The sequence below is a fragment of the Stappia albiluteola genome (genome assembly GCF_014050225.1).
In the GTDB taxonomy this organism is placed as follows: Bacteria; Pseudomonadota; Alphaproteobacteria; order Rhizobiales; family Stappiaceae; genus Hongsoonwoonella; species Hongsoonwoonella albiluteola.
Genome location: NZ_JACFXV010000061.1, coordinates 57,672 through 114,498, shown reverse-complemented (window position 1 = coordinate 114,498; position 56,827 = coordinate 57,672). Strand labels below are relative to the sequence as shown.

The 56,827-nt window shown below is 62.4% G+C and carries 53 protein-coding genes and 1 tRNA gene (1 of these 54 running past the window's edge); 24 read left to right on the top strand and 30 right to left on the bottom strand.

Annotation, left to right across the window (positions count from 1 at the left end; all coding sequences use genetic code 11):
- From H2509_RS14540 to ftsH, 10 genes are all read left to right on the top strand, one after another.
- Positions 1-158: the 3' portion of a phasin gene (locus tag H2509_RS14540; protein WP_182166476.1), read on the top strand. 226 nt of this gene lie to the left of the window's left edge; the window shows 158 of its 384 coding nt (coding positions 227-384); its start codon lies beyond the left edge, outside the window; the stop codon is at positions 156-158.
- A gap of 484 nt (positions 159-642) precedes the next feature.
- The gene (locus H2509_RS14535; RefSeq protein ID WP_182166474.1) at positions 643-1,143 is read left to right on the top strand and encodes a phasin; all 501 of its coding nucleotides are present in this window, start codon (positions 643-645) and stop codon (positions 1,141-1,143) included.
- 292 nt (positions 1,144-1,435) lie between these two features.
- Positions 1,436-1,512: transfer RNA gene (locus H2509_RS14530), tRNA-His, on the top strand.
- A gap of 359 nt (positions 1,513-1,871) precedes the next feature.
- Positions 1,872-2,327, top strand: coding sequence for a hypothetical protein (locus H2509_RS14525; protein ID WP_182166472.1), 456 nt, complete (start codon positions 1,872-1,874; stop codon positions 2,325-2,327).
- A gap of 165 nt (positions 2,328-2,492) precedes the next feature.
- A complete protein-coding gene (locus tag H2509_RS14520) occupies positions 2,493-2,912 on the top strand; it encodes a hypothetical protein (RefSeq protein ID WP_209001974.1) in 420 nt (139 codons plus the stop codon).
- A 272-nt stretch (positions 2,913-3,184) separates the two neighbouring features.
- Positions 3,185-3,736 (top strand): GcrA family cell cycle regulator, encoded by a 552-nt coding sequence (locus H2509_RS14515; RefSeq protein WP_182166468.1) that lies wholly within the window; start codon positions 3,185-3,187, stop codon positions 3,734-3,736.
- A 313-nt stretch (positions 3,737-4,049) separates the two neighbouring features.
- Positions 4,050-4,913 carry a cytochrome c gene (locus H2509_RS14510; protein ID WP_182166466.1) on the top strand — a complete coding sequence of 288 codons (864 nt, stop codon included), beginning with the start codon at positions 4,050-4,052 and terminating at the stop codon, positions 4,911-4,913.
- Positions 4,914-5,722: 809 nt separating this feature from the next.
- Entirely contained in the window at positions 5,723-6,763 is a 1,041-nt protein-coding gene (locus tag H2509_RS14505) for a Fe(3+) ABC transporter substrate-binding protein (RefSeq protein WP_209001973.1), read from the top strand.
- Between the two features lie 111 nt (positions 6,764-6,874).
- Positions 6,875-8,614 (top strand): ABC transporter permease, encoded by a 1,740-nt coding sequence (locus H2509_RS14500; protein WP_209001972.1) that lies wholly within the window; start codon positions 6,875-6,877, stop codon positions 8,612-8,614.
- A gap of 204 nt (positions 8,615-8,818) precedes the next feature.
- Positions 8,819-10,669, top strand: coding sequence for an ATP-dependent zinc metalloprotease FtsH (gene ftsH, locus H2509_RS14495; RefSeq protein WP_182166462.1), 1,851 nt, complete (start codon positions 8,819-8,821; stop codon positions 10,667-10,669).
- A 90-nt stretch (positions 10,670-10,759) separates the two neighbouring features.
- Here the strand turns inward: ftsH and H2509_RS14490 are convergent, their stop codons facing one another.
- A complete protein-coding gene (locus H2509_RS14490; RefSeq protein ID WP_182166460.1) occupies positions 10,760-11,401 on the bottom strand; it encodes a CoA transferase subunit B in 642 nt (213 codons plus the stop codon).
- A 22-nt stretch (positions 11,402-11,423) separates the two neighbouring features.
- On the bottom strand, positions 11,424-12,122 hold the full coding sequence (locus H2509_RS14485; RefSeq protein WP_182166459.1) for a CoA transferase subunit A: 699 nt from the start codon (positions 12,120-12,122) through the stop codon (positions 11,424-11,426).
- Positions 12,123-12,599: 477 nt separating this feature from the next.
- On the opposite strand from H2509_RS14485, the gene H2509_RS14480 reads away from it, so the two are divergent.
- A complete protein-coding gene (locus H2509_RS14480) occupies positions 12,600-14,390 on the top strand; it encodes an AsmA family protein (protein WP_182166458.1) in 1,791 nt (596 codons plus the stop codon).
- A 6-nt stretch (positions 14,391-14,396) separates the two neighbouring features.
- Here the strand turns inward: H2509_RS14480 and H2509_RS14475 are convergent, their stop codons facing one another.
- From H2509_RS14475 to H2509_RS14455, 5 genes are all read right to left on the bottom strand, one after another.
- On the bottom strand, positions 14,397-15,218 hold the full coding sequence (locus tag H2509_RS14475; protein WP_182166457.1) for an ABC transporter permease: 822 nt from the start codon (positions 15,216-15,218) through the stop codon (positions 14,397-14,399).
- Between the two features lie 30 nt (positions 15,219-15,248).
- Positions 15,249-16,205, bottom strand: coding sequence for an ABC transporter permease subunit (locus H2509_RS14470; RefSeq protein WP_182166456.1), 957 nt, complete (start codon positions 16,203-16,205; stop codon positions 15,249-15,251).
- A 12-nt stretch (positions 16,206-16,217) separates the two neighbouring features.
- Positions 16,218-17,366 carry an ABC transporter ATP-binding protein gene (locus H2509_RS14465; protein ID WP_182166455.1) on the bottom strand — a complete coding sequence of 383 codons (1,149 nt, stop codon included), beginning with the start codon at positions 17,364-17,366 and terminating at the stop codon, positions 16,218-16,220.
- A 76-nt stretch (positions 17,367-17,442) separates the two neighbouring features.
- A complete protein-coding gene (locus tag H2509_RS14460; protein ID WP_182166454.1) occupies positions 17,443-18,534 on the bottom strand; it encodes a polyamine ABC transporter substrate-binding protein in 1,092 nt (363 codons plus the stop codon).
- 290 nt (positions 18,535-18,824) lie between these two features.
- Complete coding sequence (locus H2509_RS14455) at positions 18,825-20,216, bottom strand: glutamine synthetase family protein (RefSeq protein ID WP_235974962.1); 1,392 nt, start codon at positions 20,214-20,216, stop codon at positions 18,825-18,827.
- Positions 20,217-20,380: 164 nt separating this feature from the next.
- Between H2509_RS14455 and H2509_RS14450 the strand changes: the two genes are divergently transcribed.
- The 5 genes from H2509_RS14450 (at position 20,381) to H2509_RS14430 (ending at position 26,901) form a co-directional block, all read left to right on the top strand.
- Positions 20,381-21,070 carry a GntR family transcriptional regulator gene (locus H2509_RS14450; RefSeq protein ID WP_182166451.1) on the top strand — a complete coding sequence of 230 codons (690 nt, stop codon included), beginning with the start codon at positions 20,381-20,383 and terminating at the stop codon, positions 21,068-21,070.
- Positions 21,071-21,184: 114 nt separating this feature from the next.
- The gene (locus H2509_RS14445) at positions 21,185-22,579 is read left to right on the top strand and encodes a glutamine synthetase family protein (protein WP_182166449.1); all 1,395 of its coding nucleotides are present in this window, start codon (positions 21,185-21,187) and stop codon (positions 22,577-22,579) included.
- Positions 22,580-22,676: 97 nt separating this feature from the next.
- On the top strand, positions 22,677-24,074 hold the full coding sequence (locus H2509_RS14440; protein ID WP_182166447.1) for an aspartate aminotransferase family protein: 1,398 nt from the start codon (positions 22,677-22,679) through the stop codon (positions 24,072-24,074).
- A 16-nt stretch (positions 24,075-24,090) separates the two neighbouring features.
- Complete coding sequence (locus H2509_RS14435) at positions 24,091-25,380, top strand: NAD(P)/FAD-dependent oxidoreductase (protein WP_182166445.1); 1,290 nt, start codon at positions 24,091-24,093, stop codon at positions 25,378-25,380.
- A 267-nt stretch (positions 25,381-25,647) separates the two neighbouring features.
- Positions 25,648-26,901, top strand: a complete 1,254-nt coding sequence (locus H2509_RS14430; RefSeq protein WP_209001971.1) for a response regulator — start codon at positions 25,648-25,650, stop codon at positions 26,899-26,901.
- Between the two features lie 5 nt (positions 26,902-26,906).
- Here the strand turns inward: H2509_RS14430 and H2509_RS14425 are convergent, their stop codons facing one another.
- Complete coding sequence (locus H2509_RS14425; RefSeq protein WP_182166441.1) at positions 26,907-27,659, bottom strand: SDR family oxidoreductase; 753 nt, start codon at positions 27,657-27,659, stop codon at positions 26,907-26,909.
- A 41-nt stretch (positions 27,660-27,700) separates the two neighbouring features.
- Positions 27,701-29,197: an aldehyde dehydrogenase family protein gene (locus tag H2509_RS14420; RefSeq protein ID WP_408022681.1), complete on the bottom strand. Its 1,497-nt coding sequence runs from the start codon at positions 29,195-29,197 to the stop codon at positions 27,701-27,703.
- A 75-nt stretch (positions 29,198-29,272) separates the two neighbouring features.
- Between H2509_RS14420 and H2509_RS14415 the strand changes: the two genes are divergently transcribed.
- The gene (locus H2509_RS14415) at positions 29,273-29,500 is read left to right on the top strand and encodes a hypothetical protein (RefSeq protein ID WP_182166439.1); all 228 of its coding nucleotides are present in this window, start codon (positions 29,273-29,275) and stop codon (positions 29,498-29,500) included.
- A 7-nt stretch (positions 29,501-29,507) separates the two neighbouring features.
- Here the strand turns inward: H2509_RS14415 and H2509_RS14410 are convergent, their stop codons facing one another.
- The 8 genes from H2509_RS14410 to cysG form a co-directional block, all read right to left on the bottom strand.
- On the bottom strand, positions 29,508-30,707 hold the full coding sequence (locus tag H2509_RS14410; protein WP_182166437.1) for a lytic murein transglycosylase: 1,200 nt from the start codon (positions 30,705-30,707) through the stop codon (positions 29,508-29,510).
- A 64-nt stretch (positions 30,708-30,771) separates the two neighbouring features.
- Positions 30,772-31,380, bottom strand: a complete 609-nt coding sequence (locus H2509_RS14405; RefSeq protein WP_182166435.1) for an NUDIX domain-containing protein — start codon at positions 31,378-31,380, stop codon at positions 30,772-30,774.
- Between the two features lie 132 nt (positions 31,381-31,512).
- Positions 31,513-32,325 (bottom strand): ferredoxin--NADP reductase, encoded by an 813-nt coding sequence (locus tag H2509_RS14400; protein WP_182166433.1) that lies wholly within the window; start codon positions 32,323-32,325, stop codon positions 31,513-31,515.
- Positions 32,326-32,402: 77 nt separating this feature from the next.
- Complete coding sequence (locus H2509_RS14395) at positions 32,403-32,942, bottom strand: DUF934 domain-containing protein (protein WP_182166431.1); 540 nt, start codon at positions 32,940-32,942, stop codon at positions 32,403-32,405.
- A gap of 2 nt (positions 32,943-32,944) precedes the next feature.
- Positions 32,945-33,703, bottom strand: coding sequence for a phosphoadenylyl-sulfate reductase (locus tag H2509_RS14390; RefSeq protein WP_182166429.1), 759 nt, complete (start codon positions 33,701-33,703; stop codon positions 32,945-32,947).
- Positions 33,690-35,345, bottom strand: a complete 1,656-nt coding sequence (locus H2509_RS14385) for a nitrite/sulfite reductase (RefSeq protein ID WP_182166427.1) — start codon at positions 35,343-35,345, stop codon at positions 33,690-33,692. Before H2509_RS14385 ends, H2509_RS14390 begins: the two co-directional genes overlap by 14 nt.
- 24 nt (positions 35,346-35,369) lie before the next feature.
- A complete protein-coding gene (locus tag H2509_RS14380; RefSeq protein WP_182166425.1) occupies positions 35,370-35,675 on the bottom strand; it encodes a DUF2849 domain-containing protein in 306 nt (101 codons plus the stop codon).
- An 11-nt stretch (positions 35,676-35,686) separates the two neighbouring features.
- Positions 35,687-37,144 carry a siroheme synthase CysG gene (cysG, locus tag H2509_RS14375; RefSeq protein ID WP_182166423.1) on the bottom strand — a complete coding sequence of 486 codons (1,458 nt, stop codon included), beginning with the start codon at positions 37,142-37,144 and terminating at the stop codon, positions 35,687-35,689.
- Positions 37,145-37,588: 444 nt separating this feature from the next.
- Between cysG and H2509_RS14370 the strand changes: the two genes are divergently transcribed.
- The gene (locus H2509_RS14370) at positions 37,589-38,026 is read left to right on the top strand and encodes an FKBP-type peptidyl-prolyl cis-trans isomerase (protein WP_182166421.1); all 438 of its coding nucleotides are present in this window, start codon (positions 37,589-37,591) and stop codon (positions 38,024-38,026) included.
- Between the two features lie 72 nt (positions 38,027-38,098).
- Here the strand turns inward: H2509_RS14370 and H2509_RS14365 are convergent, their stop codons facing one another.
- A complete protein-coding gene (locus H2509_RS14365; RefSeq protein WP_182166419.1) occupies positions 38,099-39,265 on the bottom strand; it encodes an acetyl-CoA acetyltransferase in 1,167 nt (388 codons plus the stop codon).
- A 135-nt stretch (positions 39,266-39,400) separates the two neighbouring features.
- Positions 39,401-40,198, bottom strand: coding sequence for a hydroxypyruvate isomerase family protein (locus tag H2509_RS14360; RefSeq protein WP_182166417.1), 798 nt, complete (start codon positions 40,196-40,198; stop codon positions 39,401-39,403).
- A gap of 173 nt (positions 40,199-40,371) precedes the next feature.
- On the opposite strand from H2509_RS14360, the gene H2509_RS14355 reads away from it, so the two are divergent.
- Positions 40,372-41,181, top strand: coding sequence for a glycosyltransferase family 2 protein (locus H2509_RS14355; RefSeq protein WP_182166415.1), 810 nt, complete (start codon positions 40,372-40,374; stop codon positions 41,179-41,181).
- On the opposite strand, the gene H2509_RS14350 is transcribed toward H2509_RS14355, so the two are convergent.
- A complete protein-coding gene (locus tag H2509_RS14350; protein WP_182166413.1) occupies positions 41,149-42,588 on the bottom strand; it encodes an ATP-binding protein in 1,440 nt (479 codons plus the stop codon). The genes H2509_RS14355 and H2509_RS14350 overlap by 33 nt on opposite strands.
- 373 nt (positions 42,589-42,961) lie before the next feature.
- Complete coding sequence (locus tag H2509_RS14345; protein WP_182166411.1) at positions 42,962-43,948, bottom strand: response regulator; 987 nt, start codon at positions 43,946-43,948, stop codon at positions 42,962-42,964.
- 257 nt (positions 43,949-44,205) lie between these two features.
- On the opposite strand from H2509_RS14345, the gene H2509_RS14340 reads away from it, so the two are divergent.
- Positions 44,206-45,423 (top strand): TIGR03862 family flavoprotein, encoded by a 1,218-nt coding sequence (locus tag H2509_RS14340; protein ID WP_182166409.1) that lies wholly within the window; start codon positions 44,206-44,208, stop codon positions 45,421-45,423.
- 55 nt (positions 45,424-45,478) lie between these two features.
- On the opposite strand, the gene H2509_RS14335 is transcribed toward H2509_RS14340, so the two are convergent.
- A complete protein-coding gene (locus tag H2509_RS14335; protein WP_235974960.1) occupies positions 45,479-45,805 on the bottom strand; it encodes a BA14K family protein in 327 nt (108 codons plus the stop codon).
- A gap of 402 nt (positions 45,806-46,207) precedes the next feature.
- Here H2509_RS14335 and H2509_RS14330 point away from each other — a divergent pair, with 402 nt between their 5' ends.
- From H2509_RS14330 to rirA, 4 genes are all read left to right on the top strand, one after another.
- A complete protein-coding gene (locus H2509_RS14330) occupies positions 46,208-46,420 on the top strand; it encodes a cold-shock protein (protein WP_182166405.1) in 213 nt (70 codons plus the stop codon).
- Between the two features lie 101 nt (positions 46,421-46,521).
- The gene (locus H2509_RS14325; protein ID WP_182166403.1) at positions 46,522-47,703 is read left to right on the top strand and encodes a BaiN/RdsA family NAD(P)/FAD-dependent oxidoreductase; all 1,182 of its coding nucleotides are present in this window, start codon (positions 46,522-46,524) and stop codon (positions 47,701-47,703) included.
- 60 nt (positions 47,704-47,763) lie between these two features.
- On the top strand, positions 47,764-48,792 hold the full coding sequence (locus H2509_RS14320) for a LacI family DNA-binding transcriptional regulator (RefSeq protein WP_182166401.1): 1,029 nt from the start codon (positions 47,764-47,766) through the stop codon (positions 48,790-48,792).
- 81 nt (positions 48,793-48,873) lie between these two features.
- A complete protein-coding gene (gene rirA / locus H2509_RS14315; RefSeq protein WP_182166399.1) occupies positions 48,874-49,329 on the top strand; it encodes an iron-responsive transcriptional regulator RirA in 456 nt (151 codons plus the stop codon).
- A 56-nt stretch (positions 49,330-49,385) separates the two neighbouring features.
- Here rirA and H2509_RS14310 read toward each other — a convergent pair whose 3' ends face one another.
- The 8 genes from H2509_RS14310 to kynU all read right to left on the bottom strand — a co-directional run bounded on the left by H2509_RS14310 (position 49,386) and on the right by kynU (position 56,757).
- Positions 49,386-50,585, bottom strand: a complete 1,200-nt coding sequence (locus tag H2509_RS14310; protein WP_182166397.1) for an ABC transporter substrate-binding protein — start codon at positions 50,583-50,585, stop codon at positions 49,386-49,388.
- Positions 50,586-50,687: 102 nt separating this feature from the next.
- Complete coding sequence (locus H2509_RS14305; RefSeq protein WP_182166395.1) at positions 50,688-51,644, bottom strand: branched-chain amino acid ABC transporter permease; 957 nt, start codon at positions 51,642-51,644, stop codon at positions 50,688-50,690.
- Between the two features lie 9 nt (positions 51,645-51,653).
- On the bottom strand, positions 51,654-52,520 hold the full coding sequence (locus H2509_RS14300) for a branched-chain amino acid ABC transporter permease (RefSeq protein WP_182166393.1): 867 nt from the start codon (positions 52,518-52,520) through the stop codon (positions 51,654-51,656).
- A gap of 4 nt (positions 52,521-52,524) precedes the next feature.
- Positions 52,525-53,232 carry an ABC transporter ATP-binding protein gene (locus tag H2509_RS14295; RefSeq protein WP_182166391.1) on the bottom strand — a complete coding sequence of 236 codons (708 nt, stop codon included), beginning with the start codon at positions 53,230-53,232 and terminating at the stop codon, positions 52,525-52,527.
- Entirely contained in the window at positions 53,229-53,999 is a 771-nt protein-coding gene (locus H2509_RS14290) for an ABC transporter ATP-binding protein (RefSeq protein WP_182166516.1), read from the bottom strand. The genes H2509_RS14295 and H2509_RS14290 overlap by 4 nt, the downstream gene beginning before the upstream one ends.
- 31 nt (positions 54,000-54,030) lie before the next feature.
- On the bottom strand, positions 54,031-54,660 hold the full coding sequence (gene kynB, locus H2509_RS14285) for an arylformamidase (RefSeq protein ID WP_182166389.1): 630 nt from the start codon (positions 54,658-54,660) through the stop codon (positions 54,031-54,033).
- A gap of 19 nt (positions 54,661-54,679) precedes the next feature.
- Positions 54,680-55,525, bottom strand: a complete 846-nt coding sequence (kynA, locus tag H2509_RS14280) for a tryptophan 2,3-dioxygenase (protein ID WP_182166387.1) — start codon at positions 55,523-55,525, stop codon at positions 54,680-54,682.
- Positions 55,522-56,757, bottom strand: a complete 1,236-nt coding sequence (kynU, locus tag H2509_RS14275) for a kynureninase (protein ID WP_182166385.1) — start codon at positions 56,755-56,757, stop codon at positions 55,522-55,524. The genes kynA and kynU overlap by 4 nt, the downstream gene beginning before the upstream one ends.
- Positions 56,758-56,827: the final 70 nt, after the last annotated feature.

The following is a 56,827-nucleotide window of genomic DNA, read 5'->3' as shown; positions in this document are numbered from 1 at the left end:
CGCAGAAACTCGTTCGCGCCGATGATGTGCAGCAGATCATGAACCTGCAGCAGGAATATCTGCGCAAGCAGATGGAAGCCCTCGGAGAACAGGCGCGCGAGATTTCCGACAAGGCGAGCAGGACCGCCCAGGACGCCGCCAAGGCGGTGAAGGACTGACGCGGCACGACCTCCAGGTTCCAAAGGAGCGCCGGCCTTCGTCATAGAAAGAGAGGCGGCCGGCGCCCGGAACCGCGCGGCCCACGCATGCCGCCGCCGTCCTTCGTCGCTCCTGGCCGCCGGACATTTTGTGACGCTACGTCATATTTACGCAGATGCGCCCGTGATCGAGATGCGTTAGACTGCGCTCGATAATCCAGCTCCGCATTCTATCGGCCAGTTCACGGGCTGCATGCTTCTGGCATCGTTTATTATCCGCCCCTTTCAATGACCTTACGTAAATTCAACACCAGCGCTATGCTGCAGTGCAAAAAGATGTTGCAATGCACAATGCCTTCGCCTATATTCTGCTCACGGATCACGGCGGCGGCTGAGCGCAACAGGCTCCCTTAAAGCCATGCGGCCTACCTCCGCTTCGAAACCGAAAATATTCGACCGTCGATCGCCACCGGCTCGGATGCCGGCTGATCAAGGAGACTGAAACATGACCGAGACGACCGTTGCCAAGGCGCCGCGCGCCAAGTCGACCAAATCCGCTGCCGCCAAGGCCGCTTTCCCGAATTTCGAGGCTTTTTCCATGCCGAATCTTGAAGTGCCCGCCGCCGCCCGTGAAATGGCGGAAAAGAGCATCGAGCAGGCTCGTGACGCCTACGCAAAGGTGAAGACGGTTGCGGAAGACGCCACCGACCTCCTGGAGGACACTTTCGAAAGCACCCGTCAGGGCGCACTCGACTTCCAGTTCAAGGCTCTCGACGCCGCCAAGGCGAACACCGATGCTACCTTCAAGTTCATGAAGGACGTGCTCGGCGCCAAGACGGTGGCCGAAGTGATCGAACTGCAGTCCTCCTTCGCCCGCAGCCAGTTCGACGCGGTTTCCGGCCAGGTCAAGGACCTGCAGGATTTTTCCGTGAAGGTCGCGACCGAAGTCGGCGAGCCGGTCAAGGCCGCGTTCGAAAAGTCCTTCTCCGCTTTCAAAGCCGCCTGAACCGGCCGCCCGAAGGCATGAATATCTAAGAGAACCCGGGCCGTCGTCGGTCCGGGTTTTCGTTTATGAGGGCCCAATTTCGTGCGTCGCGCCCTCGCTGTGGATGAGCGCGGAAGCGCACTGTTCAGCCCTCTTGCAATCGGCGGAATTTCCGCTTAGGTTCCGCGCCATTCGCGTAGGTGCAACATGCCTTGCAGGCTTGCGGCACACAGCGCAGCGGCCCCTCCCCGCCTTGCGGAAACGGCCTTCAGGGCTCTCCCTGATGGTCAGATGCTGAGGGTCGCAGGTTTGGGCAGACGTAGCTCAGTTGGTTAGAGCGTCGGATTGTGGCTCCGAAGGTCGGTGGTTCGAATCCACCCGTCTGTACCATTTAGCCATTTTTTCAATCGCACAGATCACAATCATTCATGGTATTTCGCCCGCACTTTTCGCGGAAATTGATTGAATATCGCACCCGTTTTCCTCTCCCACAGCCCTGACGCAGCGTCATTTTTCCGAATTTACCAAGATGCCAAGCTGTGGTTGCATGTCTGTCGGCGAACCGCGATCTATAAGGCGGAACCGGGGAGGCGAAAAATAACAATGCAAGCCGGTATCCAGCCAAAGATCTACAAGGTGTGAGTGATTGCCTGCTGTTTGAAGCTTTGCTTTCAAACGGCAGCAGCTCGGCACCGGAAAACGAGCGGCGCCCCTCCTCCGCGAGACTGGGTTGCCGTGTGGGCCTTTTCATGTCTGAAGGCCCTAAGGCGATGGGGGTTTGCTGTTTGCCGCCGGCTACGAATTACCAGGGTGAGAGCCCCGGCGCGCGTCATCGCGCCCTGCGGCTGCTTGGCGCCTATTACGACCTCACCCTTCAATTAAAGGAGCGCTTCGGCGCGGAGGACCCGATTGACCTTGTGATGGTCGTGCTGATCGCGATCGGCGATCTCGGGGACGTACCTATGGACGCGGAACTGCTGACTGAGAAGCTCGGCGCCTCGCGATCCACTGTCGAACGGAGGCTGCGCGGTTTTCTGGACCGCGGTCTGGTCGTGAAGGAGCGGCAGGGCAAGGCCGCACTGTTCCGGCTAGGTCCAGGCGTCATCGACAATCCACAGGGAAGATGGCCCGGTGGGGCGGACATCACCGCCGAAATGGTCGGAACCTTGATGAATCTGGTGAGGGATCTCGTGAACGAGGAATAGCGGAACTCTCCGCCGCAACCGGAGAAAGACTTCACGCTCAGCCCGTTAGGCGAATCGAATCTGCACAACCTAAGGGGCAACACGTTCGGGTGAACACCTATCACTTCGAGTCAAGCGCCTTTTGTTCGTCAAAATGACAAACGTGCCGGCGCAAGGATTGGAATGATGAGTAACGATAACGAACTGTTATCTACAGATGCACGTAGAATTTTACACATCTATGAGATGTATTTCAGCTTGACTTTCAGATTTATGGAAGAATATAAAGTTAAGGAATTTAGTCAACTTATGATTTTGACAACAATAGCGATTGCAAACGCAAATAATATTGAAGCCGACATCGATTTAATATCTGAAGAGACGGAAATTCCGTACTCGACTGTACGGCGTCGCGTTGAAAAAATGTGCCTCGAAGGAGTCCTGCAGGCGATCAAAGCTCAAAACAAGATTATCTACCGGCTTTCCAACGACGCCAGAAGTGCACACCCGGATCAAACGATCGAAAAAATTAATAATAATTTTAGAAAAGAAGTAATGGATATCGTCATTGACTCTCTTGATAAAATAATTTTAGAGCGAAAATAGAATTGTTCAGATTGAAAATTTCATCTCGTTGACCAATTAAGAACTCGTTCACTATGATCTACATATGGCTTGGAACGGCGCTTCAGTGTTTCGTCAGTCGTTCCTGATATCCGCACCGCGAATGGCGGCCGGATGAAAGCGTAACCATGCAGGAAACCGGGTGTTTTTCGAAAGACCCGGCCGGGTTGCCGCACAGGTGACCGGCCGGAAACGGCGAAGTAGTGCCCGGAGCCCTGAGATCTCCGTGATCTTGAAGCGATTGGACGAAAACGATGGCATGGACGAGCGAACGGGAAGACCTTCTCAAGAAACTCTGGCTGCAGGGGCTCAGCGCCAGCCAGATCGCCTACATGATGGACGGGTTTACGCGAAACGCCATCATCGGCAAGGCACATCGTCTCAACCTGCCCAAGCGCACGCCTTCGACGAGCACACGGCCCAAGGCTCGCCGCGTCAGGGCGCAGCCCTCGCTGGCCCGCATCGGCGGTTCGAGCCACACAAGTGCGCGCGTTTCGTCTTCAGCGACCGATATTCGCCTGCGTACCAGCCTAGACCTCGAAATTGAACGCTCGATCTTCGAAACGGAACACGCAAACGTCCAGGCCGAGGATCGCGTGACGCTGATGACGCTCGGCAGCCGCACCTGCAAGTGGCCGATTGGCGATCCCGGTTCCGAGGATTTCCATTTCTGCAGCCGCGATGCGGAAGGAAACGGCTCCTATTGCGCCTTCCACCATCGCCTTGCCTATCGCAACGTTCGCGGCCGCCAGATGCAGTCTTCCGCCAAGACAGAGCAACAATTGCTCAAGCTGGCGGCAAGCTGAGCGCTCCGGTCGTCCGATGTTTTCATAACCCGGCCCTCTCCGCAGCCAGTTTCGGGCCGGCTCATCCAGAGCGATCGCCCGTTCCCTCCCCGGGCGGTTGCTCTGGATACTGAAACGGCGGCCTCGCCGGCACCCACCCCCTCCTGTCAGCGAACAGCCGCCGGAGACCGCCCCAACGGGCGGTCTCTTTTTTTGGCACCAGGCGCTGCGCACTGCTTTCTTCCGCAACGACAGAATCTGCTTTTCGCCGCCGCACCTTCGTATAATGTCTTCGCCTGTGACTTTTCTTGAAAAGTCAGAGGAGGGGAAGCATATGCGAAGTGATTATCTTGGATTTTCCTGTCTTCTTTCCGCCGTCATACTTCAGGCGACTGCTGTGCTCGCCGCCGACGATGACGTGCTGAAGCGCGGCGCCTACCTGATGAACGGTCCGGTTGCCTGTGGCAACTGTCACACGCCGGTCGGCCCGAACGGCCCCGATCTCTCCAAGGAACTCGCCGGTGGCACGCCCTTCGACTTTCCAGAATTCATGGCATTCTCTGCCAATATCACGCCCGATCCCGAGACCGGCATCGGTTCCTGGAGCGACGATCAAATCGCAAGGGCAATCCGCGAAGGCATTCGCCCGGACGGCACCGTCATCGGACCGCCCATGCCGATCGAGTTCTATCGTCATCTTTCCGATGACGACCTGAAGGCGATCGTCGCCTACCTGCGGCATCTGGCGGTCGTAAAGAACGAGGTTCCGCGCTCGACCTTCAATATCCCGCTGCCCCCCAATTACGGCCCGCCTATCGTCAGCCAGGGATCGCCCTCGCCCGACGACAAGATCGCCTATGGCGGCTACCTCGTGGCCATCTCTCATTGTCTGGAATGCCATACCCCGCGCGGGTCCGATGGCCATCTCGACATGAAGCGGGCGGGCGCGGGCGGCAATTCGTTTCCGGGGCCCTGGGGCGTGTCGGTTTCCCGCAACATCACCCCGGACCTTGAGGACGGCATCGGTTCCTGGAGCGACGACGAGATCAAGGCCGCCATCACCACCGGCGTGCGCAAGGACGGCACTCATCTCATGCCGCCGATGGCCTTCGGCTACTACGCCAACATTACCGGCGGCGATCTCGACGCCATCGTCGCCTATCTGAGGACGCTGCCGCCGCAAAAGACGACGAACTAGCCGCGTCTTGAGACAGAAGCCGACAGATAATGCCCCCGGATCGGCGCCTCCGGGGGCAATGCGCAGGTGGAAGGTTGCGGGCAATTCCCTGTCTTTGGCTTGACGCTTGTATCCCTATCCGGCCTTGCGGACCTCTGCCAGAAAGTGGGCAAGGTGCGTCACGCATGGCTTGCATTTGCCGCTCCTGCCCCGCCGAAGTCCGTGGCGGCCAGCATGCCCTTTTCGGCGATGAGCCTGAAATGCCGGTGATGCGTGCCTCGAAGTCGCCTTCCGTTTCCGTATAATCCGAAATAGCGAGAAATGTCTTTTTCGTAGTTAATCCTCCAATTCAAATCGGATTTACTCACTATAATGTTGTTATCATCGAAACGTCTCTCAACTACCGTTGTCACCACCCCTGATAACACCGCAGCTATTCGAGCAAGACTTACAGAAAGGACATCAAGTATTATTTTAACTTATTAAGGCACTGAGCCTACATAGTGGATATACCTGTGGCAACGCCATCCCAAATCGACCTGCCACCGAAAAGCCGTCTTGCCCGGATTTTCAGCACTGCAGGCGCCAGCTCTGCAGGTAACAAATCGTGTTCAGTCGCGCCCGACACGACGCAGGCCGAGCCATCACCATTGGAAAATCGGAGTTTTTTCCTCATGTTACATTGGAATCATTCTAACATATTGACTTATCTATACTTTTCATTGACAGCCGACAAAGCGCCGATATGATCCCCAGCGTTCGCTCAGAATAAGGCGCGTACGCGCGCACCAACGACGGGGCCTTGAACCTCGCTTGTGTGGAGAATGAAAATGACGATTGCAGGTGTAACAGCGCGGGCGGCCGTCCTGGCCGCCGGTCTTGTCGGCGTTTCATTGCCAGCCATTGCGGCTGAGGTGAATATCTACTCCTATCGGCAGCCTGAGCTTATCCAGCCGCTGCTTGACGCCTTTACCGCCAAGACCGGCATCCAGACCAATGTGATCTTCGCGGACAAGGGCCTTGCCGAACGTATACAGGCCGAAGGTGAGAATTCGCCCGCCGATGTCATGTTGACGGTCGATATTGGTCGCCTTGACGGTGCCAAGCAGCTCGGCATCACGCAGCCCGTCGCTTCCGACACGATCAATTCCAGCATTCCTGCCGAGTTCCGCGATCCCGAGGGGCACTGGTTCGGTCTGACCAGCCGTGCCAGGGTTATCTACGCTTCGCGCGAGCGCGTCGAGCAGGACACCATTACCTATGAGGAACTGGCCGATCCGAAGTGGAAGGGCCGCATCTGCACCCGCTCCGGCCAGCACGATTACAATATCGGCCTGTTCGCCTCGATGATCGCCAATGACGGAGCCGAAAAGACCGAAGAATGGCTCGCGAAGCTGCGCGACAACCTTGCCCGCAAGCCTGCCGGCAACGACCGCGCCCAAGTGAAGTCGATCTACGCCGGCGAGTGCGACATCGCGCTCGGCAACACCTATTACATGGGACTGATGCAGACCAACGATAAGGAGCCCGAGCAGAAGGAATGGGCGTCCGCCGTCCGCATCATATTCCCCAACACCAATGACCGCGGCACGCATGTGAACATCTCCGGCATGTTGATGGCGAAGCATGCGCCCAATGCCGAACAGGCGAAGGCGCTGATGGAATTCCTCGCCTCCGACGAGGCTCAGCACATCTATGCCGAGACCAACCACGAATACCCGGTCGAGCCGGGCGTGGCGCCATCGGAGATCGTCAAGGCCTGGGGCAGCTTCAAGCCGGACACGCTGTCGCTTTCGGATGTGGCAAAGAACCGCAAGAAGGCGAGTGAACTGGTCGACGCGGTCGGCTTCGACAACGGGCCGGCAAGCTGATCGCTTGACCTTGACCGGTTTACGGATCATTCGGCACCGGCGGCCTGTCCGTCCGGTGCCGAAAGCCATTTATAAGGATGCGGCTGACGGCCGGGCGAAAACCGAGCAGCAATGACCGATACGACACGTCCCGCGCGTTCCAGTTCCTCCTATCGGCGTTTCCTCGCCCGCCTGATATCGCTGCCTGCAATGACGCGTGAAGATGCCATTTGGCTGATCGCCGGAGCGATCGTCACTCTCTTCGTGCTGCTACCGCTGGCGACACTGGCCTTCATCGCCGCCGAACCCGCCACCGCCGTCTGGCAACACCTCCTTTCGACAGTTCTGCCGGAAGCGCTCGCCACAACCGCCTTGCTGATGGCGGGCGTTGGCGCCATCACTCTTTTCGTGGGCGTGGGCACCGCGTGGCTCGTCACCATGTGCCGTTTCCCAGGACGGCGCATCTTCGACTGGGCCCTGCTGATCCCGCTTGCGGTGCCAACCTACATCATCGCCTTTTCCTATGTGGAATTGCTTGACTTCACCGGCCCCGCGCAGACTGCCCTTCGCACCGTCTTCGGGTTCAGGACGCCGCGCGAATACTGGTTTCCTGAAATCCGCTCGCTCGGCGGCGCCATCTTCGTCATGGGTTTCGTGCTTTACCCTTACGTCTACCTGACGACGCGGGCGACCTTCCTGCTGCAATCCGCCTCGGCGCTGGACGTTTCGCGGACGCTTGGCGCAGGGCCTTTGCGCCTCTTCTTCCGCGTCGCCCTGCCGCTCGCCCGCCCGGCAATCGCCGTCGGTCTCTCGCTGGCGATGATGGAATGCCTGAACGATATCGGCGCGGTGACCTTCTTCGGCGTCAAGACGCTCACGTTCTCGGTCTATGATACCTGGGTCAACCGTTCGAGCCTGGCTGGCGCTGCCCAGCTCGCGTGTACCATGCTGGTGATCGTCTTCGCCCTTCTGTGGGCGGAGCGCCACGCCCGCCGGCACCAGCGCTTTCATGTGGCGACGACGCGCCATGCCGGCCTGCCAAGCTATTCTCTCACAGGTGCGCGCGCCGCCGGTGCATGGTTCGCCTGTGCGCTGCCCATCGTTCTCGGCTTTCTGCTGCCGTCATGGCAGCTTCTCCAATATGTAAGCCGACGCCTCGATGACCTCACCGATCCCGCATTGCTTTCGGCAACCTTTAACAGCCTGAGCCTTGCACTCTCCGCCGCAATCCTGACGGCAGCGGTCGGTCTCGTGCTGACCTATGCCAACCGCGTGAGCCGCCAGCCCACGGTCCGCCTTTTCGGCCGGATCGCCTCCATCGGCTATGCCGTCCCGGGAACAGTGCTTGCAGTCGGCATCCTCATCCCGATGGCTGCACTCGACAATGCGATCGACAGCACCATGAAGTCGCTCTTCGGCGTCGCGACGGGCCTTTTGATCGTCGGCTCGGGAGCGGCCCTGGTCTATGCCTATGTCGTGAGGTTCCTGGCCGTCTCCTACGGCCAGATCGAAAGCGGGCTCGCCAAGATCACGCCGAATCTCGACATGGCGGCCAGAACGCTCGGACGCACATCGCTGCGCACGCTCATCGAAGTGCATCTTCCCCTGATCCGGCCGGTGCTCCTTTCCGCCATCCTGCTCGCCTTCGTCGACTGCATGAAGGAACTGCCGGCCACGATCCTACTTCGGCCCTTCAATTTCGAAACGCTGGCAACGAGCGTCTACAATGCCGCATCTCGCGAGGTCTTCGCGGATGGCGCGATCCCGGCCCTGCTGATCGTCCTGGTCGGGCTGGTGCCCGTGATCCTGTTGGCGCGCACCTCCGCCGCGACCTACCGCGACAGGACAAGCCGCCGAGCCAGTCGAAACTGAGGCTGTTCTACCGCTATTTTGCTCCGTGACATGAGCTGACGCCAGAGCATATCCCGCCAAATCTGAATCGGATTTGGCGACAAGGATATGCTCAAGAGATTGATCCTGGAGCGACTTCTTGTCACGAAAGCGATCCCGCTTTCGTGGAAAGCGCTCTAGAATGTCCCCGCGCATCGAGTGCAGGGACGACCGGAGGAGCCCGGCATGGAGAAGAAAGCCCAGATCAATTTCTGGTACGCGCTGGCCGCGATCTTTCTCGTCTTTCTCTTCCAAAGCTGGTGGATCGCTTACAAGACCTACGAAACGATACCCTATTCCGAGTTCGAGCAACTGCTGAAGGACGGGCGTATTTCTGAAATCGCCATCAAGGAAAACACGATCGAAGGGCGTTTCAAGGAACCCCTGGACGGCGGAAAATCCTATTTCGTCACCACGCGCGTCGACCCTGCGCTGGCGGAGGATTTCAGCAAATACGGGGTCAAATACACCGGCGTCATCCAGTCGACATTCCTGCGCGACATTCTGTCCTGGATCCTTCCGGTCGCCTTCTTCTTCGCCCTGTGGATGTTCTTCATACGCAGGATTGCGGAAAAGCAGGGCATGGGCGGTTTCCTGACCGTCGGCAAGTCAAAGGCAAAGGTCTATGTGGAGACCGATATCAAGGTCGGTTTCGACGATGTCGCCGGCGTCGATGAAGCGAAGGTGGAACTGAAGGAAATCGTCGATTTCCTGCGCAATCCGCACGGCTACGGCCGCCTCGGAGCGCATGCACCCAAAGGCATCCTGCTCATTGGCCCGCCGGGCACCGGCAAGACGCTCCTCGCACGCGCTGTAGCCGGCGAGGCCCAGGTACCGTTCTTTTCGATCTCGGGCTCTGAATTCGTCGAGCTCTTCGTCGGTGTTGGCGCCGCGCGCGTGCGCGACCTCTTCGTCCAGGCACGCGAGAAGGCGCCCGCCATCATCTTCATCGACGAACTGGACGCGCTGGGTCGCGCACGCGGCTCCAATCCGATGAGTTCCAACGACGAGAAGGAACAGACCCTCAATCAGTTGCTGGCAGAGCTCGACGGCTTCGACCCGACATCCGGTATCATCCTGCTGGCCGCAACGAACAGGCCGGAAATCCTCGATCCGGCGCTGCTGAGGGCCGGACGCTTCGACAGGCAAGTGCTGGTCGACCGGCCCGACCGCAAGGGCAGGCTGGAGATACTGAAAGTCCATATCCGCAAGATCAAGCTCGACCCCGATATCGATCTGGAGCGCATTGCACAGATCACCGCGGGCTTTACCGGCGCCGACCTTGCAAACCTCGTGAACGAGGCGGCCTTGCTCGCCACACGGCGCAACGCGGATGCGGTCACCCTCGGAGATTTCACCGAAGGCGTGGAACGCGTCGTCGCGGGGCTGGAAAAGCGCTCACGCCTTCTTTCCGACGAGGAACGAAAGGTGGTGGCCTATCACGAGATGGGGCATGCGCTGGTAGCCGCAAGCCTCAAGGGCGTCGACCCGGTGCACAAGGTCTCGATCATTCCCCGCGGCGTTGGCGCACTCGGCTACACCATGCAAAGACCGACGGAAGACCGGTTCCTGCTCTCGACCGAGGATCTTCAAAACCGCATGGCAGTGCTGATGGGCGGGCGTGCCGCGGAAGAAACCGTCTTCGGCCGCATCTCGACCGGCGCCTCGGACGATCTGCAGCGCGCCACCGAAGTCGCCCGCGAAATGGTCATGCGCTACGGCATGGACGGCACGCTCGGAAACCGGGTCTATGCCGCCCAGCGCCAGAACTTCCTGGGACAGGCCCTCAACGACGGGCCCGAGGTCTCGCAGGAGACCTTGCGCGAAATCGACCTTGCTGTGCGCGACAGGGTGGAAAGCGCCTACGCGGCGGCCAGGGACATTCTCAAGGCCCGGCGCGCCGAGCTCGACGAGGGCGCCAGGCTGCTGCTGGAAAAGGAAACGCTGACCGACGAGGATTTCCCTCCCCTCCGGACGGCCGGCCGCGCGCGAAACGAGTCGGATCGAAGCACCGAGCTCGAAGAACACAAGGGCTAGTCTCTCCGCGTCCGCCTGCATGCGCCGACACAAAAAAACCGGCCAGGCGACGTGCCCGGCCGGTTCGATCTTAAGTCAAACGAGCAATGCTCAGGCGTTCTCGGCAACCTTGAGCTTCGCCTTGGTCGCGGCCTTCACCTCGTCCAGCGTGACGCCGTCGGCCAGTTCCACCAGCGCGAGACCGTCTTCGGCAACGTCGAAGACGCCGAGATTGGTGATGATGCGGTCCACGCAGCCCACACCGGTCAGCGGCAGGGAGCATTCCGGCAGCAGCTTGGAGTCACCTGCCTTGGAGGTGTGATCCATAATCACCACCACGCGCTTGACGCCAGCGACGAGATCCATCGCGCCGCCCATGCCCTTGACCATCTTGCCGGGGATCATCCAGTTGGCGAGGTCGCCCTTTTCCGACACTTCCATGGCGCCGAGGATCGACAGGTCGATGTGACCGCCACGGATCATGCCGAAGCTGTCGGACGACGAGAAATAGCTGGTCTGCGGCAGTTCGGTGATCGTCTGCTTGCCGGCGTTGATGAGATCGGCGTCCACCTCGTTCTCGGTCGGGAACGGACCCATGCCGAGCATGCCGTTTTCCGACTGCAGGGTGACGTGCACGCCCTCCGGGATGTAGTTGGAAACGAGCGTCGGAATGCCGATGCCAAGGTTTACGTAGAAGCCGTCCTGAAGCTCCTGCGCGGCGCGCTTTGCCATGTCATCGCGTGTCCAGGCCATGATGCGTATCTCCTCAAGGTTCTCAGGCGGCCGTCCGCACGGTGCGCTTTTCGATGCGCTTCTCATGCGTGCCGACGATGATGCGGTCGACGAAGATGCCGGGGGTGTGGATCTGGTCCGGATCGAGCTCGCCGACCTCCACCAGTTCCTCGACCTCCACGACGCAGGCCTTGCCGGCAGTCGCCATCATCGGATTGAAGTTGCGGGCGGTTTTCCGGTAGACCAGATTGCCTTCCTTGTCGGCCTTCCAGGCCTTGACCAGCGAAAGGTCGGCGACCAGCCCGGTCTCCAGGATGTAGGTCTCGCCGTTGAATTCCTTGTGCTCCTTGCCCTCGGCGATCAGCGTGCCGACACCGGTCTTGGTGTAGAAGCCGGGAATGCCGGCACCGCCGGCGCGGATGCGCTCGGCCAGCGTGCCCTGCGGGTTGAATTCAAGCTCCAGCTCGCCATTCAGATACTGGCGCTCGAAAGTGGCGTTCTCGCCCACATAGGACGACACCATCTTCCTGATCTGGCGCGTCTGCAGCAACAGGCCGAGGCCGAAATCGTCGACGCCGGCATTGTTGGAGATGGCCGTGATGCCCTTCGTGCCGCTGTCGCGCAGGGCGACGATCAGGTTCTCGGGAATGCCGCAAAGGCCGAAGCCGCCGGCCATGATCGTCATTCCGTCGAATAACAGCCCCTCGAGCGCGGCCGCCGCGTTCGGGTACACCTTGTTCATGAGGTTCTCCTTGCCTGCATTCCAGGAGCTTGCCCCAGGCGGCCTCGCCGTTCGGGGCCGAGGGAGCGCTCCAAAAGTGTCAACCGCTTTTGAAAGCCGGCGCTACCTGCCGCTCACCCCACATCACGCCGCCACAGGCCACGCCGACGGGTTGGGGGTCGATCTCCGGTGCAAATCGCCCGCTTTCGATTCTTTCGCCTTGGCTTTGCCTCAGCGCCGCCGCAATCCATGGACTTCATCCATGGCAGGCGCATTGTGATAGCGTCGAACCGGCGACACCACAAGCACCGCCCTTTGGCGAGGCGGACGCGATTTCATGGCGCGACAGGATTGATGCCTGGCGAAAGATCGCCTATCCCCGCCATTGCCTTCGTGCCCTTTGGCGCGGGACGCGGCGGGAGGACTCGTCAGGAGCCACACCGATCCGCCCGCCCCGAATGGAACCGGCAGATCCCCGAAGCGGAATCGACAGAGCTTATGCCTGGAAAACACGCAAGGACCATTCGCCGCGCTGCGCTCGCCGCAGTTGGCCTCGCCGCCATGGCCCTCGCCACGGGTCTGCTTCTGCCGCTGCTTCTATCGAGTGATGCTGCGAAAGATCGCGTCGAGGCAGCGCTCTCCAACTGGCTTGGCGTTTCTGTCACGATCGCCGGCGATCATGAACTCAGGTTCATTCCGGACGCCCGCCTTACGCTCAACGATATTCACCTTGCCAGCCAGGACGGGCTTTGGCGCCTCGATGCACCGCGTCTGACCGCCCATCTGGATCTATTCGGTCTGGTGCTTGGCAAGGTCTCCGCCTCGACGTTCGAATTGCAGGAACCACGGATCGAGACGGCATACTGGCGAAGCAGCCGAACCGACGTCCCGTCGCTGTCTCAACAAGTCCAGCACGAACTGGCTCGCCTTTTCCGATACCGCCTGAAGCTGAACAATGGCCAGCTGCGGGGGAAAGGTAGCGCGCCCGGCGAGGCTGTCACCAATATCGACCTGTCGCTTTCCGCGAACGAGGGCAAAAACGCCATCCTGCGGGCGAAATTCGAATATCACGCACATCCGTTCGAGCTGCGGCTGACGCTGAGCGACATCGCCATGCTCAACAACAAGGCTCCCGGCGAATTGGCTGCGTCGCTCGTATCACCGGTCATTTCCGCGAAACTTGCCGGCAGGACGATTGAAGGCGACGGCCGCGTGATCGGCACGCTCGACCTTTCGACAAGCGACCTGCGCCGCCTCAGCCGCGAGATGGGTGCCGATTTCCCCCACCGCGCATCCTTCGGCGCGGCCCGCCTCTCCGGGCAGGGAACTTTCAACGGGAATGGCGCCGAATTCGACCAGCTTCGTATCGACATCGATGGAAATTCCGGCGAAGGCCGGCTTGCCATCAGGCCTTTCGGCGTGCGGCCGACGATCGAAGGAACCCTTGCCTTCGATCGAGTGGATGCCACCGCCTATCTGGATGATCTGAAGGCGCTGTTCGACCGGCGGAACCAGGCCTCTCCGAACCTCACAGGCCTGCTGGATGCCGCCGATATCGACTTGCGCATGTCCGCCCTCAGCATAGAGCTCGGCCATGTAACCCTTGGACGCACGGGCCTCGCTTTCCTGATGCGTGAAGACGATCTCGTGGTCGATATCAGCGAAGCCGAATTGATCGGCGGCACGGGCCGGGGCCATCTGCGCCTTTCCCCGGATGCCCTGCCTCTCCATTCGCTCGACATCGAGCTGAATGCCGCCAATATCGAAATGGCGAACCTGCCTTTGGCGGATGCGACTGTGACGCCGAACGGTGGCAAGGCAAGCCTCTCCCTGAGGGCGAAATCAACAGGCACGACGCTTGCCGATCTCGCCGGCAACCTTGGCGGCAAGATCGCCGGCAGCATTGACAACCCGAGAGTATCGGGCCTCGATCTCGGCGCCGAAGTGGCACGCATGAATGCGGCCGCTCGCGCCGGTATCGTCAGCAATTCTGGCAGCGCGAGGCAGGGTCTGAAGCTTGAGGCCGATTTTTCGCCGCAGGAAATGCAGATCGAGAAGCTAAGCTGGGCCGCCGCGGGTTACCTGATCGATGCGAGAGGCAAACTGCAATTCGTGGATGGAGGATTGGCCCTCAGGGCAAAGGCCCGTACGCTACCGTCGGCGGACGCTGAAACGGAAGCCGACGCTGGCGCCCCTTACGTTCCATTCCTCATACGCGGCACGTGGCGCCAGCCCAAACTGCTGCCCGACCTGAAAGGCGTGTCGCAAGCGCCGGCCGGCAGCGATTGATCGTTTTCAGGCCTGGGCTTCCGCTCTGCGCATGTCGCGTTGCCGCTGCACTTCCTGCCGCTTGGTGACAATCGAGGTCGCAATCACGCCAACCGTCACGAAAGCGACAAGCAACGTGCAGACTGCGTTGATTTCCGGCGTGACGCCAAGGCGCACCTGGCTGTAGATACGCATCGGCAAGGTCGTCGCCCCCGGGCCTGTCGTGAAGCTGGCGATCACCAGATCGTCAAGCGACAGCGTGAAGGCCAGCATCCAGCCGGCAATGACGCCAGGCAGGATGATTGGCAAGGTGATTGCGAAGAAGGTTTTCACCGGCGGACAGCCGAGATCGAGCGCGGCCTCCTCCACCGACCTGTCGAAGCCGGCAAGGCGCGATTGCACAACGATGGCCACATAGCACATGGCGAAGGTCGTATGGGCGATGATGATCGTCCAGAAACCGCGCGCCTGGTCGATGGCAACAAAAAGCAACAGCAATGAAAGGCCCAGGATCACCTCCGGCATAACCAGCGGAGCATAGATCATGCCGGAAAAGAGCGTGCGCCCGGAAAAGCGCCCGGATCGCGCCAGGACGAGCGCGGCGAGCGTGCCGAGGACCGTCGCGATCGTGGCCGATGCGAAAGCAACGCGGATGGTTACCCACGCTGCGTCCAGCAATTGCTGGTTCCGCAGCATTTCCCCGTACCATTTGGTCGAAAATCCTCCCCAGACCGTCACAAGCTTCGATTCATTGAACGAGTAGATGACGAGCAGGACGATCGGCAGATAGAGGAAGGAAAAGCCGAGGACCAACGAGGTGACGTTGAACCAGCTTGGCCCCTTACGCATGACCACCCTCCCCAGTCCCGGTTGTCCGCCTCATGCGTCCTTCTCCTGTGCCCTTTGCTGCTGGTTCTGGAAGAGCACGATCGGCACGACGAGGATCAGAAGCAGGATCACCGCGACGGCGGAGGACACCGGCCAGTCACGGTTGTTGAAGAATTCCGCCCAGAGCGTCTTGCCAATCATGAGGGTTTCCGAACCACCGAGCAGATCCGGAATGACGAACTCGCCCACTGCCGGAATGAAGACAAGGAAGCAGCCGGCGATGACGCCCGGCAGCGACAGCGGGACCGTGATCGACCAGAAGGCGCGCCAGGGTGGGCAGCCGAGATCCGATGCAGCTTCAAGAAGGCTTTCGTCGAGCTTTTCCAGCGTCGCATAAAGCGGCAGCACCAGGAACGGCAGATAGGAATAGACGATACCGACATAGACCGCCGCATTGGTGTTGAGGATCGTCAGTGGCTGGTCGATGACGCCCAGCCACAGCAGCAGCTGGTTGAGGAGCCCCTCATTTTTCAGGATGCCAATCCAAGCATAGACGCGAATCAGGAAGCTGGTCCAGAAGGGCAGGATGACCAGCATGAGAAGGGTGGGCTGCCAGGCTTTGGGTGCGCGCGCCATGCCGTACGCCAGCGGGAAGCCGACAAGAAGTGTCAGCAGCGTCGAGGTGGCGGCAATCCATACGCTGGAGAGATAGGATTTCCAATAGAGATCGTCTTCGAACAGAAAGAGGTAATTTTCGAAACTGAAGGACGACAGGTTCTCCCTGAGGCCGGCCCAGCCTTCCGACAGATCAAAGGTCGGGAGATAAGGCGGGATCGCCACCGCCACTTCCGACAGCGATATTTTGAAGACGATGAAGAAGGGAACCAGGAAGAAGAACAGCAGCCAGGCATAGGGAACGGCAATGAGCAGCCAGTTCCCCAGCGACCGCCGTTTTTTCGCCGGAGCCTTGCTTTCCTCGGCCGCCCCAAGGGCCAGCGTCTCGGTCATATCCGCCTCGCCTTACCTGGTGAGAATGACACCGGCGTCCCGATCCCAGGACAGCCAGACGCGATCGTCCCAGCTGATCGGCCGTTCCACCGTCCGCGTCACATTGGCAACCGTAGATTTGAGAACGACGTCCTCCGTTGCCTTCGCGTGAAAGATGGAGACGTCGCCGAGATAGCCGATATCCCAGATTTCGCCCTGCACCGCATTGCAGCCATCTGCCGGCGCATCGAAACTGAGCCGCACCTTTTCCGGCCGTATGGCAAACCACACCGTATCGCCCACAGACGCTTCGGTCTGCTGGTCGACCACGATTTCACGATCGAAGCCGGAGGCACGCAAGTGGGTCGCCTCGCCATTGCGGGTTGCGACCTTTGCCTCGATCATGTTGATCGAGCCAATGAAGTCGGCGACGAAACGCGAATTGGGGACTTCATAGATCTCGGCCGGCGTCGCGACCTGAATGATGCGGCCCTTGTCCATGACGGCAATCCGGTCGGCTACCGTCATGGCCTCTTCCTGGTCGTGGGTGACGATCAGAAAGGTCATGCCGAGTTCTGCCTGAAGGTCCGTCAGCTCGAACTGCGTCTCTTCGCGAAGCTTGCGGTCAAGCGCGCCAAGAGGCTCGTCGAGGAGAAGCACCTTCGGCTTTTTTGCCAATGAGCGGGCAAGGGCGACACGCTGGCGTTGGCCGCCGGAAAGCTGATGCGGCTTGCGTTTGGCGAAGGCCTCCAGCTTCACCAGTTTCAGCATCTCCTGGACACGCGCTTCGATCTCGCCCTTCGGCAGCCTGTCCTGTTTAAGGCCGAAAGCGACGTTGCCCTCCACCGTCATATGCGGAAAAAGCGCATAGGACTGGAACATCATGTTCGCCGGCCGACGATAGGGCGGCACGCCGCGCAAGTTCTGTCCGTCCAGGAAAATCTCGCCTTCGTTCGGCTCCTCGAAGCCGGCGAGCATGCGCATCATCGTCGTCTTGCCGCAGCCCGAGCCGCCGAGCAGGGCGAAGAACTCCCTTTCGTAGATTTTCAGCGACAGGTTATCGACGGCAGTGAAATCGCCGAAGCGCTTCGTGACGTTGCGAAACTCGATAAACGGCTTCGCATCGGGATTTTCCCAAGGAGCAAAACTGCGCCTTACCGGGCCGATCGGTTTCTTCGCCAAGGCACCCCTCGCCGCACCTGCATGGAACAAGAAAGAGGCCCGGACCGAAACCGATCCGGGCCACGATTTCAAATCGTTATTGGCCGCTCTTTATCGCCGTCCACAACCGGGTACGGGCGCGAAGGGCCTTCGGTGGTTTGGTGGTCGTCGTGTAGAGCTTGTCGATCGTTTCCTGCGACGGGTAGATCGCCGGATCCTCCAGCACTTCCTTGTCGACGAACTGCTGGCTCGCCTTGTTGCCGTTGGCGTAGAAGATGTAGTTCGACGCCTTGGCCACGACCTCGGGGCGCAGCATGTAGTTCAGGAACTCGTGCGCTTCCTCCACATGCGGCGCGTCGGCGGGGATCGCCATGTTATCGAACCACATCAGGGCGCCTTCCTTCGGGATCACGTATTCAACCGTGACGCCCGCACCGGCTTCCGCAGCGCGGTCGCGCGCCTGCAGGATGTCGCCCGACCAGCCAATGGCGACGCAGATGTCACCATTGGCAAGCGCATTGATGTATTCCGACGAATGGAACTTCTGGATGTAGGGCCGGATCGACTTCAGCAGTTCGCCCGCCTTTTCGAAGTCCTCAGTTTCGTTGCTGTCCGGGTTGAGCCCCAGATAATTGAGTGCCGCCGGAACGATCTCATCCGCCGTGTCGAGCACATAGAACCCGCAGGAGGCGAGCTTCTCGGCATTTTCCGGCTTGAAGACGAGGTCCCAGCTGTCGACCGGAGCGTCCGGCCCGAGCACTTCCTTCACCTTGTCGACATTGTAGCCGATGCCGGTGGTACCCCACATATAGTTGATGGCGTGCTCGTTGCCAGGATCGAACTTCTCGATGCGGGCCATGATTTCCGGCCAGACATTGTCCCAGTTGGTCAGCTTCGACTTGTCGAGCTTCTGGAACACGCCGGCCGAGATCTGGCGGCCGAGGAAAGTGCCTGTCGGCACCACGATGTCATAGCCGGTGCCACCGGCGAGCAGCTTCGTCTCCAACACTTCGTTGCTGTCGAAGACGTCGTAGACGACCTTGATGCCGGTTTCCTTGGTGAAATCCTCAAGGATGGTGTCGTCGATATAATCGGACCAGTTGTAGACGTTCACGACCCGGTCTTGGGCATCGGCCGAGCCGGCTGCCAGAGCAAGCACAGCAGCGCCCGCGAGAAGCAGTTTTTTCATGATGCTTACCTTCCGCTCTTCCCCGTATTCCCGAATGACCGACTGTCCCGGAAGCGGTTGTCGCAGGCTCACCCGATGCCACCACGTCCACATCCCGGCAGTCGAATTGTCCTGACCCTAGATCAACCTGCGGTCGGAAGGAAACCTTCAATCGCAGGAAGCGCAACGCTATCCAAAGCCCGGATCTCGGGCCTTCCTCAGCGCTTCGCCATCCGATCCCGGCACCTGACAGTCGCCCCGCTCCGGTTTTTCCCCGTTTCTCATTTTCGCGAAGGCCGCAGCCCCGCAGTTTACAAGTAGGTTTGCCGCTCGAGCGACGAGATCTCGCGCCCGAACGCGGTCAGTTCCTCGCGCTTGATATCCACCAGTACCTTGTGCAGATCAACGCCGACCGCATCCTTCATGCGGGCGGATGCCGCAAAGGCATCGATCGCCTCATCCATCCAGGGCGTCAGGCGGGTTGCCGTCTTCTCATAGGCATTGCCTTCCACCGGCGGGGGCGGCTCTTCGGCCCTTTGAAGGCCTTCGACCACGCCGGCGAGCACCCCGGTCAGCACGAGGTAGGGGTTGGCGTCCGCGCCGGCAATGCGGTGTTCAATGCGCGCGGCTTCCGGCTTGGCCGCCGGCACGCGAAGCGCCACGGAGCGATTGTCAAATCCCCAGCAGATAGAGGTCGGCGCATAGGAGCCCGGCTGCATGCGGCGGAAGCCGTTGAAGGTCGACACGAAAAGAAGGTGCGCTTCCGTCATCGTGTCGAGCAGGCCGCGAATTGCATGCCCTTGCCGGGTCGCGCCGGTTTCCGCATTTGCAAAGATATTGCCTTCGCCATCCTCCATGCTGACATGCACATGCATGCCGTTGCCCGGCCATTCCACGAAAGGCTTGGCCATGAAGGAAGCCTTGAGATTGTGCTTGCGCGCGACACCGGCCACCAGACGGCGCAGCAGAACCGCGTCGTCGGCGGCCGCCAGGGGATCGTCCCGGTGATGCAGGTTAAGCTCGAATTGCCCGGGTGCCGCCTCCGAGACCGCGGCGTCGGCGGGAATATCCTGCGCATCCGCACCGCGCCGGATGTCGTCGACCAGCGGCATCAGCGCTTCCAGGTCCGACAACGCATACATGTTCTGCCGCGCCGGCCCGAGATGGGTGGAAAAAAGCGGCTTCGGCGGGCCGCCCCAGTCGCCGTCCGCCTGATCCTCGAAGAGGTAGAATTCAAGCTCGAAGGCTGAAGTCGCCGAAAGCCCCATCGCCGCCAGCCTGTCGCGCCCCTGGCTGAGAACATGGCGCGGATCGATGAGGAACGGGCTGCCATCCCGGTGATACATGGAAAGCAGCACCTGCGCGGTCGGCCGCTCGGCCCAGGGAACCCGCTTCAGCGTCTCGGCGATCGGCCAGCACACGCCGTCCTTGTCGCCTGTCTCGATATGAAGGCCGGTTTCTTCCACCTCGCGGCCCCAGACGTCGAGGCCAAACAGCGAGAACGGCAAGGCGACGCCGTCCTCGAAAACCTTGCGTAGCGCACTGCCGGGCAGCCACTTGCCTCTCAGCACGCCGTTGGTGTCGGGCAGGACGACTTCAAGCGTATCGAGATCCGGGTTTTCGGCCAGAAAGGCGTCGACAACATCCTTCCAGCTCTCGGTCCCCGCCGGTCGCCCCATCGGGGCGCGCACGGATTGCAGCATGAAATCCTCCAAATTGCCGGCGGCGGCGCCGCACGGCTTCCCCTTCCGCTCCGCCGTCCGGCCCGTCCCTGTGGCGAGCTGCTTTGCGTGGATCATTGCCGAGCCGATGAAAATGTGATCACGTAGAAAGAGACCTGTCAAGCAACCAAAGACCGCCAGCCTCGATGAACGACCCGCTCGCGAAGACAATTCCGCCCGACGTCGGCGATGGCACGCCTCCACAGCGGGGCTCGGCGCGCGAACGCGTCGAGCGAACCATTCGTCATGCGCTGCTGACCGGCCGCTTCGTTCCGGGACGCCCCGTAACGCTGCGTGGACTTGCGCAGGATCTTGGCGTGAGCCCGATGCCGATCCGCGAGGTGATCCGCTCGCTGGCGGCCGAGAACGCACTCGATATCAGGCCGAACGGCCGCATCGAGGTACCCCGGATGACCCCGGCAAGGCTGGTCGAAATCATGCGGGCAAGGGAGATGCTCGAGCCTGAGCTCGCGGCCATGGCGACCGGGAACCTCAGTCGGGCGGATGCAAAAGACCTCACCCGCATCGACGATGCCATCGACCGCAGCATCGAAAGCGGCGATGCCGAAGCCTATATGCGGCTCAACCACGACTTCCATTTCCGTATCTATCGGGCGGCGGAATCGAAGGTCTTCCTGCCATTGGTGGAAAGCCTCTGGCTGCAGTTCGCGCCCTTCATGCGCATCGTCTACGGCCGAGTGGGCACCGCCGCCCTCGAAGATCACCACAAGGATGCGATTGCAGCGATCATTGCCGGAGACCGACAGGCCCTGAAAGCGGCCATCGCCGCCGATATCGGCGCCGGCATGCACCTCCTCCAGGAGGCCGGCGATTGACAATCATTCGAAATGTGATCACAAATTGACCTGTTTCGACCATTTTCCCAACGCAGCAGAGAAGTCTGCCTTCTCCGGCTGCCAACATGTGCATCCGGACACCTACGGTTCTTCATGAGCAAGAAGAAGAAAGCCCTTTCCATCGACAGCCGCCGCGGCGTGAAAACGCTGGAGGAAGCTCACGCCTGGCTTGCCGAGCGCGGCATCGAGGATATCGAATGCGTGGTGCCGGACCTCGCGGGCGTGGCGCGCGGCAAGATGATGCCGACGGAGAAGTTCTTCTCCGGCCCGACGATGACCATGCCGTCATCGATCTTCGCCCAGACGATCTCCGGCGACTACCCGCCCGACGACGACCGTTTCCAGCACAATCCGACGGATGGCGACCTGTTCTTCCGGCCGGATTACTCGACGCTGACGGCGGTGCCCTGGGAAACGGATCCGACCGCGCAGCTCATCCACGACGCCTATACCCGTGACGGGATTCCGATCGAGACCGCGCCGCGCAACGTGCTGAAGCGCGTCCTCCAGCTCTATTCCGAAGAAGGCTGGGAGCCGGTGATCGCACCGGAGATCGAGTTCTATCTAGTCAAGCCGAATACCGACCCGGACTACCCGCTTGAGCCGCCGAAAGGGCGTTCTGGCAGGCCCGAGGTCGGCCGCCAGTCCTATTCCATCTCGGCGCTCAACGAGTTCGACGACCTCATCGACGACATCTACGACCTGTCCGAAGCCCAGGGCCTGGAGATCGACACGCTGATCCACGAGGAAGGCGCGGCGCAGATGGAGATCAACCTGCGTCACGGCCATCCGCTGGAACTCGCCGATCAGGTATTCCTGTTCAAGCGCACGATCCGTGAGGCCGCCCTGCGGCACGACATGTATGCCACCTTCATGGCCAAGCCCATGTCGAACCAGCCGGGCTCGTCCATGCACATCCACCAGTCGGTGCTCGACAAGGAAACGCGGGACAACATCTTCTCGACGCCGGATGGAGATGCTTCGGCGAAATTCCTGTCCTTCATCGCCGGGCATCAGGCCTATCTGCCATCCGTGACCAGCATCATGGCGCCCTACGTGAATTCCTACCGCCGCTTCAGCCGCAACACGACGGCGCCGGTGAATATCTTCTGGGGCTACGACAACCGCACGGTCGGCCTGCGGGTTCCCAACTCCAAGCCCGCGGCGCGCCGGCTCGAGAACCGCGTCCCCTCCTCCGACGCCAATCCCTATCTTGCCATCGCCGCGTCGCTTGCCTGCGGCTATCTGGGCATGACGCGCAACCTGACGCCGGACGAACCCAAGACAGGCTATTCGAGCGACGTCATGCACGCCCTGCCCCGCGGCCTTCTGGAAGCCGTCGCGCTCTTCGGCGAGTGCGAGGAATTGATCGAGGTGTTCGGCGAGAAATTCGTCAATACCTACAGGGCCGTAAAGCAGGAGGAGTTCGAGACCTTCATGGCCGTCATCAGCCCCTGGGAGCGCGAGTACCTGCTGCTCAACGTGTGAGGCTCCTTTCGTTCGGCACCCTTGCCTGGATGTTCGATCGACAATTGCGTTGCTGCGGCCGCTCGAGACGGCCGAGGAAAATCAGAGGATGCGAGACATGCCTGCCCATTCCAATCTCTATCCGACCAAGGACCTGCAGGCTCGCGATGCCGCTCATCACATCCATCCCTTTACCGATACCGGCGCGCTCAGCCGCGAAGGGTCCCGCATCATTACCCATGCCGAAGGCGTGTGGCTGACCGATTCCGACGGCAACCGCTACCTGGACGGCATGGCCGGGCTCTGGTGCAGCCAGGTGGGGCACGGCAGGAAGGAGATCGTCGAGGCGGTCCATGCTCAGATGAGCGAACTTGATTATTACAACACTTTCTTCAAGACGACCCATCCGCCGGCAATCGAACTCGCCGAAAAGCTCGCCGAACTGACGCCACCGCAATTCAACCGCGTATTCTTCGTCGGCTCTGGCTCCGAAGCCAACGACACTGTCTTCCGGATGGTGCGGACCTACTGGGACCTGATGGGCGAAGGCGAGCGCAAGGTCATCATCGGGCGCTGGAACGGCTATCACGGCTCGACGCTCGCCGGCACCAGCCTGGGCGGCATGAAGGCCATGCACTCCCAGGGAGATCTTCCCGTGCCCGGCGTTCACCACATCGCCCAGCCCTACTGGTTCGGCGAGGGCGGGGACATGAGCCCGGATGAATTCGGCCTGTGGGCTGCCCGCGAGCTCGAACGGGCAATCGAGGAAATCGGGCCGGAAAAGGTTGGCGCCTTCATCGCCGAACCGGTCCAGGGCGCGGGCGGCGTCATCATTCCGCCGGATACCTATTGGCCCGAGATTTCCCGGATCGTGAAGAAATACAACATCCTGCTCGTCGCCGACGAAGTGATCTGCGGCTTCGGCCGGCTGGGCACCTGGTTCGGCAGCGAATATTACGGCATCGAGCCCGACCTTATGCCGATCGCCAAGGGCCTGTCCTCGGGCTACCTGCCGATCGGCGGCGTCATGGTCTCCGATCGCGTCGCCAATGCCTTCATCGAGCGCGGCGGCGAATTCTTCCACGGCTATACCTATTCCGGTCATCCGGCCTGCTGCGCGGCTGCCATTGCCAATCTGGAGATCATGCAACGCGAGAAGCTGGTGGAGCGCGTGGCGAGCGATATCGGCCCCTATCTGCAGGCGAAGTGGAAGGCGCTGGCCGAACACCCGCTCGTCGGCGAAGCGCGCATGGTGGGTCTGGTCGGCGCGCTGGAACTGGTCCCGGCCAAGGGTGACCGCAGGAAGGCCTTCGCCCCTGTTGGCGAGGTCGGTACGCTGTGTCGCGACATCTCCTTCAACAACGGTCTCGTCATGCGCGCGGTGCGCGACAGCATGATCATCTCGCCGCCACTCGTTCTTTCGCATGACGAGGCGGATATCCTGGTGGAGCGCACGCAAAAGACGTTGGACGACACCTATCAGGCGCTGAAGCGCGACGGACGTCTGGCCGCATAGTCAGAGACCTCGCCCGATGACCGAAATCGCGCAGGCCCACGCGCCGTCCTATTACACGGCAACCGCCCATCCCCGCGAGCCGGCGCCGGCACTCGCAGGCTCCGCTTCGGCCGATGTCTGCATCGTCGGCGGCGGCTATACGGGGCTCCATGCGGCACTGACACTTGCGGAAGCCGGCCGAAAGGTCGTGCTTCTGGAGGAAAACCTGATCGGTTGGGGCGCGTCGGGTCGCAATGGTGGCCAGCTGCATACCGGCCAGCGCCGGGATCAGAGCTACCTGGAGGATACTTTCGGCAAGGAGATGGCCCGGCGGCTCTGGGACCTCTCCCAGGAAGCCAAAGCTCTCGTGAAAGGGCGGATCGACCGCCATCGAATCGATTGCGACTGGATGCCGGGACTGATCCATGCCGTTCACAAGGAGCGGTATCTCTCCGAAGAGCTGGCCTATGCCGAGAAACTCTCCCGCGACTACGGCTATGACGCGATCGACAAGCTCGATCGCGACGCCCTGGCAAAGGCAATCGGCACCGATGTCTATTTCGGCGGCACGCGCGACCGGGAGGCGGGCCACCTTCATCCGCTGAATCTGGCGCTTGGGCTGGCACGGGCCGCCGAGGCCGCCGGTGTGACGATCCACGAGGCCACGCGCGCGACACGGCTCGTTGAAGAAAATGGCCGCGTTGTCGTCGAAACAACGAACGGACGCGTGGATGCCGGGGACGTGCTTCTTGCCGGCAACGGATACCTGGCAGGGCTGGATACCGATCTCGATGCCCGGGTCATGCCGATCAACAACTATATCCTGACCACGGAACCGCTGGATGAAGCCAGAGCCGATGCGCTCATACCTGGCCGAGAAGCGGCGGCCGACAGCCGCTTCGTCGTCCACTATTGGCGCCTGACCAAGGATCGGCGCATGCTCTTCGGCGGCGGCGAGACCTACAGCCCCTCCTTTCCCGCCGACATCGCGTCCTTCGTCCGCAAGCACCTGCTCGGCATCTACCCGCAACTGGCCGACGTGAAGATCGACCATGCCTGGGGCGGCACTCTTGCGGTGACGCAGAACCGCCTGCCTTACCTGAGGCGCGTCCGAAAGAACGTCTACGCTGCCGCGGGCTTCTCTGGCCATGGCGTGGCAATCGCGGGTTTCTCGGGCCATATCGCAGCGCTGGCGATGATCGGCGACAGCGAGCGTTTCGACATCATGTCGTCCCTGCCGGTAGCTCGGTTTCCCGGCGGACGGCTATTGCGCTGGCCGATCCTGGTGCTCGCCATGAGCTGGTTCGCGCTGCGGGATCGGCTGTAGACGTGGCCCGCTTGGGCGGCAGTTGCCGAATCCCGTCCTTGTATGACGGGAAAATACTTACATTCTTGAATTTTAAGAAGAGTCAACCTTTCTGTGCTTGACTGCAAAAGCCTTTAAGAAGGCGTTTCCATCGCAGACGCCATCCCGTCAGGGGATTGCGCAGGCGGGTTTGCAAACACGAAGGCGCTGAACATTCCTGCGTCTGCGCGCCGCCGGAGCGCAGAACGGTTCGGGCTGAACGGTCGGACTATGAGCGGCGGAGGAATGATGACCGAGGTGCTGCTAGTCGAGGATGCGGCTTTCTTTGAGCGCGTCATCAGGCGACAACTGACCGATCAACACGGCTTCAATGTGGTTTCCGCCACGACCTGTGCCCAGGCTCGCGAGTTGCTGGACAACCCGGATTTCAAGCCGGCCGCCGCCCTGGTCGACCTCACGCTGCCCGATGCCCCCAATGGCGAAATCGTGGATCTCACGATCGCCGCCGGGCTTCCGACAATCGTATTTTCCGGGCGCTTCGACGACGAATTGCGCCGCACGGTCCTCGAAAAGGGCGTCGTCGACTATGTGCTGAAGGAAAGCCCTTCAAGCCTCTCGTTCCTGACGACGCTCGTGCAACGCATCGTCGCGAACCGGTCGATCGATGCTCTGGTAATCGACGACTCCCGCGCCGATCTTGCCGTGATCGAACGACGCCTAAAGGCCTATCAGCTTCGCGTCCATGTGGCCCTCAGCGCGAAACAGGCCCTGGAGATGCTTGACGGGATCGAGAACCTGAAGCTTGTCATTCTCGATCACCGAATGCCGAATATGGACGGTTTCGAAGTGCTGAAGGCCCTGCGCCAGCGCTACGGCATGCATCAGGTTGCCGTCATCGGCCTGTCGGGTCAGGCCGGTCCGGAAACGACCGCCCGCTTCCTGAAATCCGGCGCGAATGATTTCATTTCGAAGTCCAGCACGCCGGAAGAGTTCATGCTACGCCTTTCCCAGAACCTCGACATGCTCGACCGTATCGAGCTGCTTTCGGAACTGGCGCATCGGGATCCGCTGACCGGCCTGTCCAATCGTCGTCACCTTTTCGCCGATGGCGATGCGCTCTATCGCCGCTGTCGTTCCGGCCAGAAATCGGTTCCGGTCGCGGCCCTGGACATCGACCGGTTCAAACGCGTCAATGACACGCTCGGACACGAGGTCGGTGACCACCTGATCCGTTATCTGGGTCAGACATTGACAGAGCTGCTGCCGGAAAATGCCTTCGCTGCCCGCCTCGGCGGCGACGAGTTCTGCGTCATCCTGCCGGGTTGCCCGATGGATGAAGCCGTCTCACTCCTGAACAAGGTGCGTGACCGCCTTGCACTGGCGCCGGAGTCGGACCCTTTTCTGAAAGGCCTTGGACAACTGACAGTCAGTGTCGGCCTTTCCGATGGCGATGAGGACAACTTGCAGAATGCGCTTCGCGTCGCAGATGTCAGGCTCTACGACGCCAAGAACAACGGCCGCAACCGTATCGTCGCCAGATAAGGACCTCAGATACAGCGCCCGCCGTCGACCTCGAGCGCAACGCCGGTGATGAATTCCGCTTCATCTGAAGCAAGCCATAGCGCGGCGTTGGCTATGTCGAGCGGCCTCGACAACCGGCCAAGCGGAATGGACGCCTTGAATTGCGCCCGCTTTTCCGGCGTGTCTTCCCCCATGAAGAGGTGAAGCATCCCGGTCTCTCCGGCAACCGGGCAAAGCGCATTTACGCGGATATTCTTCGGCGCCAGTTCGACGGCCATCGATTTCGTTGCGGTAATCGCCCAGCCTTTCGAGGCATTGTACCAGGTCAGGCCGGGGCGCGGCCTCAGGCCGGCGGTGGACGCAGTGTTGATGATGACGCCGCCACCGGCAGCCTCCATGGCCGGCACGGCCTTCAACGCAGCGAGATAGATCGCCTTGGCATTCACCGCGAAAATGCGGTCGAACGTCTCCTCGTCAACCTCCAGCAACGAGCCGTTGCGGTCCGTGTAGCCGGCGTTGTTGACGAGAATATCCAGACCGCCGAACCCGCTGGTCGCAGCGGCTATCATCGCTTCGACGTCGGCGGCAACCGTGACGTCCACCGTGACCGCGCGCGCCGCTTCGCCGATCTCCGCGGCAACGCGCGATGCCTCGGCGCGGTTGAGATCCGCGACGATGACCCTGGCGCCCTCCTCGGCGAAACGCTTCGCCATGCCCTCGCCAAATCCCGACGCCGCCCCGGTGACGATCGCAACCTTGCCGTCGAGCCGTCCCGCCATCACCTGTTTCCTCCCGCTTTTTTTCGTTCCGGGTCGCCGGATCAACCGTGGTTGAAGATGACAGTTTTCAGCGCCGAAAATTCACGCAGGGCCTCCAGGCCCTTCTCGCGACCATGGCCGGATTTCCCGAAGCCCCCAAACGGAAGTTCGACGCCGCCACCGGCGCCATAGGAATTCACGAATACCTGCCCCGCCCGCACCTTGCGCGCCACCCGCATCGCTTTTTGGCCATCCCGTGTCCACACACCGGCGACAAGCCCGTAATCGGTTGCGTTCGCCAGCTTCACCGCCTCCCCTTCGTCCGCGAAGGGGATAACGGAAAGGACCGGCCCGAAGACCTCCTCCCGGGCAAGCCTCTCTCCCGGCCCAACGGGCCCGAACACGCGCGCCGGCGAATAGAAGCCGCCATCTGGAGCATCCGGCGCGATACTGCCTTCGGCGATCAGCGGGATACCTGCCGCCCGCGCTTCCTCCACGAACGCCTCCACCCGCGCGGCCTGCCGGGCGCTGATCAGCCCGCCGAGGTCGAGATCGCGGTCGTGCGCTCCCGCGACGAGCGAACGGAATCTGATACGCAGCAATTCGCATATCTTCGGCAGGATACCCACCTCGACCAGCAACCGGCTGCCGGCGGAACAGGTCTGCCCGCCGTTCTGGATAACCGCATTGACGATCACAGGAAGGGCTGCGTCGAGATCCGCGTCGGCGAACAGGATCTGCGGCGACTTGCCGCCAAGCTCCAATGTGCAGCCGACGTGATTTTTCGCGGCCGCCGACTGGATGAGCGCCCCGACCTCAGGCGACCCGGTGAAAGTGATGAAATCGATCCCGGGATGGTTGGCCAGAGCCGCGCCCGCCTCCTCGCCGTATCCGGTCACGACGTTCCAGCATCCTGCCGGCAAACCCGCTGCCAGGGCCAGTTCCGCGATCCGGATCACGGAAAGACAGGCCTCTTCGGCCGGCTTCATGACCAGGGTGTTGCCCATGGCCAGCGCGGCACCAGCAACGCGCGCCATGATCTGCGACGGATAGTTCCACGGAACGATGGAGCCAACCACGCCATGGGGTTCGCGCAGGGTCAGCGCCAGAAAGCCCTCCTGCACGGGGATCGTGTCTCCATGCATCTTGTCGGCAGCCCCGCCGTAAAATTCGAAATAGCGGCCGGCGGCGGCAATATCCGCCCTTGCCTGGCGGATCGGCTTGCCCGTATCGCGCGCTTCGATCTCTGCAAGTTCTTCAGAAGAATTGCGGATCAATTCGCCCAGCCGGCTGAGAATGCGCCCCCTTTCGAGAGCCGAAGTCCTCGCCCAGGGTCCATCTTCGAAAGCGCGCCGCGCGGCGACCACGGCCCGACCCACATCTGCTGCATCGCAGCGCGGGACGCGAGCGAAAGGCAGTCCGTCCGAAGGCGAGACCATGTCGATGTAGACGCCTGTCGCAGCCTGACACGAGCGTCCGTCCACCAAGGCGAGATAGTCGCTTCCCACGCTTCCTCCCCGCGACTCGTCCCTGCTTCCAGGTTTTTGTTCTGTTGGTATTTACCTGGAGCGCCGATCCTGTATGGAAAAACGGTAGCCGATGGGCCCAACTGCCGCAATGGCAGGAACAGGCAAATGACTGAAGAGACAGCGAAAGACATCAGGGAGCGAGGAGCTCGGCTTGCCGTCCTGTGCCGGGACTGCGGAAGGCTGAGGTATCTCGGACGCGGTGTTGGCGACAACGAAACGCCGGCGATGCTTCAGCAGCGGCTCTCCTGCCACCGTTGTGGCTCCAGGGAAGTCGAGATCAGGATCCTCAGCCGCGATCCCGTCACCGGCTTCTGGCCGGCGGAACATGGATGAGAGCCGGTCAGTCTATCCAGCAGGTCGCCGCGCGCCCGTTTTTTTCTTGCAGAAGCCCCAAAGTGCGGCGCGTCTTGAAGCCGATCAGGCCATCGGCGCCGCCGACGTCGTGACCTTGCTGTTCCATCCCGAGCTGAAGCTTGCGCACCGCGCCGCGCGTTGCCGTCGGGATTGCCTTCCAACCCGAGGCGAACCCGCCTCCCCCCGACAGCCGGTCGGCGAGATGGCCGACGAAAAGCGCGTAGACGTCGGACTCGTTATAGGCCTTCAGAACATAGAAATTCTCGGTGGCAAGGAACGCGGGGCCGTATCTGCCGGCGGGCAAAAGCAGGAAACCGTCACGCGGAACCTCGTGTCCGGGGAATTCCCTCGCCTTGACGCGGGTCACACCCGCTTTTGCCCAATCGGCAATTGGCTTGCCGCGATCCGGCCCTTCGCCGGTGCAGGAGACATGTGCGGGCAACACGATCTCGAAACCCCAGTCCCGACCCGTCACCCAGCCGTGACTTTTCAGGTAGTTGGCAATCGAGGCCAGTGTATCCGCATCCGAACGCCAGATGTCGCGCTGGCCGTCGCCGTCGAAGTCGACCGCAAACTTCAAAAAACTCGACGGCAGAAATTGCGGCTGCCCAAGTGCTCCTCCCCACGAAGCGCGGAATGCCGCTCGGCCGATATAGCCCTGATCGAGGATTTTCAGCGCGGCGATCAGCTCTTCGAAGTAAAATGACTGCCGCTGTCCCATGAAGGCCCGTGTTGCCACCACGGTCAGGGCGTCATAGGGCAGTTTCGCCGCTCCGTAGCCGGTTTCCCGCGCCCAGATCGCGACCAGAATGCCGCGCGGCACTCCGTAGGTCTTCTCGATCCTGTCCAGCAGTTTGGCATCCCGCTGAAGGATCGCTCGCCCTTTCGGCACCAGTGCGTTGAACTGCTTTTCGCTGAAATAGCTGGCCGGTGCCTTGAACTCGGCCTGGTAATTGACCTTGGGCGGTACGTTGTCCTGCCCGGGCCTGGCGAGACCGGGCAGGGAGGTATCCGGCTTCAGGCCGCCCAGCTCGCGGCGCAACGTCTTGTCCGAGATGCCGGCACGTTTTGCGGCGGGCACGACCTTTGTCGCCAGGAACCGCTCAAACTCGACCTGATAGCTCTGTGCCTGTGCCGGAAGCACGAGGACGGCAAGACAGGCGAGGAAGAGTGCGATCCGCAGCATGGCCCTTTCCGTCGATACGACACGCCCGCCTAAGGTTGCCGCATCACGTCCGCTTCGCAACCCCTTACGTCGCGAAAAGGCCGGGCTCCCTGAGCATCAGGGCCTGGATGAGAATGATCGCCTTCGCATCGCGGATTTCTCCCGTGGCGATCGCCTGCACCATCCTCGCAAGCGGCCATTCGATGACCTCGATATCCTCGCCCTCATGGGACAGACCGCCACCGGCGTCAATTCGGTCGGCCGCCACATAGCGGCCAAGATACAGATGGAGCTTCTCCGTGATCATGCCGGCCGAGGGGAACACGTCGACGACATGCTCGACATCCCGGAGCGCAAGGCCGGCCTCTTCCAGGACTTCGCGGCGCGCCGTCCCGGCGGCGTCTTCCCCTTCCTCCAGATGTCCGGCGGGAACCTCGATGAGGTTCGAAGAACCGTCGCCGCGTGCCAGCAGGGGAACGCGCAGTTGGCGCACCAGAATGCCAACCCTGCGTTCGGGATCGTAGGGCAACACGCCGACCGCATCGCCGCGATGCTGGAATTCCCGTTCAAGCAGTTGCTCTTTTCCGTCGCGACGTCGATGGCGCACGAGAACGCGTTCGAATCGCGAAAAACCGGAGTGGATCACATCGCGTTCGACGATTTCTGATCGGGTATCGGCTCGTCTGTCTGCCATTTCGCCTCGCCCCTGGCTTGTGTGCAAAGGAAGCGCGGATGCGCCCCGGGTCAAGCACCGGCACCGCAAACCGAAAGAGGCCCGCACCTCAACGGCACGAGCCTCCATGACACCTTCGCGCTCGCCTTCCGATCAATCGACGAAAGCGCGCTCCACGACGAATTCGGCAGGCTTGTTATTGGCGCCTTCGTTGAAGCCGCGAGCTTCAAGCAGCGCCTTGGTGTCCTTCAACATCGCCATCGAACCGCAGATCATCGCGCGGTCCGTCGCCGGATCGAGCGGCGGCACGTCGAGATGACGGAAAAGCTCCCCATTCTCGATCAGCGTCGTGATCCGCCCCTTGACGGGATAGTCCTCGCGCGTCGCGGAGGTGAAGAGCCGCAGCTTCTCGGCAGCGAATTCGCCGATCAGCGGATCGTTCTTCGTCTCCTCGACCAGATCCTTGGCATACTGCAGTTCCGCTACATCGCGGCAGGTCTGCGTGAGGATGACATCCTCGAACTTCTCGTACGTCTCCGGGTCGCGGATGATGCTGGCAAACGGCGCCACACCCGTGCCGGTGGAGAACATGTAGAGCCGCTTGCCGGGGACCAGCGCATCATTGACCAGCGTGCCCGTCGGCTTCTTCTTCATCAGGATCGCGTCGCCGACCTTGATCTTCTGCAGGTGCTGGGTCAGTGGACCATCCGGCACCTTGATGGAGAAGAACTCAAGCTCCTCATCCCAGGAAGGGCTGGCGATCGAATAGGCGCGGAAGATCGGCTTGTCGCCGATCATCAGTCCGATCATCACGAACTCGCCGGAACGGAAGCGGAAGCTCGCCGGGCGCGTGATGCGGAACTTGAAGAGGCGGTCGGTGTAGTGTTTCACCGAGGTTACCGTCTCGATGAATGTTCCGGCCGGCACGACGCTGGCCAACTGGTCGGCTCTGCTCAACACGTTCATTACGCTCATCCAGAATTGCCCGAGGCCCGGCAAGTGACCGCTTCAGCGTCACCTATCAAGCCGGGGGTATAATACGATCAATCGGCCTGCTGGCCCACCCTTTGGGCTGCGACATGCCGGCGCGCCCAGGGACGGGTGCCAAGCGGCACCTCATCGGCTCTTCCGACGGGCTGCAGATAAACGGGAACCTCGACCGAATGGCCCTCGACAAGCGCACGTCGGGTCGGCTCGTTCACCACCTCGAAGCTGTCGATACCACAGCGGATCATGAAAGGGATCTGATCGAGGAGCACGTCGCCGATGGCACGCAACTCACCTTGATATCCGTGTTTCTCCCGCAGCAGGCGGGCTGAGGAATAACCTCGCCCGTCCGAGAATTTCGGGAATTCGATGGCGATCAGCGCGACCGCCTCGAGCCTTCCTTCCAGCGCCTGCGCCCGCTCGCCTGCCTTCAACACGACGCCGACCCGAAGGCCCTCGGCATTCTCGTCTGCGATCGACAGGAACCGCTCCAGCGACAACAGCACCTGGCCTTCAGCCGGAAGTGCTTCGTCGTCGGCAACCTTCAGCCAGGAATCCGCTTCGAAGGCGCCGTTTCTGTAGATTGTATCAGCCATCTTCAGATTCCCGCTCCGTCCTCGTTCTCACCCGGCAAGGCGAAATGGATGCCGCATTCCGTCTTGTCCTTGCCGCGCCAGCGGCCCGCGCGCGGATCCTCGCCGTCAGCCACCTTGTCCGTGCACGGCATGCAGCCGATCGACGGATAGCCCTGGGCCACCAGGGGATGACGGGGAAGATCATGCTCCTGCATATGGGCAATGATGTCCTGTGCCGTCCAGGATGCCAGGGGATTGACCTTGATGCGGCCGTCTTCGGGCTCGAAGACCGGAATATCCGATCGTTCGGCGCTCTGGAAGCGTTTGCGCCCGGAAATCCAGGCATCATACCCCTTCAAGGCGCGCGCCAGCGGCAGCACCTTGCGGATATGGCAGCAGCGGTCGTTGTCCCGCAGCCAGAGGGCGCCGTCGGCATCCGCCGCAAGCACGTCTTCCGCTTCCGGCGTTACCGACCGGATATTCGTGAGCCCCAGACGGCGCGCAACCTCGTCGCGATAGCGCAGGGTCTCGCCGAAATGCTTCTTCGTGTCGACGAAGATCACCGGCACATTGCGGTCCACCTCCGACAGAAGATGCAGCAGCGTCACCGAATCCGCTCCAAAGGAGGAGACGAGGGCGATCCGCCCATCATAGAGATCGAGCGCAGCCTTCAGGATATCCGTGGCGCCTGCCCCGCCATACTGGGCGTCGAGCGCGCGGGCTTCCGCGGCAACGGCCTCGACGGGATCGAGGGCGAGCAGCGTTGCTTCATTGCGTCCCATAGAGCGCCTCCTTGAAAGGGGTCTCGCCCACGCGCCGATAGGTCTCCAGGAAGGTCTCGCCTTCGCCGTCGCGGATGTTCACATAGGTGTCGACAAGGTTCTCGACCGCATCGACGACTTCCTCGTAGGAAAAGCCCGGGCCGATGATCTCGCCGATCGAGCTGCTCTCGTCAGCCGAACCACCGAGCGTGATCTGGTAGTATTCCTTGCCCTTCTTCTCCACGCCGAGAATGCCGATATGGCCGACATGGTGATGGCCGCAGGCATTGATGCAGCCCGAGATCTTGATCTTCAGGTCGCCGATCTGCTGCTGGCGCTCGCTCGCCCCGAACCGTTCGGAAATGCGCTGGGCGACCGGGATCGACCGCGCCGTGGCAAGCGCGCAATAATCCATCCCCGGGCAGGCGATGATGTCGGTGACCAGTCCGGCGTTGGCCTCCGCCAGGCCGTTTTCCGCCAGAACCTTGTAGATTGCCGGTACGTCTGCCTTGCGCACATGCGGCAGCACGAGATTCTGCTCATGGCTCACGCGGATCTCGTCATGGCCATACCGCGCGGCAAGATCGGCCACGACTTCCATCTGCTCGGCCGTGGCATCGCCCGGAGCACCGCCGATCGGCTTCAGCGAGATGGTCACGGAGACATAACCCGCCTGACGGTGCGCGTTGAGATTGCGCGCCGCGAAATTCGCGAAGCCCGGCACCGTCTCCAGCGCGGCGTCAAACAGCGCCTCGTCACCGGGCGCGGCGAACTCCGGAGCGGCGAAATAGGCCTCGATCCGGTCGACCTCCTCCTTCGGCAGGGTGAGAATGCCGTGGCGGATGGCCTCGAACTCGCGCTCGATATCCGCCTTCAATTCCTCGATGCCGGTCTCGTGCACCAGGATCTTGATGCGGGCCTTGTACTTGTTGTCGCGCCGTCCATAGAGATTGTAGACGCGCAGGATCGCCTCCGAATAGGCGAGCAGGTCGGCCTCGGGCAGGAAGTCGCGTACCTTGCGGCCGATCATCGGCGTGCGGCCAAGACCGCCGCCGACAAAGACGGTGAAACCTGTCTCGCCCGCCTCATTGCGCACGAGCTGCAGACCGATGTCATGCACCTGCACGGCTGCACGATCGTGCGGCGCGCCGGTGATCGCGATCTTGAACTTGCGCGGCAGGAACGAGAATTCCGGATGGAGTGACGACCACTGGCGCAGGATTTCCGCGTAGACGCGCGGATCCGCGATTTCGTCGGCGGCAGCGCCGGCAAAGTGGTCGGCGGTCACATTGCGAATGCAATTGCCCGAAGTCTGGATCGCATGCATCTCGACTTCGGCCAGTTCGTTCAGGATCGCCGGCGTCTCGTCGAGGCGCGGCCAGTTGAACTGCACGTTCTGCCGCGTGGTGAAATGGCCGTAGCCGCGGTCGTACTTGCGGGCGATCTCCGCCAGCTTTCGCATCTGGCGGGAATTCAGCGTGCCATAGGGTATGGCGACCCGCAGCATATAGGCATGCAGTTGCAGGTAGAGGCCGTTCATCAGACGAAGCGGCTTGAACTGGTCTTCCGTCAGCTCTCCGGAAAGCCGGCGGCGCACCTGGTCGCTGAACTGGGCGACGCGGGCGTCAACGAATTCGCGGTCGAACTCATCGTAGCGGTACATGCGAAAAACTCCTTCAGCCGCCGATCAGGCAGCGCTTTCCTGCCGGCGGGCCTGCTTGCCGAGATCAAGGCGAATGGTCGGGCCGGCGGCGCGGATCTGCTCGCGGAAGCGAACCGGCTTCAGGTGCCCTTCCTCGCGGATGACGTCGATGGCGTAGGGCTCGACGACTTCCTGACGAGCCACCGAGGCGTCGGCCTCGGCAAGCGCGGCCGCTTCTTCCTCGCGGCTTTCCAGCAAGCGCGCTTCGAAGAGCGTCTCGACCCAGCGCCCGGCGGCACCGAGCCAGACCACTTCACCGTCGGACAAACGATTGGCAGTAACGAGCTTCATGAACGGAAACCTCATGCGGCATAAACGGAACAGGACTGGTCGATGGATGTCAGCGGCCGGGCGCCTTCCAGCACCCCCTTTGCGACAACCTCGCCGATGATGATGAGAACGGGATCATCCGCACCTTCGCTTCCCTCGAGTCTGGAAAGCTCCCGCAGGGTTCCCGCAAGCACGGTTTCGCCAGGCTGGCTGGCATTCTCGACTGCCGCGACAGGAGTCGAGCCGGCAAGCCCGGCATCGATCAGACGGTCGGCAACCTTGCCGGCAACGCTGCGGCCCATATAGACGGCGACCGTGGCGCCCTTCAGCGCAAGGCCTGCCCATGTCGGCAGCGTCTCGCCGCGCCAGTCGTGACCGGTGGCGAAGACGATCTGCGAGGCAACGCCGCGCAGGGTGAGTGGGATGCGGGCACTTGCGGCGGCTGCCGCCGCGGCGGTGACGCCCGGCACCACCTCGCAGCCGATGCCGGCCTCGCGCAGCGCCGTCAGTTCCTCGCCCGCGCGACCAAAAATCAGGGGGTCGCCGGATTTCAGACGCACCACGCGCGCGCCTCTGGACGCCTCACTCACCAGGATGCCGTTGATTTCGGCCTGGGAAACGGAATGCGCACCCTTGCGCTTGCCGACAGCAATGCGCCGCGCATCCCGCCTGCCCATGGCGATCACGGCCTCCGGCACCAGCGCATCGTGGACGATCACGTCGGCTTCCTGCAGGAGACGCTGCGCGCGAAGCGTCAGCAGGTCTTCCGCACCCGGACCGGCGCCGACCAGCCATACGAACCCCGCCTCGTCGCTCGAGCCATTCAACAGCCGCTGCGCCTCGGAGCGGGCTACGTCGATCCGCCCGGCCTGGACATTGTCGGCGACCGGGCCGGAAAAGAAACGCGCCCAGAAACGGCGGCGCTCGGCACCCCCGGAAATCACCCGCGCCACCGTTTCGCGGAAGCTTTCGGCGAGGCGGGCAAGATCGCCGGTCTCTCGCGGCAACATGGCCTCTATCCGCGCACGGATATGGCGGGCAAGCACCGGGCCGACGCCTGTCGAGGTTATGGCAACGGCGACGGGCGCACGGTTGACGAGCGCTCCAACGTAGAAATCACAAAGCTCGGGCCGATCCACCGCATTGGCCGGCACGCCGAAGCGTCGCGCGGCGGCAACCACCTGCCGGTCAAGCTCGGCATCGCCGCTCGCCGCGAATACGAGTGCCGCGCCGTGTGCATGCTCGTCACGGAAGACCCCGGCGATGTGGCGGGCGCCCGCATTTTCGATTGCCTGGGCAAGAGCGGCGTTCAAGTCTTCGGCGACGACCTCAATCAGCGCGGAGGTCTGAGAAAGCAACCGGACCTTGGCCGCCGCTTCATCGCCGGAGCCGACAACAAGCACGCGCCGCCCCTCGACCTTCTGAAAGGCCGGGAACACGGCAAGCTTGCCGTCATTGTCCTTTTGCTGACCTGCCTTGCCGAACCGCATGGCGCACTCCGCGTGGCTTATCCACTGACGCCACAAGAAATAGCGATTGAGCGCCCGGAATTCCGGGCATGGCGTTTCAATGCCTAAGCTATCGGGAGAAAAGAATTCCACTTCCCGCGGCCGGGAGCAGGACGCCATGCGATTCCAGCAATTCACGCATCAAAGCAATCCTATTCCCCACGCGCCGGCAAATAGAGCAATGGCTATAGCGAAACTCTCGAAGTTCGACGACGCGTTAAGCAAAATCATTCCAATCAAGCCGCAAATTTGCTCAAGTTCCGTTTCATGCCCATATTTGGACATCTACCAACGGCATGTCTCGCGGGGGTTGCGGGGCGCGGACCGGCAGACCGGTCGGGTAACAGTGAGGCACGATCGACGGAGAAGGCCCAGGGGCCGCATTCCCTCGAAAAGCCGACGAACCAGCAGGAAAGGGTCAGGCCCATGACCATGGCAAAGCAGGGCGATATCGTGCGCATCCATTATACGGGGCGCTTCGACGACGGGACGGAGTTCGACAGCTCGGTCGGCCGCTCTCCCCTGGAATTCACGCTCGGTGCAGGTGAAATCATTCCCGGCCTGGAGCGCGAGATCGACGGCATGGCCGTCGGCGCCAGAAAGAACGTCATGATCAGCGCGGAAGATGCCTACGGACCGCACATTGCCGAGCATGTTCAGGAAGTGGACCGGAACCTGCTGCCGCCTGAAATCGTCCCCACGATAGGCACGCGCCTGCAGGCGGAAAGCGGCGACGGGCGCACCGTCGTTTTCACGATCACGGCGGCTGACGAGACGACCGTGACGCTCGACGCCAACCATCCGCTGGCCGGCAAGGACCTCGTCTTCGAAGTCGAACTCATCGAAATCGCGACGGCGGCCTGACAGTCCCCAAAAGAAAACGGCTGCCGGAGCCCCCCCGACAGCCGTCGCTTCGATTGCGTTTTCAGAAGGCCCTCAGCGGATCGGCTGCAGGATCGAGACGTAATTGGCGACAGCAGCGCCGCCCATGTTGAAGATGCCACCGAGTTCGGCCCCCTTCACCTGGATGTCGCCGGCCTGCCCGGTCAACTGCATGGCCGACAGCACGTGCATTGAAACGCCGGTTGCACCGATCGGATGGCCCTTTGCCTTCAGGCCGCCGGAAGGATTGACCGGCAACTTGCCGTCCATCTCGGTCCAGCCCTCCAGAATCGCCCGCGCACCCTCGCCCTCGGGCGCAAGGCCCATTGCCTCATACTCGATGAGTTCGGCGATGGTGAAGCAGTCATGCGTCTCGACGAAGGAAAGATTGTCGAGCGTCGCTCCCGCCCGTGCAAGCGCACGCTTCCACGCTTCGCCGCAGCCCTCGAACCGCAGGATATCCCGCTTGGACATCGGCAGGAAATCCTGCACATGCGCCAGGGAGCGGAAGGCGACCGCCTTGCGGCGGCCAAGCGCGGAAGGAATGTCGGACAAGACGAGCGCGGCGGCGCCATCGGACACGAGCGAGCAATCGGTGCGCTTCAGCGGCCCGGCGACGAAGGGATTCTTCTCGCTTTCCGCACGGCAGAAATCGAAACCCAAATCCTTGCGCATCTGCGCATAAGGATTGTTGACGCCGTTCTTGTGGTTCTTGGCGGCGATCTTCGCCAACGCGTCCGACTGGTCGCCGTATTTCTGGAAATAGCCATGGGCGATCTTGCCGAACACGCCGGCAAATCCGGCCGGAGTATCGCCGTCTTCGGGCAGATAGGAAGCTTTCAGCAAATTCTTGCCGATCTCGGGCCCGGGCGTCGTGGTCATCTGCTCGACGCCGACGACGAGCACATGACGCGCCTCGCCGGAGGAAATGGCACGCACGCCCTGATGGACCGCCGCCGACCCCGTGGCGCAGGCATTTTCCACCCGCGTCGCTTTCTTGAAGCGCAGCGCCGGGTCGGCCTGCAGAACCAGCGACGCCGTGAAATCCTGTGCGGAAAAGCCCGCGTTGAAATGGCCGAGCACGATCTCGTCGATATCGGCAGGCTCGAGACCCGCATCGGCAATCGCGTCGCGCGCCACGCCGATGATAAGGCTTTCGACGGTCTCGTCCGAATGCTTGCCGAAGGGCGTATGCGCCCAGCCGATTATGGCCGCTGTCATTGGTTCCACTCCTGCAGAAGCGTTTCCCGGAAGATTTGGCGCGGATCGTTCCACCAACAAGGCCCGCGCGCAAGCGCTTTATTTACTTGCACGTCAACGGAATCGATATTCACCATAACTTTCAATTTATTATTCTCATTCCGGATTGCCTGTGCGCCCCAATCCGTAGGCCCAGGCCCAGGCCAACCCCTGCTCCGTTGTGGTTCTTGGCTTGTATTCTGCGCCGATGAGGCCGCGATAGCCATTCGAATGAATGTGCTCGATGACATAGGGATAGTTGATTTCGCCGGCATCCGGCTCGCCGCGGTCCGGTACGGCGGCGATCTGGATGTGGCCGATATTGTGCCAATGGGCATCGAGGCGCGTGACGATGTCCCCCTGCAATATCTGGACATGATAGACGTCGAACAGGATCTTCACCGCCTTCGAACCTACCCGGTCGATGATCGACGATGCCTGCTCCACCGAACGAAGGAAGTAATGCGGCCGATCCCGACCGTTCAACGGTTCTATCAGCAGGGTGATGCCGGAGGCCTGCGCCTTCTCCGCCGCCCGGGAGAGGTTGGCGACGAAGGCGTCCTCGGCAGCCTCGCGGTCGGCGTCCTGCACCACACCCGCCATTACGTGGATCATCGGCACGCCGAGCGCCTGAGCATAGGAAAGCGCCTGCTGGAAATGCTCCTCGAAAGCCGCCTCCTGACCGGGGACCGCCGCCGTGCCGAACTCGCCTTTCGCCATGTCGCCCGGTTGAGTATTGATACCGGTCAGCTTGACCTGGGCCTTCTCCAGTGTCTCTGCGAGCGTCTCGATCGAGTGTTCATAGGGGAAATGGCACTCGACGCAGTCAAATCCTGCAGCCCTTGCTGCGGCGAAGCGGTCGAGAAACGGCATCTCCGTGAAAAGTAGCGATATGTTGGCCGTCAGCTGTAACACGCCTGCTCCTCCCCCTGCCCTTGCCCAAAGAGTAGCGGAAGCAGGCCCGATAACCAAGCCGAGCAGGCATCGCCTGGCGGCAAGGCGCTTGAAAAACCGGCACATTTGCCCGTAAACCCGACAAGCAACGCCTGCAGCCGCCCAATGGAACCGAAAGGGCCGAAGCGCACCCGATGACCGCAACCCTGCCTGTCTCAGCCTTCATCATTGCCCGCGACGAGGCAGATCGTATCGGCCGCGCCATCGATAGCGTGATCGATCTGGTCGACGAGGTGATCGTCGTCGACAGCGGCTCCACCGACGGCACGCCGGCCGTTGCCCAAGCGCGTGGCGCGCGGGTGGTCCATAACGACTGGCCGGGCTACGGACCGCAAAAGCGCTTCGCCGAGGAGCAGTGCCGCAATGACTGGCTGCTGAACCTGGACGCCGACGAAGCGGTGACGCCCGCGCTTGCAGAGGAAATCCGCCGGCTTTTCGATAGCCAAGAGATCAACCGCGCGGACTGCTGGCAGGTGGCGATCAAGGACATTTTCGCCCATGAATCGGCTCCCGCGCCCTGGGCCTACGGCTACATCCAGATCCGTCTTTATGATCGAGGGAAGGGCCGCTTCTCGGATTCGACGGTGCATGACACCGTACGTCCCGAAGCCGGCGCGCGCCTTGCGATGTTGAAAGGCGCCATGGAGCACCGCTCTATCCGCTCCATCGAATTTCAGCTGGAAAAGATGAACCGCTATTCGACCATGCAGGTGGCGGATCTCGGGGCTCGCGGGCGAAACCTGCCGCGCTGGCGACTGCTGAGCGAATTTCCGTTCGCGTTTTTCAAGGCTTATGTCGCCCGCCGCTATGCCCTTTATGGCTGGTGGGGATTGGTGATTGCGGTGAACTACGCCTATTCGCGCTTCCTGAGGGTCGCAAAAGCCTATGAGGCGGACCTGGGCCGCGCGAATTCAGGCGGCCGGCCTCCTGCCAAGGATGTCTGAGGCCGGATCGAGCCCCTTCTTCACCGGAAGCACGATCGTAAAGCAGCTTCCCTCGCCCGGGGTCGAGATGACGTCGATCCGCCCGCCATGGCGATTGACAATGATGTCGCGAACGATCGCAAGACCTTGCCCGGTACCTTCGCCCACGTCCTTGGTGGTGAAGAATGGATCGAAGATGCGGTCGACGATCGCGGATTCTATGCCGCAACCGCTGTCTTCCACTTCCACGATGATCGTGTCGCGATATTCGTGCCGCGTCCGCAAGGTCAGAAAGCCGCGCCCGCCCAGCGCGACCGCTTCCGATTTGCGCAGCGCATGCAATGCGTTCACGATCAGGTTGAGCCAGACCTGGTCGAGCTCACCGGCAAGCGCCTCGATAGATGGCAAGGACCGGTCGAGATCGAGATAGACATCGGCCACCTGCTTCAGGTCGCCCCGGCACAGGGTCGCCGCATTTTCCAGCGCTGCATTGACATCGCAGGATATGACCTCGCGCATGCCCGGATGGCTGACCCCGCGCATGGTGCGTACGATCCTCGCGATCTGCTCCATACCGGCAATCGCGTCCTGGATCGCGTCCGGCGCTTCCTTCAGGAGCGCTTCCACACGCTCATCGCCGGAAACGCCCCCGCCGGAAGCGCGCGCCATGAGGTCGGGCAGGATATCACGCAGGAAGGTGAGGTTGTCGGTGACGAACTGCACCGGCGTGTTGATCTCGTGAGCGATGCTGCTGGCGAGTTGTCCCAGTGCCTCGAGCTTCTGCCCCTGGCGGAACTTGGCCATTTGGAAATTGCGCTCGCGCTCGCTTTTCAGCCGAAGCGTCGCCTCGTGTCCCGCCTGCGCCATGACGCGAAAAAGGCGCGCATCCCGCTCCGAAGGGCGGCATCCCTCCGGCCATAGGCACAGGACGATGCTCGTCTCCCCGTCCACCAGATGGGAGCTGGCAAAGGCGGTCCTGCCGATCCGCGAAATCCCGCCTTCCCGCTCGTTCCAGAAGGAAAGAAGGGAGAGATCTTCAATCACTTCGAGAGGCTCATTGCTCAAGGAAGACAGCAAGCCGCTCAGGTCCGCTTCGAACACCACGGCATCCTGCCGGCTTATGGCTTCCACCAGATAGCCGGACACGCGCTTCAGCACGAGAAAGCAGGTTGCCGGCGGAAACGCGGCGGCAATGTCGCGCGCGACCGCTTCGGCGAAGCCCTGCGGCCCTTCTTCCTGGGTCAAGCGGCACAGAAGCTGCGCCAGGATATCCGCTTCCTCGCGAGGCGGAGCCACGATCGCCGCCGACGCGCGCGGCGCGGCATGACCGGCCGGCCTTGCATCCGATTGGCGAAAGTCGCTGTGCCTGATCAGCGGCGGAAAGTGCTGTCCGTGAATGCTGACTATTCTGCCCGACGTTGCCGCCATCTCGCCCTCTGCGCCCGATGCGGGGAAGACTAGGCGGCGGCAATTTCAATTCCCTTGGGCAAATGCTTAAAATTCGAACGAATGGGCGAATTTCTCCGCTCGCGATATCCGTTCGCAACGTTCTGTTAATGTTAATCTCAGCTGTGCAGGCCCCTGTCCCAAAAGTGGGATTTGGACAAGATCCCGGCTGTGAAATAACAGATTTCGAAGGGACATGGCGCTTCCCTGCCAAGGCAACCACCCCCATCCGGTTCCGGCAGTTACGCTTAACCCGTCAATGACAGCACCCCCAAGCACCGAATAAGGCGCGCCGCCCCCCGCAGCGCGCCTTTTCTTTTTCTTAAGCAAGAATACGTAGAATTACGACGCCTCGTCAGGCGTCGCCGCCCGGTCCGCGTAGCGCAAGATGGCTCGGGAAGGCGCTGTAGACCAGACGCATCAGGTCCGACTGACGGTTCGTTCTGGTCTTCTGGTAGATCCGCTTCAGGTAAGTGCGCGCCGACTGGACGGAAAGTTCGCAAGCCTCCGCCGCCTCCGTGACGCTGAGACCGAGGGCAAGCTGGCGCACAAGGGCCGCCTCGCTCCGCGTCAGCCTCAGCACCTGCCCGATCACGCTTGCGGATGGCGGATCGACACGTTGCGGATCGGTCATGATGACGACGATCTTGTCGCGGTCGTCGAACCGGCGCATCGTCACCGAAAAGGGATGGATCGCCTCCTTGCGGGCCAGGCCGAACTGGGTTTCGCCGCCACTTTCCAAAAGATCCCGGATGAGGGGCTCCAGGTCGATCGGCTTTCCGGTCTCCCCGGACAGTCGCAGGCGTCCGTCGCCGACCGTTCGCACGCTGTTTCCAGTGAGCATCATCTCGAGCGCCGCCGGATTGGCATAGTCCACATGCGCCTCGCCATCGATCACGAAGACACCTGCCGTCACCAGCTCGAAGGGCTTGAATTCCGCCTCCCCGGAGCTTGCGGCACGCGCCTGTTCGCGGTGTTCGAGTGCCTCCTTGATGCCCTTGACCAGGGCCTCGGGCGGACAGGGCTTGGTGAAGAACCGGAATACGCCCGCCTCGTTGATTGCGGCGGTCGCCACCGCAAGCTCGTTCGAACCGGTCAGCATGATCGCGGAGGCGTGGACGCCGCCGTCTCGCATCGCGGCGAGCAGGGAGATACCGTCCATCACCGGCATGCGCATGTCGCAGACGACGACGTCCGGCCTTTCACGGATTGCCGTTTCCAGCGCCACACGCGGGTCGCTTTCGAAATGCAGCTCCCATTTGACGCCGGTCGCGGCAAGGTGACGCTGCAGGGCGGTCAGGATCCGCACCTCGTCATCCACGAACATGATCCTGGGCCGCATCTGTGCCATCCCTCTGTCGACGCCGGCAAGCGGTGCGCCCGCCCAACGATTGCTACAGGCAAGGGTGGCAGGGGAAATTCATACACGCGCTTAACGAAGCCAAGCTTCGGTCACCTTGCTTAGGCTTTGGTTAATGCGTCGGGCGACGCGCGGCATCGCCCGCGGTGACAACCGCAAATGCCGGCGCTATAGAGCAGGGTCTTGCCGCACGGGGGTGCGGCGCCTGTCTCCGCCGCATCAAGGGATACGCTGCCGGCATGAGCGAAACCGCCTCGCGAATCGCAATCATCGGCGCGGGACCGGCCGCCTTGATCGCCGCCGACCGGCTCAGCCGCGACGGTCACGGCGTGGACATCTACGAACAAATGCCTTCCCCGGCTCGCAAATTCCTGATGGCTGGCCGTGGCGGGCTGAACCTCACCCATAGCGAGCCGAAAGAGGCTTTCCTTGCGCGCTACCGGGAAGCGCGACCGAACCTTGCTCCGGCAATCGAGGCCTTCGATGCCGACGCCTTGCGCGCATTCTGCGGGGAGCTCGGCGAAGACACTTTCGTCGGCACCAGTGGTCGCGTCTTTCCGATGTCGCTGAAAGCCTCGCCCCTGCTGCGCGCCCTCTTGAGACGCCTGCAGGAGAACGGCGCAAGGCTCTTCACGCGCCATCGCTGGATCGGATTCAGCGAAGACGGCGGCCTCGCCTTTGCCACTCCGGATGGCAAGAAGACGACTGGAAACCCCCTGGCGAGCCTCTTTGCACTGGGCGGGGCAAGCTGGGCGCGTCTTGGTTCGGATGCATCCTGGAGCGGGCCTTTCCGGGCACTGGGCATCGACATAGCCCCCTTCCGCCCCGCCAATAGCGGCTTTCTCGCCTCCTGGTCCCCTGTTTTCGCCGGCCGCTTCGCCGGCACGCCCCTGAAGCGGATCGCCATCACCTTCGGCGGGCAGCGCATCATGGGCGAAGCGATGATCACCGCGAACGGGCTTGAAGGCGGAGCCATCTATGCGCTGTCCGCAGAATTGCGCGATGCAATTGGCGATCGGCGATCGGCGGACCTGTCCATCGACCTGAGGCCGGATGTTTCCGAGGCGGAACTTGCCAAACGCCTCGCAGCCCCTCGCGGACGTCAAACGGCAAGCACTTTCCTGAGGAAGAAGGCCGGCCTTGCGCCGGTCGCCATAGGGCTGCTGCGCGAGGCCGGGCCATTGCCACAGGACGCCGGTATTCTCGCGCGCCGAATCAAGGCGATGCTCGTGACGCTGACGGGGACAGCGCCGATCGACCGGGCCATCTCAAGCGCAGGCGGCATCCGCTTCAACGAGATCGACGAGGATTTCATGCTGCTGCGCCGGCCAGGCGTCTTCGTTGCCGGGGAAATGCTCGATTGGGAGGCCCCGACCGGCGGCTACCTGCTGCAGGCCTGTTTCGCCACCGGCATCGCCGCGGCCCGCGGTATCGAAAAATGGATCGCAAGGGCCTGAAACGACAAAACCCCCGGTGGGAGGAACCGGGGGTTTTGTCGCAGTCAACGACCGGTCAGCGGCAGAAGCGCGCCTGGCCCGGACGGTAGAAATAATATCCGGTATTCGGATTGAAGGTCTGGTAGCGGGCCGAACAATATTGGTACCAGGCAGGGGTCCAGGGCGCCGGACGGGCGTAGTAGACCGGGGCAGGCTCCACGTAGACGGGTGCCGGTTCGTAGTAGTAGCGCGGCTGGGAAAGGGCGGAGCCGACCAGTGCACCGGCAACGAAGCCGCCGGCCGCCGCTGCTCCAGGCGTGTTATACCACTTCTTCGCCTCCGCCGGAGCAGATGCGGTGGTGATGACGGCACCGGCAACCAGCGCAACGGCCAGACCGGACATGGCAGCTTTCCTGAACATTTTCATTCCCCTCTGACTGGATTTCCTGACGGCCGGATATTTCGACCGCCGATGGTCAGAAGATAGGCAATGCCACGCCATGTTGATGTGACGGGTATCACGGGATGGCGGAAAACCGCTGCGATGCTCCTCCATTACGGGAGCGGTTGCGATTCGCCCTGCCAGCCCTTAAAGTACGGCCCGCCGGACGACCCTCCGGCAGACTACGGGCTTGCGAATTCGAACCCCGGTTAAGAAAGTTACAAACGGCTCCATCCTACCGCCGGGTCGGCGAGGAAATGCTGATACGAACTGCCTTTCCCGCTTCTGAATGACACGCTCGTGCAAGCAAACGCGCTATCCGTGCGCTTGCATACCTTTAGACCAGCGGGACAGGAGTTTCCCATGCGCCAGACAGGCACCCTTAAGTTCTTCAACCACGATCGTGGGTTCGGCTTCATCACGCCGAGCGAAGGCGGCAAGGACATTTTCGTTCACATCACTGCTTTCGAGCGCTCCGGCCTCGCCGTTCCGCCGGAAGGCACCACGCTTTCCTATGTTGCGGAAGAAGACCGTCGCGGCCGCGGTCCGCAGGCTGCCGAGCTGCAGCTCGCCTAAGTGACTTCGGGCGACATCGCCTGATACGCAAGTTTCGCCGCCGGATCCCTTCGGCGGCGTTTTTCATTCCCGCCACCTTTCGGTCCTGAAGCAACGCATTCATGTCGCAGACGGTCGACGTTCTGATCCTCGGCGCCGGCGCCGCCGGCCTGATGTGCGCCATAGAAGCAGGCAAGCGCGGCCGCAGCGTCCTCGTTATCGACCACGCACGCAGGCCGGCCGAGAAGATCCGCATCTCCGGCGGCGGGCGCTGCAACTTCACCAACATCCATTGCTCGCCGGTCAATTTCCTGTCTGCCAACCCGCGATTTGCGGTCTCCGCCCTCAAGCGCTACACGCCCGCCGATTTCCTGAAACTGGTCGAAAGCCACCGCATCGCCTGGCACGAAAAAACGCTCGGCCAACTCTTCTGCGACGATCGCTCGCAAGCCATCATCGATCTCCTGCTTGGCGAGGCGGAGCGTGCACGGGTCCGTTTCAGCCTCGCGACGGCCGTCTCCGACATTTCAAAGCCCGACGACCGCTTTCTGGTGGAGACTTCAACGGGACCTTGCCGGGCGACCTCCCTCGTCATTGCGACCGGCGGCCCTTCCATCCCGAAGATCGGCGCCACGGGTTTCGGCTACGACGTGGCGAGGCGCTTCGGGTTGAAGGTCATCTCCCCGCGCCCGGCCCTCGTTCCCCTGACCTTCGATGAGGCCTTGCGGGACAGGACGAAGCATCTTGCCGGCATTTCGGTCGACGCCGTGGTTTCGCATGGCAAGACGCGCTTTCGCGAAGGCCTGCTTTTCACCCATCGGGGCCTTTCCGGCCCCTCCGTGCTGCAGATTTCTTCCTACTGGCAGCCGGGCGACACCATCACCGTCAATCTTTCGCCGGATGAGAACGTCCTCGACCGCCTGAAAGTTGTGCGCAAGGAACAGCCGAGACAGGATCTGCGCACGGCACTCGCCGACCTGCTTCCCAAGCGGCTGGCGCAATTCGTTGCGGAACTGCACGGCCTCGGCGGGCGCCTCGCCGACCAGTCCGACAAGGCGCTGGCGAAAGCCGCCGACGCGATCGCGCGCTGGATCGTCAAACCGGTCGGCAGTGAAGGCTACCGAACGGCGGAAGTGACGCTCGGCGGCATCGATACCGACGAATTGTCATCTAAAACGATGGAAACGAGGCGGGTATCCGGTCTTTACTTCATTGGTGAAGTGGTTGATGTCACGGGGCACCTTGGCGGCTACAATTTCCAGTGGGCCTGGGCATCCGGCCACGCGGCGGGGCAGTTTGCCTGAGGACGGCAACCGGCCGCCGCCGGCAATACGCGGTTAGGCACGCATGAAGACGGGCGGTTCATGACCAAGACCACGATCCACGATGTGGCGGCGCGCGCCGGCGTCAGCCTCGCCACCGTAGACCGCGTGCTGAACCGCAGGCCGGGCGTCCGGCCGCAGACGATCGCCAAGGTCGAGGCCGCCGCACGCGAATTGAACTACAAGCCCGACCCCTATGCCGCAAGCCTTGCCAAGAAGCGCAGCGACCGCTTCCTGTTCCTGTTGCCCGAGGGCCGGAACCCTTTCATGCAGCAGCTTGCCCGCGAGGCGCACGAGACGGCCGAACGGGTGTTCATGGACCGCGTGCGCCTTTCCGTGCGCCATGTCGATACCTTCGACAAGGCCGCCCTTTCCCTGGCCCTTTCGCAGGTGAACCCGGCGGAGATCGAAGGTGTCGCCATCGTTGCGCAGGATGCGCCCGTCGTGCGTGCGGCAATCGATGCCCTCGCCGATCGCGGCGTGCATGTCGTCACCCTCATCTCGGACGTCGCAACGCGCGGCCGCGAGCATTTCGTGGGCATCGACAACGTGGCGGCGGGCCGTGTCGCCGGCCGCCTGATCGGCCGCTTCCTGCCGGAAGCCCCCGGCAAGGTGGCGCTCATCTGCGGCACGCTGGCGCTGACCGACCACGCCCAGCGCGTGGAAGGCTGCCGCTCGGTGCTCGCCGCCGATTTTCCTCACCTGGAAGTCCTGCCGATCCGCGAAGGGCGCGACGACGACGTGCTGACCCGCGAGGCCGCCACCGATCTGCTCAGGAAGAACAGCGATCTCGTCGGCCTTTACAATGTGGGCTCCGGCACGCGCGGCCTGATCGCGGCCCTCGAGGCGTGGCCGGCCGGGACCAAGCCGGTGACCATCGTCCACGAACTGACGCCCCATGCCCGTCAGGCACTGAGCGCGGGCCTGCTCGACGCGCTGATCTGCCAGGATCCGGGTCACGAGATTCGCAGTGCGGTGCGCGTGCTCAAGGCACTCGTCGACAAGGCGCCCATCGTCGAGGGGCAGGAGCGCATCCGCATCGAGATCTATATCCGCGAGAACCTGCCCTGAGCCTTGAAGATACCGGGTTTTGCCGGGCCTCCCGCATCATGCGCGTTGACGCGGCCGGCGCGGGGCAGCATATGTAGGGCCATGCGCCTCACTCAGCAAACCAACTACGCAGTACGTACGCTCATGTATTGTGCCGCGAATCCGGATCGGCCAAGCAAGGTGCCCGACATTGCCGCAAGCTTCGGTATGTCGGAAACGCATCTCTTCAAGATCATGAAGGTGCTGGTCGATGCCGGCCTGGTGACGACCACTCGCGGCCGCAACGGCGGCATCACGCTTGCCCGGCCGGCAGAACGCATCACGGTCGGCGAAGTGGTTCGTGCCGCGGAAGAAAATTTCCAGCTGGCCGAATGCTTCAATTCCGGCCGCCGGGATTGCCCGCTGATCCCGTCCTGCGGTTTCAACGGCCTGCTGCATGAGGCGCTGGAAGCCTTCATGAGCGTGCTGGACCAACACACGATCGCGGAACTGGCGGCGGACCGCTCCAATATCCGCGTCCTGCTGCAGATGGACGAGCCGGTCGGCGCCTTCGCCTGAAAGATCGGCGATCCCGGCCGGACAATGTTGCCCGGCCGGAACCACGTCCGCTCAAATCACTTCATTTCGGTCTCGACGGCGAAGGTGTCGCCCTCGACGCGCCAGAGCGCATAGGTACCGGGCACATCGCCGTTGGCGTCGAAATTATGGTCGCCGGCCGCACCCTTGTAATCGATAGCCGTGCCGGCCGCGATCAGCTCCTTGGCCTTCTTCCATTCGCCGGGCAGGATCGCCTCGCCTTCGCCGTTGGAAACCTCGCGCAGCGCCTCATGCACCTTGGCCTTGTCGCCACCGGCCTTTTCCAGCGCCAGTGCGGCAAGGAACGTGGCATCGTAGGAGGTGGTGACGAAGATGGCGTTCGGATCGCCGCCAATTGCCTTGAAGGCCGCGTTGAACGCTTCCAGCCCAGCCGACTGCTCGCCCACCGGCGAGGAGGCATAGAAGGTGCCGAGGTTCTCCGCACCGAGTTCTCGGATTGGCGCATCCGACTTCATGCCGTCGCCGCCGATGAAGGTCTCGAAGAAGCCGTTCTCCAGCGCCTGACGCAGGATCGTCAGTCCGGTGCCGTCGCCATAATCGAAGAGGACGAGCGTGTCGGCGCCGCCATCCGCAAGCTCGGCAAGGTTCGAGCGATAGGACGCCTTGCCGTCCTCATGCGCCGCAAAGCCGGCGATCTCGCCGCCCTTTTCCTCGAATTCCGCCTTGAAGGCTTCGGCGAGACCCTTGCCGTAATCGTTGTTGAGATAGGCGACGGCGACCTTCCCGGTGCCACGCTCAAGCAGCGTGCGAGCCAGGGCTCGGCCCTGATAGTCGTCGGACGGAACCGTGCGGAACACGGTGTCCTTGTCCGCAAGCTTGCTAATTTCCGGCGAAGTGCCCGACGGCGTGATCATGGTGATGCCGGCCGGGATCGTGACCGAATTGGCGGCCGCAAGCACGGCGCCGGAGCAATGCGGGCCGACCATCGCCGAAATGCCCTCGATGTTCACGGCCTTGGTGGCGGCATCGGTGGCGTTTTGCGGATTGCAGCCGCTGTCGCCGACGACGCCGACGAGGTTCTCGCCGGCAAGGAGGCCGCCCTGTTCGTTCACCTGCTGGATCGCGAGCTGGGCGGCATCGATCATCGCCGGGGCCATGGCCGCGATCGGGCCGGAAACGCCGCCGAGCAAGCCAATCTTCACGTCGGCGCTCGCCGGATGGGCCAACGCCGTCGCGCCGAGCAGGACGCCGACAAAGGCCAGACTGGATTTCCTCATTTTCAATCCTCCACCCTTCTTCGCGGCAGGACCTCGCTCCCGCCGCCTTGTGACTGCAATTCCCGGCGCAGTCTTAGCCGGAAGCCCGATGCGCTCAAGATCTTACTTAGCGGAATCTGTTGAGATTTCAGCCTCCCGCTGGCGCTCGGGGAGTATGCCTTCGGGACGGAAGCGCAACACCAGCTGCAGCATCAGCCCGATCAGGAAGACACGGATATATTTCGCCTTCACCGCCATTTCCGCCGGCAGGCGGTCGGTCAGGATCTCGGACATGGACCAGATGATCCACACGACCGCCACGCCAAGGATCGCGCCGCGATTGTTGCCCGAGCCGCCGAGGATCAGCATGATCCAGACGAGGAAGGTGGCGACCATCGGATCGATCGCCTCCGGCGTGATCGCACGGTTCAAATGCGCGAAGAGCGCACCGCCCAGCCCCATCAGCGCCGCGCCGAAGACAAAGGCTTCAAGCCGCCGGAACGGCACGTCCTTGCCCATCGCCCTGGCCGCGGTCTCGTTGTCGCGGATCGCCCGCATCATGCGCCCCCAGGGCGAAGCGATCTGCCGTTCGACCAGCAGATAGGCGGCCAGCAGCACCGCCGCGACGATCGCCAGATAGGCAAGCTGCGACTGCACGTAGGGAAGATCGCCGAAGGGCCGCGGGATATCCGTAATGCCGCGCGCCGAATTGGTCAGCCAGTCCTCCGACTTGATGACGAGGCGGATGATCTCGGCAACACCTATTGTCGCAATCGCAAGGTAGTCGGAACGAAAGCGCAGGCAGACCTTACCGATGGGCCATGCAATCGCCCCGGCAGCCACCATCGCCCCCAGCCAACCGATCACCACCGGCATTTCGAACCCGCCGATGCGCCCTTCGGCATAGGGCGAGGTCAGGATTGCCGAAACATAGGCGCCGACCGCGAAGAAGCCGGCGATGCCCGCATTGAAAAGCCCGGTGAAGCCCCACTGGATGTTCAGGCCGATCGCCAGCAGGGCATAGATGCCGATGAATATCGCCATGAAGACGGCGTAGTTCAGAAGCCCGATCCACTCCATTGCCGTCTCCTAAAGCACCTTGCCCCTGAGCAGCCCGGTCGGCCGCACCAAGAGCATGACGAGCAGGATGGCGAAGGCCATCGCCGCCTTGTATTCGCTCGGCAGCACGAGGACCGAGAGTTCCTCGGCGATGCCGACGACAAGGCCGCCGATGACCGCGCCCTCGATGCGCCCGACGCCGCCGAGAATGGCGGCGGCGAACATCGGCAGCAGCATCTGCCAGCCCATCAGCGATTTCAGCTCCGTGTTGAGCCCGAGGAAGTAGCCGGATGCCGCGCACAGTCCCCCGACGATGATCCAGGTGAGCGTGACGACCTTGCGGTTGTCGATGCCCGAAAGCAGCGCCAGGTCCGGATTGTCGGACATGGCCCGCATCGCCTTGCCCCATTTGGTGCGCAGCAGGAACAGTTGCAGCGCCAGCACGAGGCCGATCATCACCGCAACGGTGGCGATCTCCCGGTCCTTCAAGCGGATGCCCCACCAGTTCTCCGGCCGCGAGATGCCGCGCGTGTAGGACTCCGCATCGACGCCCCAGATCACCTGCACCAGCGAACGGATCATCAGCGCGACGCCGAGCGAGGCCATGACGGTGACGATCTTCGGCCGCTCCCGCAGGTAGTCGTAGAACAGGCGGTCCACGCCGACGGCGACACCTGCCGTGACGATCATCGCCACGGGCAAGGCTGCATAGACCGGCAGGCCGATCGCGCTCACCACAGCGAGCGCCAGGAACGCGCCCAGCGTGGCAAGATCGCCATGGGCCAGATGCGCATAGCGCAGGATGGCGAAGACGAGCGTGATGCCGACGGCGCCAAGCGCGTAGATCGAGCCGAGGACAATGCCGGGGACGAGGTAGAAATTGATGAGATCGAGCATGAACCTACCCGCCCAGAAACATTTCGGCGACCTCGCGGTCGGCCAGAAGTTCGGCACCCGTGCCTTCGTGGCGGTTGGCACCCTGTGCCAGCACGTAGCCGCGGTCGGCAAAGGCGAGCGCCTGCTTTGCGTGCTGCTCGACCAGCAGGATGGCAACGCCGCTGTCGCGCACGTCCCGGCAGATCTGGAAGATCTGCTCCATGTATTTCGGCGAAAGGCCGGCGGTCGGCTCGTCCAGAAGCAGGATCTTCGGCTCCAGCATCAAGGCACGGCCCATGGCCACCATCTGCCGCTGGCCGCCGGAAAGATTGCCGGCCAGTGCCTTCTGCCGCTCCTTCAGGTCCGGAAAGAGCGCGTAGACCCGGTCATAGGCGGCCGAAAGGTCGCCCTTGCGCAGGAAAGCGCCCATTTCCAGGTTCTCGTGCACGGTCATTTCGCGAAAGACGTTGTCCACCTGCGGCACGTAGCAGACGCCGGCCTCGACGATCCGGTTGGTCGCAAGGCCGGTGATGTCGCGCCCTTCGACCAGGATCGAGCCGCCCCGCACCTTGAGCAGCCCGAAGACCGCCTTCATCGCCGTCGACTTGCCGGCGCCGTTCGGGCCGACGATCACGACGATTTCCCTGGGCGCGACGACGAGCGATACGCCCAGCAGGATATCGGCGTCGCCGTAACCGCCGCGCACCTTGTCCATTGCCAGCAGGGCGCTCATGCGGCCTCGCCCGTCGTTTCGCCGAGATAGGCTTCAAGCACGCGCGGATCGGAGCGGACATGGGCGAAATCGCCCTCCACGAGCACCCGGCCCTCGGCCATGCAGATCACCGGGTCGCAAAGCTTTTCGATCATTTCCATGTCGTGCTCGATGAGGATGAAGGTGTAGCCGCGCTCGCGGTGCAGCGTGGCGATCTTTTCCTCGAGCTTTCTCAGCAATGTGCGATTGACGCCGGCGGCCGGCTCGTCGAGCAGCACGAGCTTTGCGTCCGTCATCATCGTGCGGCCAAGCTCGAGCAGCTTCTTCTGGCCGCCCGAGAGATTGCCGGCGCGCTCCTGCGCGAGATGGGAAAGTTCGAGGAAGCGAAGGGTCTCGTGCGCCCGCCGCTCGGTTTGCGCCTCGACGCCCTTCACCCGTCTCCACTGGAACCAGTTGGCGAACAGGCTTTCGCCGGCCTGTTGCGGCGGCACCATCATCAGGTTTTCAAGCACCGTCAGCCGATGGAACTCGTGCGGGATCTGGAAGGTGCGCACCAGGCCTTTGTGAAAGCGCCGGTCGCTGGCAAGCCCGGTAATGTCCTCGCCGCGATAGCGCACATGCCCGCTTGTGGGAAACAGCGCCCCGGCGATGATGTTGAAGAGCGTGGTCTTGCCTGCGCCATTCGGGCCGATCAGACCGGTGATCGTTCCCTCCTCCACCTTGAGCGAGCAGCGGTCGACGGCGCGAAAACCGCCAAAATCCATCACGAGGCTGTCCACCTCAAGCAACACGGCATCCCCCTCCCCAGATAGTCTTTTTTCAATCCTGCTTGCGCAGCACCGCCCTGACGGGCGCGGCATCGAGACCCTCCAGCTTCAAGGGCAGCGCAATCAACTCATAATCGCCGGCTTCCGCAAGGTGCAGGGCGAGGTTTTCAAGAATTCGCATGTCATGACGCAGGAATGCCATATGCGACGGCAGGTCCTTCGACGTCGCCGGATCCACCGACGGCACATCGACACCGACCAGCTTCACGCCGAAATCGTGAAGCATTGTGACCGTTTGCGGCGCCAGCGCCCGAAAGTCATCCCGCCACGCCATCGGATCGAGACGGTCCTCCAGCCGCAGCAGCACGCGCGGCGGCGTCCCCGCGAGCCGGCCCTCGATATCCCCCGGCATCAGCAGCGGGCCTTCGCCCCGCGCATCGATCAGCCGCGCCGGCCCTATGAAGTCTTCCACCGGCAGCTTGTCGATGGCGGCGCCATCCTCGCTATAGTGCAACGGCGCGTCCGCATGGGCGCCGCAATGGGCTGACATGGCGAAGGACGCCACATTGACCGGGCAGCCGGGGCCGATCTTGAACGTATCCCTGCGCGCATAGGGCTCGTCGCCCGGGAAGACCGCCATGCCGGTCCTGACCGGCGGCGTGATGTCGATGAAACGGCTCATCATTGCTCCTGAAGCGCGTTCAAAGATCCGCCCGCAGCGACCAGAGTTCGGGAAACAGCACCACGTCGAGCATGCGCTTGAGATAGGTGACGCCCGACGTCCCGCCCGTCCCGCGCTTGAAGCCGATCACCCGTTCCACGGTCGTGACGTGATTGAAGCGCCAGCGGCGGAAATAGTCCTCGAAATCGACCAGTTTCTCGGCGAGTTCGTAGAGTTGCCAGTACCGGACAGGATCGCGATAGACCTCGATCCAGGCCTGTCGCACGCTCTCGTCCTGCGCGTGCGGCCGGGTGACGTCCCGCTTCAGCACCGCCTGATCGACGGCAAAGCCCCTGCGCGCCAAAAGCCGCACCGCCTCGTCATAAAGGCTCGGCTCGCGCAGGATGCGTTCAAGCTCGCCGTGCACGTCCTTGAGGTGAGCGTGCGGGCGAAGCATGGCGGCATTCTTGTTGCCGGCGAGGAATTCGATCGCCCGGTACTGATAGGACTGGAAGCCGGAAGACTGGCCCAGCCGGTCGCGAAACTCGGAATACTCGGACGGCGTCATGGTGCGCAGCACCTGCCAGGCGGAGTTCAGCTGCTCGAATATGCGCGCGATCCGGGTCAGCATCTTGAAGGCCGGCTCAAGGTCGTCGGCGGCGATCCTGGCGCGGGCGGCGATCAGTTCATGGATGGCAAGCTTCATCCACAATTCGGAAGTCTGATGCTGGATGATGAACAGCATCTCGTCATGCGCCGACGAGATCGGCACCTGCGCGCCCAGCAATCGGTCGAGGGCGAGATAATCGCCGTAGGACATGCGGCCGTCGAAAGCCATCTCGGCACCGTCGTCCTGCGGATCATAAGGCGTAAGCGGCCCGCTCATGTGACCTTCGCCCTCCTGTGATACTTCTCCTGGTCCCAGGCTTTCGCGGCAACGATTTCGCCCAGGATTTCCGCCGCTCGCAACACGTCCGCATGAGAAAGGTAGAGCGGCGTAAAGCCGAAGCGGACGATGTCGGGAGCCCGGAAATCGCCGATCACGCCCCGATCGATCAGCGCCTGCATCAAAGGATAGCCGTAAGCGCAGGAAAACGACACCTGGCTGCCACGCCCGGTGAAATCGTGGGGGCCGGTGAAGACGAGATCCGGCGCGCGCGCCTCCACCTCTGCGATGAAGAGCCTGCAGAGGCTGATCGACTTCGCCCTGACCGCCTCCATGTCGACATCGGCGAAGACGTCGAGAGCGGCGTCCAGCGCGGCAAGCGACAGGACCGGCGGCGTGCCGACCCGCATGCGGTCGACGCCTGCGGCCGGCCGGTAGTCGAGATCGAAGGCGAAGGGTGCCGCATGCCCCATCCAGCCGGACAAGGGCGGCGTGACGCTGCCTTGATGCTTCGGCGCGACATAAAGGAATGCCGGGGCGCCCGGCCCGCCATTCAGGTACTTGTAGCCGCAACCGACGGCGAAATCGGCCCCCGCGCCCTGAAGATCGACCGGAAGCGCGCCGGCGGAATGGGCAAGGTCCCAGATCGCCAGGCTGCCGGCGGAATGCGCCTTCGCCGTGAGTGTCGCCATGTCGTGGCGCCGGCCGGTCCGGTAATCGACCTCCGTCAGCATCACGACGGCCACGGTCTCGTCTATCGCCGCCTCCACGTCTTCCGGCGCGACGACCCGCAACTCGTGCCCCCTGTCGAGCAGGTCGCGCAGACCTTGCGCCATATAGAGGTCGGTCGGGAAATTGCCGCTGTCGGACAGGATCACCCTGCGGTCCGGCCGCAGCTGCAAGGCTGCCGCCAGAACCTTGAAAAGATTGACGGACGTGGAGTCGGTCGCGACCACCGTTCCCGGCTCCGCACCGATCAGACGGGCAACCTTGCCGCCGACGCGGGCAGGAAGGTCGATCCAGTCATGATCGTTCCAGCCGCGAATGAGGCTTTTGCCCCACTCCTTCGCCACCACTTCCGCAATGCGTGGCGCAACCGCCTTCGGCAGGGGCCCAAGCGAGTTGCCGTCCAGATAGATCACCCCGTCCGGAATATCGAAGGCCTCGCGCTTGTGCCTCAGCGGATCGTCGCGGTCGAGCGCCGCGACATCCAAACCTGCACCTTGCCTCATGCGCTGCCGACTCCCCTGCAATCATGCTGCCGCGGACTGTATCAAGTGCGGCGAGGTCGCTCTACAGGCA

Coding starts and splice junctions, on each gene's coding strand:
- H2509_RS14535 (WP_182166474.1), top strand. CDS start 643: ATGACCGAGACGACCGTTGCCAAGGCGCCGCGCGCCAAGTCGACCAAA.
- H2509_RS14525 (WP_182166472.1), top strand. CDS start 1,872: ATGTCTGAAGGCCCTAAGGCGATGGGGGTTTGCTGTTTGCCGCCGGCT.
- H2509_RS14520 (WP_209001974.1), top strand. CDS start 2,493: ATGAGTAACGATAACGAACTGTTATCTACAGATGCACGTAGAATTTTA.
- H2509_RS14515 (WP_182166468.1), top strand. CDS start 3,185: ATGGCATGGACGAGCGAACGGGAAGACCTTCTCAAGAAACTCTGGCTG.
- H2509_RS14510 (WP_182166466.1), top strand. CDS start 4,050: ATGCGAAGTGATTATCTTGGATTTTCCTGTCTTCTTTCCGCCGTCATA.
- H2509_RS14505 (WP_209001973.1), top strand. CDS start 5,723: ATGACGATTGCAGGTGTAACAGCGCGGGCGGCCGTCCTGGCCGCCGGT.
- H2509_RS14500 (WP_209001972.1), top strand. CDS start 6,875: ATGACCGATACGACACGTCCCGCGCGTTCCAGTTCCTCCTATCGGCGT.
- ftsH (WP_182166462.1), top strand. CDS start 8,819: ATGGAGAAGAAAGCCCAGATCAATTTCTGGTACGCGCTGGCCGCGATC.
- H2509_RS14490 (WP_182166460.1), bottom strand. CDS start 11,401: ATGGCCTGGACACGCGATGACATGGCAAAGCGCGCCGCGCAGGAGCTT.
- H2509_RS14485 (WP_182166459.1), bottom strand. CDS start 12,122: ATGAACAAGGTGTACCCGAACGCGGCGGCCGCGCTCGAGGGGCTGTTA.
- H2509_RS14480 (WP_182166458.1), top strand. CDS start 12,600: ATGCCTGGAAAACACGCAAGGACCATTCGCCGCGCTGCGCTCGCCGCA.
- H2509_RS14475 (WP_182166457.1), bottom strand. CDS start 15,218: ATGCGTAAGGGGCCAAGCTGGTTCAACGTCACCTCGTTGGTCCTCGGC.
- H2509_RS14470 (WP_182166456.1), bottom strand. CDS start 16,205: ATGACCGAGACGCTGGCCCTTGGGGCGGCCGAGGAAAGCAAGGCTCCG.
- H2509_RS14460 (WP_182166454.1), bottom strand. CDS start 18,534: ATGAAAAAACTGCTTCTCGCGGGCGCTGCTGTGCTTGCTCTGGCAGCC.
- H2509_RS14455 (WP_235974962.1), bottom strand. CDS start 20,216: ATGCTGCAATCCGTGCGCGCCCCGATGGGGCGACCGGCGGGGACCGAG.
- H2509_RS14450 (WP_182166451.1), top strand. CDS start 20,381: ATGAACGACCCGCTCGCGAAGACAATTCCGCCCGACGTCGGCGATGGC.
- H2509_RS14445 (WP_182166449.1), top strand. CDS start 21,185: ATGAGCAAGAAGAAGAAAGCCCTTTCCATCGACAGCCGCCGCGGCGTG.
- H2509_RS14440 (WP_182166447.1), top strand. CDS start 22,677: ATGCCTGCCCATTCCAATCTCTATCCGACCAAGGACCTGCAGGCTCGC.
- H2509_RS14435 (WP_182166445.1), top strand. CDS start 24,091: ATGACCGAAATCGCGCAGGCCCACGCGCCGTCCTATTACACGGCAACC.
- H2509_RS14430 (WP_209001971.1), top strand. CDS start 25,648: ATGACCGAGGTGCTGCTAGTCGAGGATGCGGCTTTCTTTGAGCGCGTC.
- H2509_RS14425 (WP_182166441.1), bottom strand. CDS start 27,659: ATGGCGGGACGGCTCGACGGCAAGGTTGCGATCGTCACCGGGGCGGCG.
- H2509_RS14415 (WP_182166439.1), top strand. CDS start 29,273: ATGACTGAAGAGACAGCGAAAGACATCAGGGAGCGAGGAGCTCGGCTT.
- H2509_RS14410 (WP_182166437.1), bottom strand. CDS start 30,707: ATGCTGCGGATCGCACTCTTCCTCGCCTGTCTTGCCGTCCTCGTGCTT.
- H2509_RS14405 (WP_182166435.1), bottom strand. CDS start 31,380: ATGGCAGACAGACGAGCCGATACCCGATCAGAAATCGTCGAACGCGAT.
- H2509_RS14400 (WP_182166433.1), bottom strand. CDS start 32,325: ATGAACGTGTTGAGCAGAGCCGACCAGTTGGCCAGCGTCGTGCCGGCC.
- H2509_RS14395 (WP_182166431.1), bottom strand. CDS start 32,942: ATGGCTGATACAATCTACAGAAACGGCGCCTTCGAAGCGGATTCCTGG.
- H2509_RS14390 (WP_182166429.1), bottom strand. CDS start 33,703: ATGGGACGCAATGAAGCAACGCTGCTCGCCCTCGATCCCGTCGAGGCC.
- H2509_RS14385 (WP_182166427.1), bottom strand. CDS start 35,345: ATGTACCGCTACGATGAGTTCGACCGCGAATTCGTTGACGCCCGCGTC.
- H2509_RS14380 (WP_182166425.1), bottom strand. CDS start 35,675: ATGAAGCTCGTTACTGCCAATCGTTTGTCCGACGGTGAAGTGGTCTGG.
- cysG (WP_182166423.1), bottom strand. CDS start 37,144: ATGCGGTTCGGCAAGGCAGGTCAGCAAAAGGACAATGACGGCAAGCTT.
- H2509_RS14370 (WP_182166421.1), top strand. CDS start 37,589: ATGACCATGGCAAAGCAGGGCGATATCGTGCGCATCCATTATACGGGG.
- H2509_RS14365 (WP_182166419.1), bottom strand. CDS start 39,265: ATGACAGCGGCCATAATCGGCTGGGCGCATACGCCCTTCGGCAAGCAT.
- H2509_RS14355 (WP_182166415.1), top strand. CDS start 40,372: ATGACCGCAACCCTGCCTGTCTCAGCCTTCATCATTGCCCGCGACGAG.
- H2509_RS14350 (WP_182166413.1), bottom strand. CDS start 42,588: ATGGCGGCAACGTCGGGCAGAATAGTCAGCATTCACGGACAGCACTTT.
- H2509_RS14345 (WP_182166411.1), bottom strand. CDS start 43,948: ATGCGGCCCAGGATCATGTTCGTGGATGACGAGGTGCGGATCCTGACC.
- H2509_RS14340 (WP_182166409.1), top strand. CDS start 44,206: ATGAGCGAAACCGCCTCGCGAATCGCAATCATCGGCGCGGGACCGGCC.
- H2509_RS14335 (WP_235974960.1), bottom strand. CDS start 45,805: ATGTCCGGTCTGGCCGTTGCGCTGGTTGCCGGTGCCGTCATCACCACC.
- H2509_RS14330 (WP_182166405.1), top strand. CDS start 46,208: ATGCGCCAGACAGGCACCCTTAAGTTCTTCAACCACGATCGTGGGTTC.
- H2509_RS14325 (WP_182166403.1), top strand. CDS start 46,522: ATGTCGCAGACGGTCGACGTTCTGATCCTCGGCGCCGGCGCCGCCGGC.
- H2509_RS14320 (WP_182166401.1), top strand. CDS start 47,764: ATGACCAAGACCACGATCCACGATGTGGCGGCGCGCGCCGGCGTCAGC.
- rirA (WP_182166399.1), top strand. CDS start 48,874: ATGCGCCTCACTCAGCAAACCAACTACGCAGTACGTACGCTCATGTAT.
- H2509_RS14310 (WP_182166397.1), bottom strand. CDS start 50,585: ATGAGGAAATCCAGTCTGGCCTTTGTCGGCGTCCTGCTCGGCGCGACG.
- H2509_RS14305 (WP_182166395.1), bottom strand. CDS start 51,644: ATGGAGTGGATCGGGCTTCTGAACTACGCCGTCTTCATGGCGATATTC.
- H2509_RS14300 (WP_182166393.1), bottom strand. CDS start 52,520: ATGCTCGATCTCATCAATTTCTACCTCGTCCCCGGCATTGTCCTCGGC.
- H2509_RS14295 (WP_182166391.1), bottom strand. CDS start 53,232: ATGAGCGCCCTGCTGGCAATGGACAAGGTGCGCGGCGGTTACGGCGAC.
- kynB (WP_182166389.1), bottom strand. CDS start 54,660: ATGAGCCGTTTCATCGACATCACGCCGCCGGTCAGGACCGGCATGGCG.
- kynA (WP_182166387.1), bottom strand. CDS start 55,525: ATGAGCGGGCCGCTTACGCCTTATGATCCGCAGGACGACGGTGCCGAG.
- kynU (WP_182166385.1), bottom strand. CDS start 56,757: ATGAGGCAAGGTGCAGGTTTGGATGTCGCGGCGCTCGACCGCGACGAT.